The 57671-nt window shown below is 44.2% G+C and carries 45 protein-coding genes, 1 tRNA gene and 1 CRISPR repeat array (1 of these 47 running past the window's edge); of the genes, 29 read left to right on the plus strand and 17 right to left on the minus strand.

The window, feature by feature from the left end; all coding sequences use genetic code 11:
* Window positions 1-342: 342 nt before the first annotated feature.
* The 5 genes from cas9 (at window position 343) to DXN05_RS16845 (ending at window position 11728) form a co-directional block, all read left to right on the plus strand.
* Window positions 343-4014 carry a type II CRISPR RNA-guided endonuclease Cas9 gene (gene cas9, locus DXN05_RS16825; RefSeq protein ID WP_116848433.1) on the plus strand — a complete coding sequence of 1224 codons (3672 nt, stop codon included), beginning with the start codon at window positions 343-345 and terminating at the stop codon, window positions 4012-4014.
* A gap of 11 nt (window positions 4015-4025) precedes the next feature.
* The gene (gene cas1, locus DXN05_RS16830; RefSeq protein ID WP_116848434.1) at window positions 4026-4922 is read left to right on the plus strand and encodes a type II CRISPR-associated endonuclease Cas1; all 897 of its coding nucleotides are present in this window, start codon (window positions 4026-4028) and stop codon (window positions 4920-4922) included.
* 19 nt (window positions 4923-4941) lie between these two features.
* Window positions 4942-5277, plus strand: a complete 336-nt coding sequence (gene cas2 / locus DXN05_RS16835) for a CRISPR-associated endonuclease Cas2 (protein WP_245975235.1) — start codon at window positions 4942-4944, stop codon at window positions 5275-5277.
* Between the two features lie 99 nt (window positions 5278-5376).
* Window positions 5377-10725: direct repeats of the CRISPR family, unit length 47 nt; unit sequence GTTGTCACAGATCTAAGCTACAGAATAATTTGAAAGCAAATCACAAC.
* Between the two features lie 219 nt (window positions 10726-10944).
* A complete protein-coding gene (locus DXN05_RS16840; protein WP_116848436.1) occupies window positions 10945-11148 on the plus strand; it encodes a hypothetical protein in 204 nt (67 codons plus the stop codon).
* A gap of 61 nt (window positions 11149-11209) precedes the next feature.
* Window positions 11210-11728, plus strand: a complete 519-nt coding sequence (locus tag DXN05_RS16845) for a hypothetical protein (RefSeq protein WP_147313955.1) — start codon at window positions 11210-11212, stop codon at window positions 11726-11728.
* An 83-nt stretch (window positions 11729-11811) separates the two neighbouring features.
* Here DXN05_RS16845 and DXN05_RS16850 read toward each other — a convergent pair whose 3' ends face one another.
* Window positions 11812-12885 carry a Gfo/Idh/MocA family protein gene (locus DXN05_RS16850; RefSeq protein ID WP_245975236.1) on the minus strand — a complete coding sequence of 358 codons (1074 nt, stop codon included), beginning with the start codon at window positions 12883-12885 and terminating at the stop codon, window positions 11812-11814.
* A 196-nt stretch (window positions 12886-13081) separates the two neighbouring features.
* Here DXN05_RS16850 and DXN05_RS16855 point away from each other — a divergent pair, with 196 nt between their 5' ends.
* Window positions 13082-13873 carry an MBL fold metallo-hydrolase gene (locus tag DXN05_RS16855; RefSeq protein ID WP_147313956.1) on the plus strand — a complete coding sequence of 264 codons (792 nt, stop codon included), beginning with the start codon at window positions 13082-13084 and terminating at the stop codon, window positions 13871-13873.
* Between the two features lie 14 nt (window positions 13874-13887).
* On the opposite strand, the gene DXN05_RS16860 is transcribed toward DXN05_RS16855, so the two are convergent.
* Window positions 13888-15615, minus strand: a complete 1728-nt coding sequence (locus DXN05_RS16860; RefSeq protein WP_116848525.1) for a tetratricopeptide repeat protein — start codon at window positions 15613-15615, stop codon at window positions 13888-13890.
* Window positions 15616-15921: 306 nt separating this feature from the next.
* On the opposite strand from DXN05_RS16860, the gene DXN05_RS16865 reads away from it, so the two are divergent.
* The 7 genes from DXN05_RS16865 (at window position 15922) to DXN05_RS16910 (ending at window position 26590) form a co-directional block, all read left to right on the plus strand.
* Window positions 15922-16006 (plus strand) — tRNA-Ser (locus DXN05_RS16865).
* 753 nt (window positions 16007-16759) lie between these two features.
* A complete protein-coding gene (locus tag DXN05_RS16885) occupies window positions 16760-18502 on the plus strand; it encodes a P-loop NTPase family protein (protein ID WP_116848442.1) in 1743 nt (580 codons plus the stop codon).
* 317 nt (window positions 18503-18819) lie between these two features.
* Window positions 18820-20232, plus strand: a complete 1413-nt coding sequence (locus tag DXN05_RS16890) for a class I SAM-dependent methyltransferase (RefSeq protein ID WP_116848443.1) — start codon at window positions 18820-18822, stop codon at window positions 20230-20232.
* Window positions 20225-22711 (plus strand): sensor histidine kinase, encoded by a 2487-nt coding sequence (locus tag DXN05_RS16895; RefSeq protein ID WP_116848444.1) that lies wholly within the window; start codon window positions 20225-20227, stop codon window positions 22709-22711. The genes DXN05_RS16890 and DXN05_RS16895 overlap by 8 nt, the downstream gene beginning before the upstream one ends.
* 11 nt (window positions 22712-22722) lie before the next feature.
* Window positions 22723-24735: a hypothetical protein gene (locus tag DXN05_RS16900; RefSeq protein WP_116848445.1), complete on the plus strand. Its 2013-nt coding sequence runs from the start codon at window positions 22723-22725 to the stop codon at window positions 24733-24735.
* A 165-nt stretch (window positions 24736-24900) separates the two neighbouring features.
* Entirely contained in the window at window positions 24901-25386 is a 486-nt protein-coding gene (locus tag DXN05_RS16905) for a DUF262 domain-containing protein (RefSeq protein WP_116848446.1), read from the plus strand.
* A gap of 52 nt (window positions 25387-25438) precedes the next feature.
* The gene (locus tag DXN05_RS16910; protein ID WP_116848447.1) at window positions 25439-26590 is read left to right on the plus strand and encodes an HNH endonuclease family protein; all 1152 of its coding nucleotides are present in this window, start codon (window positions 25439-25441) and stop codon (window positions 26588-26590) included.
* A 299-nt stretch (window positions 26591-26889) separates the two neighbouring features.
* Here DXN05_RS16910 and DXN05_RS16920 read toward each other — a convergent pair whose 3' ends face one another.
* Window positions 26890-28440, minus strand: coding sequence for an FAD-dependent monooxygenase (locus DXN05_RS16920; protein WP_116848449.1), 1551 nt, complete (start codon window positions 28438-28440; stop codon window positions 26890-26892).
* A gap of 123 nt (window positions 28441-28563) precedes the next feature.
* Complete coding sequence (locus tag DXN05_RS16925) at window positions 28564-29379, minus strand: SDR family oxidoreductase (protein ID WP_116848526.1); 816 nt, start codon at window positions 29377-29379, stop codon at window positions 28564-28566.
* Between the two features lie 127 nt (window positions 29380-29506).
* Between DXN05_RS16925 and DXN05_RS16930 the strand changes: the two genes are divergently transcribed.
* The 16 genes from DXN05_RS16930 (at window position 29507) to DXN05_RS17005 (ending at window position 46656) form a co-directional block, all read left to right on the plus strand.
* On the plus strand, window positions 29507-29776 hold the full coding sequence (locus DXN05_RS16930) for an ACT domain-containing protein (RefSeq protein WP_116848450.1): 270 nt from the start codon (window positions 29507-29509) through the stop codon (window positions 29774-29776).
* Complete coding sequence (locus DXN05_RS16935; protein ID WP_116848451.1) at window positions 29740-30747, plus strand: sensor histidine kinase; 1008 nt, start codon at window positions 29740-29742, stop codon at window positions 30745-30747. The genes DXN05_RS16930 and DXN05_RS16935 overlap by 37 nt, the downstream gene beginning before the upstream one ends.
* On the plus strand, window positions 30744-31508 hold the full coding sequence (locus DXN05_RS16940; protein ID WP_116848452.1) for a LytR/AlgR family response regulator transcription factor: 765 nt from the start codon (window positions 30744-30746) through the stop codon (window positions 31506-31508). Before DXN05_RS16935 ends, DXN05_RS16940 begins: the two co-directional genes overlap by 4 nt.
* A gap of 103 nt (window positions 31509-31611) precedes the next feature.
* The gene (locus DXN05_RS16945; protein WP_116848453.1) at window positions 31612-32922 is read left to right on the plus strand and encodes a TolC family protein; all 1311 of its coding nucleotides are present in this window, start codon (window positions 31612-31614) and stop codon (window positions 32920-32922) included.
* Complete coding sequence (locus DXN05_RS16950; protein WP_116848454.1) at window positions 32919-34016, plus strand: HlyD family efflux transporter periplasmic adaptor subunit; 1098 nt, start codon at window positions 32919-32921, stop codon at window positions 34014-34016. The genes DXN05_RS16945 and DXN05_RS16950 overlap by 4 nt, the downstream gene beginning before the upstream one ends.
* 5 nt (window positions 34017-34021) lie before the next feature.
* Entirely contained in the window at window positions 34022-35263 is a 1242-nt protein-coding gene (locus DXN05_RS16955) for an ABC transporter permease (protein ID WP_116848455.1), read from the plus strand.
* 11 nt (window positions 35264-35274) lie between these two features.
* Window positions 35275-35964 carry an ABC transporter ATP-binding protein gene (locus DXN05_RS16960; RefSeq protein WP_116848456.1) on the plus strand — a complete coding sequence of 230 codons (690 nt, stop codon included), beginning with the start codon at window positions 35275-35277 and terminating at the stop codon, window positions 35962-35964.
* 144 nt (window positions 35965-36108) lie between these two features.
* Window positions 36109-36654 (plus strand): hypothetical protein, encoded by a 546-nt coding sequence (locus DXN05_RS16965; RefSeq protein WP_147313957.1) that lies wholly within the window; start codon window positions 36109-36111, stop codon window positions 36652-36654.
* Window positions 36655-36834: 180 nt separating this feature from the next.
* Window positions 36835-37407: a carboxymuconolactone decarboxylase family protein gene (locus tag DXN05_RS16970; protein WP_116848458.1), complete on the plus strand. Its 573-nt coding sequence runs from the start codon at window positions 36835-36837 to the stop codon at window positions 37405-37407.
* Window positions 37408-37424: 17 nt separating this feature from the next.
* Window positions 37425-38684, plus strand: coding sequence for an MFS transporter (locus DXN05_RS16975; protein ID WP_116848459.1), 1260 nt, complete (start codon window positions 37425-37427; stop codon window positions 38682-38684).
* Window positions 38685-38731: 47 nt separating this feature from the next.
* The gene (locus tag DXN05_RS16980; protein ID WP_116848460.1) at window positions 38732-39286 is read left to right on the plus strand and encodes a carboxymuconolactone decarboxylase family protein; all 555 of its coding nucleotides are present in this window, start codon (window positions 38732-38734) and stop codon (window positions 39284-39286) included.
* Between the two features lie 19 nt (window positions 39287-39305).
* Window positions 39306-39854, plus strand: coding sequence for a carboxymuconolactone decarboxylase family protein (locus tag DXN05_RS16985; RefSeq protein ID WP_116848461.1), 549 nt, complete (start codon window positions 39306-39308; stop codon window positions 39852-39854).
* Window positions 39855-39882: 28 nt separating this feature from the next.
* The gene (locus tag DXN05_RS16990; RefSeq protein WP_245975237.1) at window positions 39883-40440 is read left to right on the plus strand and encodes a carboxymuconolactone decarboxylase family protein; all 558 of its coding nucleotides are present in this window, start codon (window positions 39883-39885) and stop codon (window positions 40438-40440) included.
* Between the two features lie 28 nt (window positions 40441-40468).
* Window positions 40469-43420 carry a SusC/RagA family TonB-linked outer membrane protein gene (locus tag DXN05_RS16995; RefSeq protein ID WP_116848463.1) on the plus strand — a complete coding sequence of 984 codons (2952 nt, stop codon included), beginning with the start codon at window positions 40469-40471 and terminating at the stop codon, window positions 43418-43420.
* A 10-nt stretch (window positions 43421-43430) separates the two neighbouring features.
* Window positions 43431-44732: a RagB/SusD family nutrient uptake outer membrane protein gene (locus tag DXN05_RS17000; protein WP_116848464.1), complete on the plus strand. Its 1302-nt coding sequence runs from the start codon at window positions 43431-43433 to the stop codon at window positions 44730-44732.
* A 130-nt stretch (window positions 44733-44862) separates the two neighbouring features.
* Window positions 44863-46656, plus strand: coding sequence for a tetratricopeptide repeat protein (locus DXN05_RS17005; protein ID WP_147313959.1), 1794 nt, complete (start codon window positions 44863-44865; stop codon window positions 46654-46656).
* 210 nt (window positions 46657-46866) lie between these two features.
* On the opposite strand, the gene DXN05_RS17010 is transcribed toward DXN05_RS17005, so the two are convergent.
* The 13 genes from DXN05_RS17010 to DXN05_RS17065 all read right to left on the minus strand — a co-directional run.
* Window positions 46867-47886 (minus strand): aldo/keto reductase, encoded by a 1020-nt coding sequence (locus tag DXN05_RS17010; RefSeq protein WP_116848466.1) that lies wholly within the window; start codon window positions 47884-47886, stop codon window positions 46867-46869.
* Between the two features lie 188 nt (window positions 47887-48074).
* The gene (locus DXN05_RS24735; protein ID WP_158559288.1) at window positions 48075-48248 is read right to left on the minus strand and encodes a hypothetical protein; all 174 of its coding nucleotides are present in this window, start codon (window positions 48246-48248) and stop codon (window positions 48075-48077) included.
* A gap of 45 nt (window positions 48249-48293) precedes the next feature.
* Complete coding sequence (locus tag DXN05_RS17015; protein WP_116848467.1) at window positions 48294-48677, minus strand: iron chaperone; 384 nt, start codon at window positions 48675-48677, stop codon at window positions 48294-48296.
* A 301-nt stretch (window positions 48678-48978) separates the two neighbouring features.
* Entirely contained in the window at window positions 48979-49185 is a 207-nt protein-coding gene (locus DXN05_RS17020; protein ID WP_116848468.1) for a hypothetical protein, read from the minus strand.
* 123 nt (window positions 49186-49308) lie between these two features.
* Window positions 49309-49680 (minus strand): DUF6496 domain-containing protein, encoded by a 372-nt coding sequence (locus tag DXN05_RS17025; RefSeq protein WP_116848469.1) that lies wholly within the window; start codon window positions 49678-49680, stop codon window positions 49309-49311.
* A 76-nt stretch (window positions 49681-49756) separates the two neighbouring features.
* Window positions 49757-49921 carry a DUF1328 family protein gene (locus DXN05_RS17030; protein ID WP_116848470.1) on the minus strand — a complete coding sequence of 55 codons (165 nt, stop codon included), beginning with the start codon at window positions 49919-49921 and terminating at the stop codon, window positions 49757-49759.
* Between the two features lie 156 nt (window positions 49922-50077).
* Window positions 50078-50293: a hypothetical protein gene (locus tag DXN05_RS17035; protein ID WP_116848471.1), complete on the minus strand. Its 216-nt coding sequence runs from the start codon at window positions 50291-50293 to the stop codon at window positions 50078-50080.
* A 336-nt stretch (window positions 50294-50629) separates the two neighbouring features.
* Window positions 50630-51148 carry an ankyrin repeat domain-containing protein gene (locus DXN05_RS17040; RefSeq protein ID WP_116848472.1) on the minus strand — a complete coding sequence of 173 codons (519 nt, stop codon included), beginning with the start codon at window positions 51146-51148 and terminating at the stop codon, window positions 50630-50632.
* A gap of 184 nt (window positions 51149-51332) precedes the next feature.
* Window positions 51333-51560 (minus strand): helix-turn-helix transcriptional regulator, encoded by a 228-nt coding sequence (locus DXN05_RS17045; protein ID WP_116848473.1) that lies wholly within the window; start codon window positions 51558-51560, stop codon window positions 51333-51335.
* A 195-nt stretch (window positions 51561-51755) separates the two neighbouring features.
* The gene (locus tag DXN05_RS17050; protein ID WP_116848474.1) at window positions 51756-52739 is read right to left on the minus strand and encodes a type I glyceraldehyde-3-phosphate dehydrogenase; all 984 of its coding nucleotides are present in this window, start codon (window positions 52737-52739) and stop codon (window positions 51756-51758) included.
* 796 nt (window positions 52740-53535) lie between these two features.
* On the minus strand, window positions 53536-54876 hold the full coding sequence (locus tag DXN05_RS17055; RefSeq protein ID WP_116848475.1) for an anaerobic C4-dicarboxylate transporter family protein: 1341 nt from the start codon (window positions 54874-54876) through the stop codon (window positions 53536-53538).
* 109 nt (window positions 54877-54985) lie between these two features.
* The gene (aspA, locus tag DXN05_RS17060; RefSeq protein ID WP_116848476.1) at window positions 54986-56392 is read right to left on the minus strand and encodes an aspartate ammonia-lyase; all 1407 of its coding nucleotides are present in this window, start codon (window positions 56390-56392) and stop codon (window positions 54986-54988) included.
* A 220-nt stretch (window positions 56393-56612) separates the two neighbouring features.
* Window positions 56613-57671, minus strand: partial view of a UxaA family hydrolase gene (locus DXN05_RS17065; RefSeq protein ID WP_116848527.1) — the 3' portion only. Its footprint extends 603 nt past the window's final position; 1059 of the gene's 1662 nt are visible here — the last part of the coding sequence; its start codon lies off the right edge, out of view — the gene reads right to left on this strand; its stop codon occupies window positions 56613-56615.

The raw sequence follows: 57671 nt of genomic DNA on the forward strand, positions 1-57671 counted from the left end.
CCTGCTATTCTTCATTTTTCAACTTAAACCTGCATGCCATGTACTATGCTGCACCTTTCCCTTATTGCACGTACAGTTATAGCAATAAAAAAGCCCCCGATAAACGACGAGGGCAGCGTAAATGTTTTCACAACGGAATAATCCTTATTGTGATTTGCTTCTTTGCTAAAGTAATAAAACTAATGAAAACGCGAAAATCTTTTTTTACTAACAAATTAAAGTCAGGCCTTGGAGATGAGCTCACAAATAATTGAAGTCAAAAATTCTCGGATTCATTAACAAAATCAAAACACACCATACATCCAATAGAAATTTATTTACTTAAATTAAAGAACCATTCACATGAATATTTTAGGACTAGATATTGGCGTTTCGTCCATTGGCTGGGCGTTGATCAACTTTACTGCCGATAAATGGATGATTAGAGGAATGGGCACACGCATCATCCCGTTAAATCCTGATGACAAAGATGAATTCACCTCGGGAAACACAATATCAAAAAACCAGAAAAGAACCCAGAAACGCACACAACGAAAAGGCTACGACAGATACCAGCTTAGGCGAAAGCAGCTTATTTTGTTATTGCAGCAATACAACATGATGCCTGACAACAGCTTGATTCGCCTATCAGCTGAACGCCTGTATGGCTTAAGAACAAAAGCCTTGCGGGAACAGCTTACCCTAGAAGAGCTGGGTAGGGTATTGCTACATTTAAACCAGAAACGTGGTTACAAAAGCAGCCGTAGTGATACTAACCTCGACAAAAAAGATACTGACTATGTTACTGAAGTAAAAAACAGGCACCAGCAACTAAAAGAAAAAAAAGAAACTATTGGAACGCATTTTCACCAAGCACTACAAGCCAATCAACACTACCGGATAAAACAGCAGGTATTCCCGAGAGAAGCATATATAGAGGAGTTTGATGCCATCATCAAGACGCAGCAGCAATTTTATTCATTGCTAACACCAACACTGATTGAAAAAATCAGAAATGAGACAGTGTACTATCAACGCAATCTGAAATCACAGAAAGACCTGGTGAGCATTTGTGAACTGGAAGGCTTTGCCACAAATAATACAACCGGCAAAACTGTACAGGCAGGTCCAAGAGTTGCACCACGAAGCTCACCGCTTGCACAGGCCTGTAAAATATGGGAAACCATTAATACACTTTCGCTGCAAAATAAATATGGCGAAACCTACCTCCCCTCCCAGCAGCAAAAACTACTGCTATTCAACTACCTCGATAACAACGAGCTGCTAACTCAGAAGGAACTTTTCAAACTGCTGGGTTTGAAAAAGGAAGATGGCTGGTACGCAAATAAACAAATAACTAAAGGTTTGCAGGGCAATATCACCAAAACACTTTTACTGAAACAGCTGAAGAACAACAACCGGTCAGCTGAACTACTCAGATTTGATTTGCAAATTGAAACAGGCACAACACCGGCTTATTTAACTGATAAAAAAACAGGTGAGGTTTTAGCAACAAGTGTTCAAAAGCAAATTACCAGGCATTTTGAAAACGAGCCACTGTATAAACTCTGGCACACTACTTATGCTATTTCAGATGTAAAAGAATGTACACAAACATTAATACGCCAGTTTGCTATAGATGAAACAACCGCAAAAAATATTGCCAACATAGATTTTAGAAAATTCTCGTTCGCCAATAAATCAGCTAAGGCTATGCGGAAAATAATTCCGCATTTGATTGATGGCCATGTTTATAGTACAGCCTGTGCATTTGCCGGATACAACCACTCTAATTCATTAACTTCAGATGAACGCCTGCAGCAACTGCTTGCAGATAAATTGGACACACTACCCAAGAACAGTCTGCGACAGCCGATTGTAGAAAAAATACTAAATCAGCTGATTAACCTGGTAAATGACATCATAGCAATACATGGAAGACCCGACGAAATAAGGATAGAATTGGCGCGTGAGCTGAAACAGAGCAAGGAAGAGCGAAATAACACTTTCATGCAAATAGCAAAACGGGAAAGGGAAAATAAAGCCATCATCGATAGGATTGAAAAAGAATATGGTTCTTTTGGTGTAAGGGCAACAAGAAATACTATTATTAAATGGCGCTTATTTCATGAAATCAATGGGCAGGATGTTAAAACGAATGCTACTTGCATTTACTGTGGAAAACAGTTCGGAATAACAGATGCATTACAGGGTAATAGCATTGACGTGGAACATATTATACCTAAATCCAAACTTTTTGATGATTCACAAAGCAACAAAACGCTAACACACCGCAGATGCAATGAGGACAAAGACAACAGAACAGCTTATGACTTTATGAAAAGTAAAGGAGACAGCGCTTTCTCCAGCTATTTGCAAACCATAGATCATTTGTATAACAACAAAATCATCAACAAAACCAAGAGAGATAAACTATTGATGCCGGCGGACAAAATACCGCAGGATTTCATAGACCGGCAACTACGCGAAACACAGTACATATCAAGAAAAGCGAAGGAGCTGTTGGAAAAAGTATGTTACAATGTTTGGACAACCAGTGGCAGCGTAACCGCCTACCTGCGACACATATGGGGCTGGGATGATGTACTCGTTAATCTTCAGCTACCCAAATATCGCGAACTGGGTTTAACTGAATATAATAACGATAAAGAAATAATCAATGGCTGGAGCAAACGTGACGACCATCGCCATCACGCCATAGACGCCCTTACCATAGCTTGTACAAGGCAGGGATTTATTCATCGTATCAATACCCTGAATGCACAAAGTACAAGGGATAACATGTATAATGATCTGCAAAAAAACGAATCAACTTTCAACAAACGAAAACCGCTGTTAGAAGCCTACCTTGCTGCCCAAAGGCCTTTTACTACCATCCAACTAGAAAACGTGGTATCCAGCATCCTTATATCTTTTAAATCGGGGAAAAAATCAGCGACTACAGGTAAGCGAAAAGTAAAAATACAGGGTAGCAAGAAGGTAGTGCAAACAGGCATCATCATCCCCCGCGGAGCACTAAGCGAGGATACTGTGTATGGAAAAATAAAAGTCATTGAAAAGGAAAAGCCAGTAAAATACCTCTTTGAAAATCCTGACCTCATTTTCAAACCGTATATCAGGAAATTAGTCGAAGACAGACTAAAACAACACAACAATGATACCTCCAAAGCATTATTGTCCTTGAAAAAGGAGGCAATTTATCTCGATGAAGCAAAAACAAAAATATTGCAATATGGCACTTGTTTTAAAGAAGAATATGTAGTCAAATACCCAATAGAAAGCATAAAAATCAAAGACATCCCTTATATCATTGACCGTCATGTGCAGCGGATTGTTCAGAAAAGACTTGAGCAATTCGATAATAAAGAAAAAGATGTCTTGAAGGATTTACAAAACAATCCGATCTGGCACAATGAGGAAAAGAGAATTCCCGTAAGATCTGTACGTTGCTTAACTGGCTTAAGCATAGTGGAACCTGTTAAGCAAGATGAAAAAGGCAACAACATTGGTTTTGTAAAGCCAGGCAACAACCACCATGCAGCAATATATATTGATGCGAACGGAAAAAAACAGGAACATATATGTTCATTCTGGCACGCCGTTGAAAGAAAAAAATACGGCATTCCGGTAATTATTACCCAGCCTGCAGAAATCTGGAATATTATTCTATCCAGCGGCAAAGAATACCCGCAAAGTTTCCTGGAAAAACTTCCAAACGACCAATGGCAATTCCTGCAAAGTCTGCAACAAAACGAGATGTTCATTATTGGCTTGTCACAGGAAGATATCGTACAAGCATTGCAAAAAAATGACAAAAAAACACTTAGCCCATACCTGTTCAGGGTAAGGAAATTAACAGCCGGAAGCTACTGGTTTCTGCATCATCTGGAAACACAGCCGCTCGAAAGCACACAAGATAAAAAAGCTGGTAGAGTAGTTCAGGCAAGCGCTTCAACATTTAAAGGGTATAAAGTAAAAATAACAATAACCGGGGATATTACGCAACCGGTTTAAATTCATACAAAATGATAAAGCGTACACTTTACTTTGGCAACCCGGCTTATCTTAAAACCAGTAATGAGCAAATGGTAATAGAACTGCCTGAAAGTGGAGAAACCAAATCAGCCTCTATCGAGGACATCGGATTATTAATATTAGACCATCAGCAAATAACCCTTACACAGGCGTTAATAACCAAGTTGCTGGCCAACAACGTAGCCCTGGTAACCTGCGATGGAACGCACCATCCTACGGGCATGTTATTAAACCTGGATGGGCATACATTGCAAAGCCAGAAATTTCAGGCTCAGATAGAAGCTACCGTACCCTTAAAAAAACAGCTGTGGCAGCAAACGGTAGAGGCAAAATTAGCAAACCAGGCTGCCGTACTGGCTATTGAAAAGGCAGAAAACAACTATCTACTCAATCTTGCCAAAACTGTAAAAAGCGGAGATGTTGACAATTGTGAAGCAAAGGGTGCGGCTTATTATTGGAAAGCAGTATTTCCTGATTTTTTGGCTTTCAGGCGGGAAAGATATGGTCCGCCGCCAAACAACCTGCTAAATTATGGTTACGCGATTATCCGCGCTATTGTAGCCAGGTCGCTGGTAGGAAGTGGCTTGCTCCCTACCCTGGGCATTTTTCATCGCAATCAATACAATGCTTATTGCCTGGCCGACGATATTATGGAACCTTACAGGCCATTTGTAGATAAAGTAGTGTGCCAGCTGGTGCGTAGCAATGGCAAGTTCCTGGAAATGACGCCAGCCATGAAAACAGCACTACTGGCTATCCCGGCATCAGATGTACTGATAGAAGGACAGAAAAGCCCGTTAATGAATGCAGTGCAAAAAACAACAGCCAGCTTGTCAAAATGCTTTGAAGGTAAGGTCAGAAAGATCACCTATCCAACGCTGAATTAACAAATGCCAAGCTGTTATTATGTTTAACAGATTAAATGCATACCGAATTATGTGGGTGCTCGTATTTTTCGATTTGCCTACAGAGACCAAAAAGGACAGGAAAAACTATGCTGAATTTCGCAAAAGAATTCTGAATGACGGATTCCAGATGTTCCAGTTTAGTATGTATATCCGTCATTGCAGCAGTCGTGAAAATGCGGATGTTCACATAAAACGGGCAAAAAGTATCCTGCCATCTAAAGGCCATGTGGGAATTATGTGTGTCACCGACAAACAGTTTGGCATGATGGAGATTTTCAGGGGCAAAGAGCAGGTTGAAACGCCTGAAACAGTACAGCAACTTGAATTATTTTAAAAAATTACGGACAGGATAAAAATTCTGTAGCTCAGACCCCGATTTTTCATCCTAAAAAACGCCTGTAATGCATACAGGTAAAGGATTACATAAAATTCGGTTGTCACAGATCTAAGCTACAGAATAATTTGAAAGCAAATCACAACATTGAGTTGGATCGCAATGTCTTTTTGTTTGTTGTCACAGATCTAAGCTACAGAATAATTTGAAAGCAAATCACAACAACAAACGTACAGTATATCTCAGCCGAGGCGTTGTCACAGATCTAAGCTACAGAATAATTTGAAAGCAAATCACAACTGGCCAGCGCATTGCGGCAGGAACCGGTTAGTTGTCACAGATCTAAGCTACAGAATAATTTGAAAGCAAATCACAACACCACGCAAACCACTTCAAAACCTAGCTTCGTTGTCACAGATCTAAGCTACAGAATAATTTGAAAGCAAATCACAACTGCTAAAAGCCCCTCGCGATAAGGCTTCCAGTTGTCACAGATCTAAGCTACAGAATAATTTGAAAGCAAATCACAACGCTACAGCAATGACACGCCCCAATTCGCCAGTTGTCACAGATCTAAGCTACAGAATAATTTGAAAGCAAATCACAACCGTAATAGTAAGCGAATCGCGATAAGCCGTGTTGTCACAGATCTAAGCTACAGAATAATTTGAAAGCAAATCACAACCCACGTCCAGCGCTTTACCTGTGATAAGTGTTGTCACAGATCTAAGCTACAGAATAATTTGAAAGCAAATCACAACCTGGTCTTCTTCGCTTGGTGGCGATGTAGTGTTGTCACAGATCTAAGCTACAGAATAATTTGAAAGCAAATCACAACGAGCAATCGTTAGATCGCGTAGTTAAAGCAGTTGTCACAGATCTAAGCTACAGAATAATTTGAAAGCAAATCACAACGCCCTGATGTAATTGCAGAAGTTAACAAAGTTGTCACAGATCTAAGCTACAGAATAATTTGAAAGCAAATCACAACTGGACAGCAGCGTCCAGTCAAGGCCAGAGCGTTGTCACAGATCTAAGCTACAGAATAATTTGAAAGCAAATCACAACAAGACTTGTCACTGATCAAAGGCGCTATAAGTTGTCACAGATCTAAGCTACAGAATAATTTGAAAGCAAATCACAACCGGACTGGCGCCTGCATCTTTCAGGTAAGTGTTGTCACAGATCTAAGCTACAGAATAATTTGAAAGCAAATCACAACTCTTTAATATCTTCTCTTTTTATTTTCATGGTTGTCACAGATCTAAGCTACAGAATAATTTGAAAGCAAATCACAACTGTTGGCGTTGACGGCCCAATGACGGGTATGTTGTCACAGATCTAAGCTACAGAATAATTTGAAAGCAAATCACAACGGTAAAACGCTTGCCACATTTTCAGCGTTTGTTGTCACAGATCTAAGCTACAGAATAATTTGAAAGCAAATCACAACAGGGACGCCATGATTGAGCATATATTCTATGTTGTCACAGATCTAAGCTACAGAATAATTTGAAAGCAAATCACAACATAATAAGGTGGTGCACTATAACAGGCTTGTTGTCACAGATCTAAGCTACAGAATAATTTGAAAGCAAATCACAACAGCCCTAGAATTGTGCCCTCTAGTACCAAGTTGTCACAGATCTAAGCTACAGAATAATTTGAAAGCAAATCACAACAACCCACTCATATACCTGTTGAAAGGTTAAGTTGTCACAGATCTAAGCTACAGAATAATTTGAAAGCAAATCACAACATAATAAGGTGGTGCACTATAACAGGCTTGTTGTCACAGATCTAAGCTACAGAATAATTTGAAAGCAAATCACAACAGCCCTAGAATTGTGCCCTCTAGTACCAAGTTGTCACAGATCTAAGCTACAGAATAATTTGAAAGCAAATCACAACAACCCACTCATATACCTGTTGAAAGGTTAAGTTGTCACAGATCTAAGCTACAGAATAATTTGAAAGCAAATCACAACGTCCGCGTCGAACTTCAATCCGAGCAGCACGTTGTCACAGATCTAAGCTACAGAATAATTTGAAAGCAAATCACAACTCATGCCGTTTAGATGTATGTTAGATGGCAGTTGTCACAGATCTAAGCTACAGAATAATTTGAAAGCAAATCACAACTGGACTGGCGCCTGCGTCTTTCAGGTAAGTGTTGTCACAGATCTAAGCTACAGAATAATTTGAAAGCAAATCACAACCACATTCAACTACTATCCATATATAAGCAAGTTGTCACAGATCTAAGCTACAGAATAATTTGAAAGCAAATCACAACAAACTGCCAGTAATTGTACTGGCCATTAAAGTTGTCACAGATCTAAGCTACAGAATAATTTGAAAGCAAATCACAACATACATAAACGAAGATGCAGAAAGCAGATTGTTGTCACAGATCTAAGCTACAGAATAATTTGAAAGCAAATCACAACAGAGAGATATATTCCGTGTTGATCTGCTCGGTTGTCACAGATCTAAGCTACAGAATAATTTGAAAGCAAATCACAACACGATTCCATAGACTTACCCAATCTTTGGCGTTGTCACAGATCTAAGCTACAGAATAATTTGAAAGCAAATCACAACCCCTCGCATTTTAGCATCTATAGCCTGCATGTTGTCACAGATCTAAGCTACAGAATAATTTGAAAGCAAATCACAACGGGTCACGAGTTGTGCCCACCAGACCTACCGTTGTCACAGATCTAAGCTACAGAATAATTTGAAAGCAAATCACAACTCATCTTTGTCAATAATAATAGTCATGCTGGTTGTCACAGATCTAAGCTACAGAATAATTTGAAAGCAAATCACAACATAACAGTAAATCCAAGCAATTCTATTCGTGTTGTCACAGATCTAAGCTACAGAATAATTTGAAAGCAAATCACAACTATCGCATACCCTGGTATAGACCTGCTGTAGTTGTCACAGATCTAAGCTACAGAATAATTTGAAAGCAAATCACAACAAAGAAGTCCGTTGTAGTACATAGCGCATAGTTGTCACAGATCTAAGCTACAGAATAATTTGAAAGCAAATCACAACAGCGCCGTGATTACGCAGCTGAATGATACAGTTGTCACAGATCTAAGCTACAGAATAATTTGAAAGCAAATCACAACCACGCCTCGATAGCAGCAGGTACGAACAGTGTTGTCACAGATCTAAGCTACAGAATAATTTGAAAGCAAATCACAACACATTTCGGCGCCGGTTAAAACAGGGCTGTGTTGTCACAGATCTAAGCTACAGAATAATTTGAAAGCAAATCACAACTGCATCCACATTTTCCATGATAAGCTCATCGTTGTCACAGATCTAAGCTACAGAATAATTTGAAAGCAAATCACAACGTTGGTGGCATATTTACCTTTAATAAACAAGTTGTCACAGATCTAAGCTACAGAATAATTTGAAAGCAAATCACAACCACGCCTCGATAGCAGCAGGTACGAACAGTGTTGTCACAGATCTAAGCTACAGAATAATTTGAAAGCAAATCACAACACATTTCGGCGCCGGTTAAAACAGGGCTGTGTTGTCACAGATCTAAGCTACAGAATAATTTGAAAGCAAATCACAACTATCATTATCCACTCTGTCAATCGTTAATGGTTGTCACAGATCTAAGCTACAGAATAATTTGAAAGCAAATCACAACGGGGAGTATGGCGGGGTCCTTCAGGATCATGTTGTCACAGATCTAAGCTACAGAATAATTTGAAAGCAAATCACAACCATAATTGTGAGTTTTGGTTAAAACGTATTGTTGTCACAGATCTAAGCTACAGAATAATTTGAAAGCAAATCACAACTGGTAATTGCGAGTGTTGAAAGGCGAGCTGGTTGTCACAGATCTAAGCTACAGAATAATTTGAAAGCAAATCACAACAGATCGACCGTGATTTGCAGATTTTGGACGGTTGTCACAGATCTAAGCTACAGAATAATTTGAAAGCAAATCACAACGCGACGTCGTTAACCGTATATGAGCTGTGAGTTGTCACAGATCTAAGCTACAGAATAATTTGAAAGCAAATCACAACACAAACAAGCCATTTACTTGATGCGCTGGGTTGTCACAGATCTAAGCTACAGAATAATTTGAAAGCAAATCACAACTAGCGGACAACAGCAAAAAACAACTATCTTGTTGTCACAGATCTAAGCTACAGAATAATTTGAAAGCAAATCACAACATGTATAGTAACATGGTCGCATATCTTTAGTTGTCACAGATCTAAGCTACAGAATAATTTGAAAGCAAATCACAACTGTAGCGTTGTCCTGATCCTGATCGTAGAAGTTGTCACAGATCTAAGCTACAGAATAATTTGAAAGCAAATCACAACCATTCAGCTTTGATTTAAGTTCAGCAATTTGTTGTCACAGATCTAAGCTACAGAATAATTTGAAAGCAAATCACAACGTACACCGCAAGATGGCGGCGGCGGTACGTGTTGTCACAGATCTAAGCTACAGAATAATTTGAAAGCAAATCACAACATAGGTATATGGGTTTCGCTTTTCAAAGTGTTGTCACAGATCTAAGCTACAGAATAATTTGAAAGCAAATCACAACCCAAGCAATAACAACGAATTAAGCATGCTTGTTGTCACAGATCTAAGCTACAGAATAATTTGAAAGCAAATCACAACTACTCCAGCTGCCATGCTGCCAAAATGCTTGTTGTCACAGATCTAAGCTACAGAATAATTTGAAAGCAAATCACAACTATCGCTGGGATTGTTGGTGTGCTTATACAGTTGTCACAGATCTAAGCTACAGAATAATTTGAAAGCAAATCACAACTATCGCTGGGATTGTTGGTGTGCTTATACAGTTGTCACAGATCTAAGCTACAGAATAATTTGAAAGCAAATCACAACGGTTCGATTTATCGGCCAGCTACTATTTTGTTGTCACAGATCTAAGCTACAGAATAATTTGAAAGCAAATCACAACCGGTGTGTAGCTCTGCACGAACGGCCTGTCGTTGTCACAGATCTAAGCTACAGAATAATTTGAAAGCAAATCACAACATAAAGCCGTATTTGGTCCAGTTTGAGCCCGTTGTCACAGATCTAAGCTACAGAATAATTTGAAAGCAAATCACAACTTGAGCTTGAAAGTGGCCATAGCACGGCGCGTTGTCACAGATCTAAGCTACAGAATAATTTGAAAGCAAATCACAACCGTGGAGCCAAACTGGATACTAACCGGTAAGTTGTCACAGATCTAAGCTACAGAATAATTTGAAAGCAAATCACAACTATTCAATATCGCTGGCCACATCAGTGACGTTGTCATAGATCTAAGCTACAGAATAATTTGAAAGCAAATCACAACCAAAAAGGAAAAGGAACCACTGAGCCATGAGTTGTCACAGATCTAAGCTACAGAATGATTTGAAAGCAAATCACAACAAGCATGGCTGGACTTAATCCAAATAGCCAGTTGTCACAGATCTAAACTACTAAAAATTCTGCCAGACAATAACTTACCACTACCCTGCTTCTACAAAGCAATCGCCGGCGTTAACATTTAACGCATGCGTTTTACGGTTACCCGTAAAATAAAATGAGGCAGTAATGGTTACTTGCAGCAACAAATAAGTTATCAAACCATCCCGTTAAAAAATATATATGGAATTATTCATTTTTTGCATTGTTTATCTCGCAGGCCTTGCCATAGCCATCCTGTTGCAAATACGTATTATCAGGCATGCAGTAAATGCCAAAGAGCAACTGCTGCATCAGCGCACACAAACACAACTGCTCACACTCATGGCTAAAAAAATGGGCGTTACCGATAGTGAACTCTTTATTGCATTGAATGATATTGTATAAAACAAAGCGCCCCTACTTAACCCTCTTTATCATCAACAAAACTTTATTAAAAAACACACTTATGAAATTTTTAACCCTGTTTGGTATCATTCTTTTTGCAGCATGTGTAGAAAAAGGTCATACCACATATACTACCCAATCCAGATTATCGCATGCTGATTCAATTAAAGTTCGTTCTGAAGTTGATTCTACAGTTAAAGCGATGGAAAAACAAACAATGTTTGATACATCCGGACTATCCCAGGCACCAGTAAAGGTACTTTCAGCAAAATTAACTGAGAGGGAATACAGCACTTATAAAGACATTTATCTCATCTATAAAAATGTTTCTTCAAAAAAAATTGCAGGAATAAAGTTTAGATGGTTTGGTGAAACTGTATTTGGCGATCCGGCAGATATGGGCTCAAGCACGCTTGCTGAAGGCTTTGGCGGAGGATTTACAGATGAACCGCTCAATCCCGGTGAATCAGATTCAGGTAAATGGGACATATTAAGCAGGAACGGTAAAAAGGTAGTATTAGCATGGCCTACCGAAATTATTTACGAAGATGGAAGTAAATGGAAAATTGGGGAAAGGTAGACTTATTTTCATCGGCCGGCGTAATAAAAAACAGGGCTGGCATTTCTTGCACAGCCCCATCTTCCTGTTTATAACATTGCACTCTATTTTTTCAACACAATCCTCCTCCCCTCTTTGGCAGATTGGCTGGCGGCTTCCAGTATCTGCACCACAATTAAGTTGTTGGGCAGGGATGACAGGTCGTTGCCGGGGTTCACCTTACCGCTCAATACGGCTGCCAGGTAAGGTATATTATCCTGGTATTGTGCGCCGTGCACTTCCAGCATAGCAGTGCTGTCGTTAATGCGTTGCTGCAGTTTGTTGGCATTAAGGGCATGCAGGTAGCCATCTTTGCCAAACACTTCAAAATCTTTAATATTAAAAGGCCAGTTCCACGAGGCTTCTATAATACCGGTGGCATCAGCATATTCAACCAGTATGGTGGCATCATCATCTACCTTCGGGTATACATCCGGTTTAATGTGCCGGGTAACGGCAGTAACGGCAACCGGCGTTTCGTTCTTCATCAGCCAGGTCATCAGGTCGGCGCCGTAGCAACCAAAATCACGTATAGCACCGCCGCCGTTTTGTATGGGGTCGGTAAGCCAGTTTAAAAAATCTTTACTGCAGCCAATTTCCTTGGGGCCTTTATGCCCGTCATGCACAATCATTTTGCGCACGGGGCCAATGGCATTGCTGCTTACCATATCATTAATCTGCTGGTTGGTATTGTACCAGGTGGTTTCGTAATTGGTTAGCACCGGTATATGGTATTGTGCGGCCAGCGCGGCAATACGCTGTGCATCTTTCACGGTAGTAGCCAAAGGTTTTTCTACCATTACGGGTATATGCCGCGGCGCACAAAACTCCACCACGCTCAAATGCAGGGCAATGGCATTGTAGGCAAGCACCGCATCCGGGTGCACATGCTGCACCAGTGCATCCAGCGTTGGGTAAAACAATGAATCGGGGAGATTGTACGTTTTTTTATAGCGCGCCACCAGCTGCGGGTCAGCCTCCGCAATACCGGCAATAATTACTTCACCACGTTTGTACTGGTGCATAATATTGTGCGCATGGTCGTGTGTTAAACCCGCCACAGCTACGTGTAACAATTGCTGGGCATGTGCAGTGGCAGCGCCGCAAAACAGGGCGGCCAGTAAGGCAAGTTTTTTCACCTGGTAAAGTTTAAAGTGAATCAATCGGTCAGGTTGTAAAATAACAGATAAATTAATTAAATATCGTTTTAGCAAAAGCTAAATCGGCCAATTACGGTATATTATAGTGTAATGGTTGTATACTTTCAGGCTAAAAAAAGCTGCCGCCATTTTTTCAGTTAAATTTAGGGTAACCGTTATAAAAATCAAACCGCTTATGCAAGTTACCATCACGCAAATCGATACTGCCTGCATGCTCATCTCCGTCAACGGCTTTCACATAGTGACCGATCCTGCTTTCGATGCAGCCGGCAGCCATTACCCGGGTGGCCGCGCAGGCATGCTGGTAAAAACAGGTAGCCCTGCTTTATTGCCTGCACAACTGGGCGCGGTAGATCTTGTTTTAATCAGTCACGATCAGCATAAAGATAATCTTGATAATGCCGGTCGCGAATTTATCAAAACCGTTCCGCTCGTTATTTCTACCAAAGAGGCGCAGCAGCGGCTTGAAGATACACACGTGCATGGCCTCGATGAATGGGAAAGCGTTGCCATACCCAACAATAAAGTGCCTGGCTTAACCATTACGGCAACACCTTGTCAGCACGCACCCAACAAAGAGCTTGACAAAGGTTCTGGTCATGTTATTGGTTTTATCGTTACCTGGCTGGGACAGCAAAATGGTGCGTTATATATATCAGGCGATACGGTTTTGTTCGAAGGCATTCAGGAAATTGCCAACCGTTTTACCATTGATACAGCCATACTGCACATTGGCCATGCAGGTTTTCCCGAGCTGACCGGCGATATGAATTTCACGTTCACCGGCGCCGAAGCCATCGAGGCGGCGCATATTTTAAAAGCCCGCAAACTGGTGCCTACACACATGGAAGGCTGGGAGCATTTTTTAGAAACACCCGAAACTACGTACAGCTTAATCAACGGTTCAGATATCAAAGAAAAGCTGGTGCGTCTTAAACGGGGCGAAGGGGTTACCATTGATATTTAAGTAACCGCCCAGTCCTAATCAATAATACCGGCAGAGGAAGTAATGTGCACATCGGCATATTGCCATGCCTGGTCAAAAGCCAGTTTCACCTGTTGTGCTTCCTGGTGTTTTCCCTGGCCTGTTAACGCATGGTATAAACCTATCAGCGCCCAGCCGTTTTTTCGCCATACCTGCAAATCCTGCCGGTAAACTGTTGCCGCTTCGGCATATTTACCGGCCTTTACCAGCACCGCACCTAAATAATGCCGTACAGAGAAAAACCAGTCAGGCGGCTCATTGTAGTTCAGCTTATCTTCAAGTGCAACTGCTTCTTTCAGCAAAGCAATGGCTGCAGGCAATTGCTTTTGCCTGGCTGCAGCTTCGGCACGCAATACTTTTACTGCAATCTGTACAAGATCTGCTGTAGTATTAATATTCCAAACCGTCAGGTGTTGCAGGCTGGTGTCTGCAGCCAGGGTTTCCAAACTGCCCAGCTCCTTTTGCGCACGGGTCGCGTCATTCTTTCCAAAAAACGCCATACCTCTTGCATAGTGCCACATCGCCTGTACATACACCAGGTCTTGGGGTGGTGCAGGCACGGCAAGCACCGTATCCCACATCCCGAACCTGGCGGAAATATAATAAGGTATGGTATAATAATGCTGCAGAGTGCCCCATCCCGGCATATGCATAACGGTTACCGGCGTTTGTTGCTGCAGTTGTTTAGCCGCATGCCATGCCAGCTGCCAGTTACCTTCCAGTGTAGCAGTGGCCGCCAAAAAATGATAGTTGTGTGGATAATAGGCAAGCGGGTACGCCCCTTGTGCATGGCAGGCCGTGGTATAAGTGCTGTCTGCCGCCAACGCCCGTATATTGGCAACAGAACCTGCATGGTAGTCGCCGGTGTTAATATAAATATGCGAGGGCATGTGCAGCAAATGTCCTGCCCCGGTCACCAGTGTATCCAGTAACCGCGCGCTCGCCAAAGCCTTTTCAGGTGTGGCCGAAGCTTCCAGTGCATGTATATAAAAATGATGCGCGCCCGGGTGTTGCGGGTTAACAGTCATCAGGTGCGTTAGGGTTGCCAGCAACTCCGGCGTCCACGGTCTGGGTTGTTTGGTTTGTTTATCATACAAATCCCAGGGGTGTAAATCCATCAATGCTTCAGCATACAGCGCACCAACATCAGGGTCATCAGGGTAGGCAATATATACCTGCTTCATGGCTGCTGCATAAGCTATATCCAGGGCGCTTCTGTCTGCAGTGGGGTTTGCTGCATACCGGGCAGCCAGCGCAGCAATCAACGCCTTTTCTTTGGCAGTGCATGTTGCAGCGAGTGCCTGCGCTTTAACAACAGCTGCATAAGCACGTTCAAAATTATCTTTCTCCATGCCTGCATTGTAGTTAGGCCCCAGCACATAGGCAAAACCCCAATACCCCATTGCGCAGGTACTATCCAGCCGGGTAATTTCGTAAAACGATCTGGCAGCTTCTGCATGGTTAAAACCATAGGCCAGCATCATGCCCTGGTTAAAATAGGTTTGCGCTTCCTGGCTGTTAGTGGTAATGGTAAAGTCAATACCTTTTAATCCTGCAAACAGGGGCGCTTTTTTGCCGGCAGTATACCATGCCTTATCCGTTACCGGCGGGCTATAACACCCGATAGCCTGTGCTGTAGTACCAGGTTGTTTTTCTTTTGTTTTACCATTGTTGCAGGCAAAAAATATACATAAGAAAATAAAAGGTACATAGCGCTGTTTCATAAAAAGGCTGTTTAGTAAATAAAACACCCGGCAGGTTTTGCTATCTAAAAAGTACGCATTTCCCACGCAAACTGCAAGCGGCATAAATTGATAAACAACGTATTAAAACAACTTGCTGCACTATTTTTTCACAGTGAAACAGATGTGCAGCGAACTTTTTTTAACTTTTTTACAAAAAAATCAACACGCTAAAACCCTTTACTGTCAATGGTTTCAGCAATCATACAAATACGCTGCACCAAAAAATTATGCTATTATGATCATTTTTTTTTGGAAGATCAGATACAGCACTGTTATTTTGCACCCGGAGAGATGGCAGAGCGGTCGAATGCGGCGGTCTTGAAAACCGTTGACTGTTACAGGTCCGGGGGTTCGAATCCCTCTCTCTCCGCTAAGAGGGACTTATCATAAAAGTAATGGTAAGTCCCTTTTTCTTTATAAGCGAAATTGCCCAGCTGGTGGGCAATTAGCTGAAAAATCAAATTCATCTTAGGGGTTCGAAATGCCCGTTTTTCCCGATCATATACAATTCCCTCCGGAAAGATCAGTTTTTGCAATTCCTCTTTTTGGGTCGCTTCGCTGGAACGCCATGCTACAAATAACTAGCAACTTGGGTTATGAGCATTTTAAGAAACAGGCACCACTTGATATAGGTATAGGTTTTAATGAAAGGAAAAACCTTATCAGCACCATAGAGCAGTCCACCTATACTAATACAGCCAAACTTGCCCCTAACCGGATATACATGGGCCGTATATTTTCAGAAGCCGAAGCCATCCGGGATATAGAGAACACGATACAGTCACTGGCAGAAAAACTAAACGATGGTCAATAGTACCTTTTTATATAGGGCACCACGAGGAGCTGGCCCGCGCTGACATACCCACTACTGACCTGCCGGAACATCTGCAGGAGTTGATTCTCCGGTATCATCTTGCCAGCAGGGCTTTAAAAGAAGCAGATCCCGGTACTCAACAAAGGCTACTGCCTATCCTGGCGAAAACGGATACCGTGATTGCTGCCGCTATCCATGAGCTATACCCGCCCGTAGCAGAACCTGCCAAAGTAGATAAGATAAAGCTACTCTCCCTGAAAGCAAAAGCCCTCCGCCTGAAACTACAATAATGATTACAAACATCGTCCTATGTTTACCATCAACAACTATTTTGAGAAAGTAAAAGGCATTGACCGCCATAAACTGCCGGAGAACCTACAGGAGGTGTACGATTTTGTAAAGGAGGTCACCGATAACCACAGCACATGGGATTATTATCATTCTGACAAGGATATAAAGGCCACTGTAGACCAGTATCTCGCTAACCTGTCCAGCCTTCCTGCCAAACCGGCTGCCGTCAAAAGACCAGTTGCTAAAAAAGCTACAGGCGCTGTTAGTGAAGCAGCAGCCTATGAGATTGCCAAAAAGTTCATCTATAGCTCTGTCATGAACGGGCAAAGTGTAGCGCAGATCAATAAAAGCATGATGGGAAGCGGTAATGACCGTTTCCATGCCTATGTATTGAAGAACTATATCCATGTAACACTGATAGAGCAACAGAAAGTGACGTTTAAATTTCCGCTGCAAAAGTTGTATAACGAGATATTATCCGAGAAACCGGCAACTGCTCCCAAGGAAGTAGCGGCTAAGAAGGCAGCGCCCAAACCCAAACCAGCCCCACACAAAAGGATAGATACCAGCAATGCCCAGCCGGTAGAAAAAATAGAGGAAGAGGTACGGTTTATAAAACGTTATATCCTGATGCACGATAAGGTAAAGACCGAAGCGCAAATGCTAAACTTTATTAATGCCCTGCAGAAGGCCATTTTAGAAAAACGTATCCGCAAAACCTCTTCCTATGCCAGCCAGATTTCTTACATACAGAGCAACCTGATACGGGTGTATAACAAAATGGGGAAATCTATTCATGTGAAGATCAGCGAGGAAACCCTTACTGAGTTTATGGCAATTGCTGGTTCCGAGAAAATACGGTTATCCGTAGCCTACATGAAAAGGTACATCGGCATCCAGGGTAAGCAGATTACTAAAGACAAGGCAGAACGCCTATATAACCTGATCGCCGGGGATATCAATAAGCGGAAACTGCCAGCTAATGATCCCTACATGGAGCGGATGAAGAAGGTATTACAGTCCTTACGCACTTTTATGAAATCAGCTAAGAAAACTGACACATTACATATCCATCAGACCGTGCTGAATGGTATTCATGATGCCTTGAACGGCTGTGGGTGCGGTTGCGGTGGCAAAAAATGTGGTCATGGCGGTTTACACGGGCTGGAATTACCAGATAATAACCAGCAGGCTCTACCGCCGGATGCGGTGGTGAATAGTATGGATTTTGCCAAAATGCACTTTAAAACGCTTGGCTTTACCGGGAAATGGCTGGAATTAATTGGCGATCCGTCCGGTAATTTTACTGCGATGGTGTTCGGTAAACCTAAAATGGGCAAATCCTATCTCTGTATTGATTTTGCCTCCTACCTAGCTCAAAATCACGGTAGGGTACTGTATGTGGCGAAGGAAGAAGGGCTGGATTATACCCTACAAGAGAAGCTGAATGCAGCCAAACACCCTAATTTGTTTGTAACCGGTGAGTTACAGGCCGATCTTTCACCCTATGACTTTATATTCCTGGATAGTGTTAGTCGGCTGGGGCTAACCCCGGATCAGCTAAGGAACTTGAAAGCACAGTACCCAACCAAATCGTTTATATATGTTTTCCAGTCCACTAAACAAGGGAACTTCCGTGGAGAAAATAGCTTCCAGCACGATGTAGACGTGGTTATTGAGGTGCCGGAAAAGGGTAAGGCGGTGCAGATGGGGAGATTTAATCAGGGTGGGGAAAATCAATTTTTTGATAATGGTGGGTGATAAATTCCTAGCAAGTTTAATTGAGCAATTTTTAGTGATTACAATATTTGTATGACATTATTGAATAAAGGAGAATAAATTGGTAAAATTTATCATGCGAATAAAGTAACTTTTCTGTCCTTTCTTTTTTTTGTAAATTATGGTAACTGTTATTATAAGCGACAGGGAAAGTCAGTTGTGAAATGAGTTGGAGTTGCAACAGTATCATAATTAAAAAACCATGTAATTTTTTTTACATAATTAATTGCTTTTCAGTTAATTAGGAAAATAGGTGGTATTTTAATATATTTGTTCACACTTACATAGCGACTCACATAATGGAAATAATTGAAAAGGTTCCCAAAATAAAACGAGTATATTCAGGTCATGACGCGCCTGCGTTCTTACCTGAAAATATTGACGAAAAAATTTGTAACGAAATAGATGCCTTGACTGAAGAAAATAACACTTTTTGGTCTTCGCCAGATCACGATAGAAGTGAATATCTGCACAGCTTTTTCCAATATCCAGCTATGATGGTTCCGATAGTCCAAAAAAAGCTCATTGAGATAATTATAAGGAACCAACCTGAAACTCTTAATGTGCTTGATCCCTACATGGGATCAGGTACTTCGCTAGTTGCCTGCATGGAAAATGGATTAAATTGTTATGGACAAGACATAAATCCTCTAGCTATATTAGTTACAAAAACCAGAACAGGACCTTACTATGTTAAAGCCATTAAAGAAAGAAAGGAAGAGTTTTTTGGAAGGTTTGATAATGATCGTTCTAATAAGATTGAAGCCAATTTTAAAGGGCTAAAAAAATGGTTTAAAGATTCAGTTTCAATTGAACTTTCAAAAATAGCACGAGCTATTCGAGAAGAAGATAGACCCGCTATTCGTCGCTTTTATTGGGTTATATTAGCTGAAGTTGTAAGGCTTACATCTAATGACCGGACTTCTACTTTTAAGCTTCACATCCGGGAGGCGAAAGAAATCGAAAACAGAAATATATCTCCAATACGGGTATTTAAAAGTCATTTTGAAAATTGCATTGAAGACTTGAATTGGTATTCAGACTTGTTACTTAAAGCAGATAAACTTTCTAAAGGTGCATATATTGGAGAAGTAACGCTTAAGCTGTGCGATAGTAAAGAAAAAATCTATACGCCAACAGGAGAAGGAAATTTCTTTGATCTGCTTGTAACATCACCACCTTATGGTGATAATAAAACTACTGTTACTTATGGGCAGCATTCATACCTTCCATTGCAATGGATCGATTTGTCGGACATACATGAATTAGCAACAAACGACTTTTTAAAAACCACTTCAGAAATAGATACAAGAGGGCTAGGAGGTAAGTTAAAAAGAATAGAGGATGACAAATTGGAAATTCTGTTTTCAATATCCCCATCTTTTCATAGTACATATTTAAAACTCAAATTAGCCTCACCGGACAAACTGAAAAAGGTAGTGAATTTTATTTATGACCTATATCTCTCGATAGTTAATATTCATTCTTCTTTAAAAATAAATTCCTATCAAATATGGACTGTGGGAAATCGAAACGTTGGGGGAGTTGAAATTCCAAATGATAAAATTATTAAAGAACTTATAGAAAATGAGGGAGCTATTTTAATTAAGAAGATCTCACGAGAAATACTTCATAGAAGAATGGCTAAGAGGAATAAAGACGCTGAGTTAATGACATTTGAAGACATTTTAATCTTTAGAAAAATTGCCTGATCAACCTTTTTTTAGAATAAGCGCTGCCGTTGTTAAACAACTTGGCGAAGAACTTGTGTCGGACGAGTTGACGGCGATAATGGAGCTAGTCAAAAACTCTTACGATGCTGATGCTGACTGGGTGAAGATTACTATTGGAACCTCTGGACACCCTGCTGAAAATGGCCTTACCTTTAATGATACGACCAATGGGTACATCATTATTGAAGATAATGGAACAGGAATGACATATTCAGACATAGTTGACAAATGGCTGTTTATTTCGGTGTCACATAAAAGGGAAATGAAGGCAAAAGGAGAAGTGACTGACAAAAAAAGAACTCCATTAGGGGACAAAGGCCTGGGGCGGTTAAGTACACAACGACTAGGAGATGTATTAGAGATGTTTACAGGGCAAAAAGGACAACCCGAACTACATCATGTGGCATTTGATTGGCGGCATTTTACTGAAGATGGTGCATTAGATTCAGTAAATACAAATTATAGTAAAACAGAAAAAAATATAACTAAAAAGGGCACTAAATTAATAATTGCCCAACTTAAAGATCCAGAAATTTGGACATCCGAAGCTGGTGATAAATTTAGAGGGCAGTTATCAAAATTAATTTTTCCCTTTAAAGAAGAGCGCAAATTCAATGTTTATCTAAATATAAATGGACAGCCATTTGATCTCGATGAGATTAATGATAAACTGCGTGAATTGGCTGTCACCCGTTATAAAATTGATTTCGATGGTAAAACAATCTCTTTAAATGGTACGATAAAATTTTCAAAGTTACAAGGCAATAGCTCTGTAAAAAATGAGATTTTCAATGAACTTATATTAAAAGATAATGGAGTAAATTTCTTCTCTTTTCTTACACAAAAAGATGGCAATCCCAAACATTCACTGCCCTATCTAAAATATAATGGGAAGAAAGGAATTTATTTTTCCTTTGAAAGATCTTATGATTTTGAAAAAGATATGTCTCCTGATAAAATCTTAGACGATATAAAACAACACCTAATACCAGCAAACCCTGGTTCATTTAAAGGTGAAATCGACGAATTTAATTTAGGTGGAACCGAAGAAGTAGAGTCCGCATATGATAGACTTTCTGAATATAAACAGCTGGTTAAAAATCAAATTGGAATTCGAATTTTTCGAGATGGTTTTGGTATTAAGCCTTACGGTATGGAAAATAAAGATTGGCTTGACCTAAGGAGGAGTCAAACCTCAGGAGGCTCTTTTTATCTACTGCGGCCTGAAAATATTATTGGATTCATTAGTATCACAGCTAGCGACAATAGATGCTTAGTCGAAAAGACAGATAGAGAAGGCTTCATGGATTCGCCATTTTCGCGAAATTTTTTTAAGCTAATCAATCGTGCAGTTGAAGATATAAACATCGTCTTAGGAAATACAAGGAGAAGTTATGATATTTATCTAAAGAAGGAATCAGAAACAAAGGGAAGTATTAGATCGTTCAATGATGTTAAGGAACGTCTTGTAGCAACTTCAAAAAAATCTACTGCAATCGAAAATGAAACTAAAGAGGTTGCAGTTCAACTAAAAAATACTAGAGCAAAGGTTGCTGCTGAGGTTAGAAAAACTAAGACCGAGCCTTTGTTTGCAACTCCCGAGCAGCAAAAAGCACTGGGATTGCTAGAAGAAGTTGAAAAAATATTAAATGACGCTCAACAAATATTCGATCAAGTTTCTGGAATTTTAGAAGTCGCAAAGAACCTGGAAAATGATGCTAATTACTTAGAGCCACGACTCGCCGAACTGGAAGAGCAAATTGTACAATTCTCGGAACTAGCTGGATTAGGAATTACTGCTGAAGCATTTACACACGAAATGTATACTATAATTGACCGAATCGGAACTCAGACCGACACCGTACTGGCTCAGTTGAAAAAGTCTAAATCGGCAGATGCTACCTTCTTTGTCTATACAGAACACGTGAAAAGTTTTATTGTTTCCATTCGTAGACAATTAAATCACATGGCACCTTCCTTACGTTTTAATCGGGAAACTAAGGAAGATATTTCATTATTAATATTTGCAAATGAAGTAAAGGAATATTATGAGACCCGGTCAGGTAAAAAAATTAGCATTAAGATAATTAAAACAGAAGATTTTACGATCAGAGTTAATAAGGGTAAAATTACACAGATAATTGACAACCTAATGCTTAATGCTGAATATTGGCTAAATGATTTAAAAAAAACTGATTTAAAATTTGAACCGACAATAACTATCGAGATAAAAAAGCCATTTTTGTTGTTATCGGATAACGGATATGGAATTTCGCCTGCTGTAGAAGAAGTGCTATTTCAACCTTTTGTTACAACTAAGCCCAAAGGAGCAGGGAGAGGACTAGGACTATTTGTTGTTCAGCAGTTACTAGATACTATTGGTGGTTCTATTATCTTACTTAATAAGCGTAATTCCCACGGACGACGCTATATGTTTCAAATAAACCTCGAATCCTAAAAGTGCACTTCATGGCAGAAACAAACGAACCAAAGGCAGCACATCAGTCATATGAAGATCATGAGAATGTCGCGGAAACTTTATTGACCAATATAGCTGAAATCCTATCTAAATTAAGTATTAAAAAAGTCTACTTTGTAGATGATGCTATTAAATTACCCATAGATAAGGCTACATTTATTGGATTAGTTCGTACCATCATAGGGGAAAATAAGATGGACCAATTAAGAGAGCTTTCGATACAAAACGCACTGGATTTAACTTTGGAAGATGATATTTTACCAGAGCATATAGACTCCACCTGGGACAATATTAAACCACGCAAGCAGTTAAGCTATTATAAAAAGGCGTACGAACTCGTTGGAGAACCTCAAGCAATCAATGACCTAAATGTTGCTAACAATGTGAAAGAGTTTTTTGCTGATGGTGTTTTGATATGCCTCACTCCAAATGAATGGATAGATCAAAGAGATGCTATTTTGCAAGGGTTGCCAGAAGGGGAAAGAATTCTCGTTCTTTTCGATCAGGACTTAAAGCTAGCTGGTGATCCTTTTACTGTGACAAAAGGAGAAGACCTAATACTGGAAGTGAAAAATAGAAATATACCAGATAAGATAATTGCCACTCTTTTTACTCATACCACCACGGACATCGCAAATGAATTAACTGACAGACAGGTAATATGTGAGAATGGAAAAGGGCTAAGTGTAGTAGACTTTTTTCTCCTTTCTAAATCTCGTTTGAATAAACATGATCTGTTTACTGATGGAATTAAAAAAGCTTGTTTGAATACTTTTTGTGAAGTAATAAAAGATAGGACAATAACAATTATTGAAGAGGCACAAGCTAAAACTATCGAAAGATTAAGAACTTTTGATACATACGATTTTGATCATACAGTATTTAAAACATCATCTACAGAGGGTGTATGGGAACCAGAGACGTTATTGAGAATAACCGATGTGCTATTTAAAGATAATGTCCGCGAGCTTATGAATGATGGGAACTATGTATCCCAAGTTAATGACACCATTTGTTCTGCAAAAGAAGTATCTAATATAGAAATTGCAATTAAAGATGCTAAACCGGTTCCCTATAACAAAAAGTTCGAATTGAGGCATCAAGAACTTTTTGAATCTGATAAGCATTTAAACGAATTGCGGAGGCCTATAGATAACGGTGACATTTTTGTCATTACAGACGGTGAAAAAAAGAATAAGCATTACATTCTGGTAGCTCAAGAATGTGATATGATGGTAAGAGGAGATAATGGCAAAAGAGGATCTGAAAGTGCTATTTTTCTGGAAATAGAGAAACTGTCTTCTGAACAGCTATTCACTGAAATGAAACGGAAGTACGAAGGTGAAATAAAAAAGAAGAAATTCGCAAATCATTTTTTTGCCGACAAATATCAGCTCGAATATTTTGAGAGAGGAACTGACAAAAATGGTCTTGTACACTTTAAAAAGGATATTGTTATAGCTCTGAATGTACTTGATCTCATAGTATTTAATAGCACAGGTGAGGCAGTCTTGGATTTAAATGCTCCTACGTATGATAAGCGATTTCATAATTCAGCATGGCAACAGCGATATGAACTTATTAAGGATGAATTTGAAAAATATGCTCAAGAGTTGGATTCGCATAATGGAGTACTCGATGCCATCTCCAATGAATTCATCTCGGAAGCTCAACGTAATGCGATAAAAGCCCATCTTCGGCACCCATTTAGTTTTCTGGAAAAAGTAGGAATCCTTGTCAATTATTCTAATAGGAAATTTAACTTCGGTATTAAGCGGGTTGGTAGGTTGAGGCTACCTAAATCAAAGAATTTGTTAGATCGCTATTATCAGCATTTATCTAGATTTGCTGAACTTCATGATTTTGCTGGGGATACATCGAGTCAAGGAGGCTACTCAAAGACTCCAAATCAGGTTAAAAAAGTGGAAGCTTCTGGACAATCAGAAAAGGCTTCCATTACCAAACCTCCGACTCCCGACGTTCCATCTATTATCCCTGAATAAATTTCAATATTCCAGGGCTTAGGAGATCATAAGAATAGTTAAGACTATTTATACTACGGAGAGTAAAATTCTCTGTTGAATTTTTGAAAAATTGGAGATTAACTTATTGATTAGATAATCTATTCCTATTTTACAAAACAGGTTAGAAATTTAATAAATTATGTCATGTCGATAAGCAAAAGTCAAACAGAAAAAATAGGTTCCATTTTTAATGGAAATAGATTTGTAATTCCGGCCTATCAAAGAAAATATAGCTGGACTAATACCGAATGTAAAGACCTATGGCAAGATATAGAGGAGAGTGTTAATGATAGGATGAACCATTTCCTTGGTACTCTTTCATTTAAAGAAAACAAGGTGATTGGATTAACTACTGACACTGTTTACGAAATAATAGATGGTCAGCAGCGTATTACTACACTTTTTATACTCTTAAAGGTTCTAATTGATAAACTTGATGATTTTGCAACAAGAGAAGGCTTACAAAGAGCATTTATTGGTTCCAAGGACAACTTAAAACTTAAACCTTTAGGGGTAGATGGTGATTTTTTGGCAAATCTTCTTTTTGAGTACGATAGTATAAAGGCCGACAAAATATATGTTAGGAGTCATAAATATATGTATTCTGCAATGACATTGTGCATTTTCTAATTCATTATCTCAGGAGGATATTGAGCAACGACTTATATTCATAAGGGATAAAATGGATGTGCTTGTCTTTAATGTAGAAAATCAAGCACAAGCAGTTAAGATGTTTTCTATAATTAATGACAGGGGATTACCATTAAGAATTCTTGATAAAACGAAAAGCATTTTAATGCTTTATTCAACCCTCCACTTAAAGGAAAAATTGAATAATGCTATTAACGCAAGGTTTGAGAAAATTTTCGATGCTTATGATGATTTGCTTGTATGGAAAGACAATCTCGGAATATTAGGTCGCATTGATGAAAATACAGTTTTTACGCAGCACTATTATTCAGCCAGGAAACTTTTTCCTCAAACTTGGAACAATAGAGATGGTGCTGATACGATTTTTAACAATCTTAAGAATCGTTGTGAAGAATTAAAGGACAACCAAGAAAGACTTGAAGAATTTATAAGTGAGTATATCGATGATTTTGAGAAATTTGCGGTTGGCTATTCCGATCTTATAAAAGCTGTAAAAACAAAGGAAAGTTACCATAAACTATTCAGGTATCTTGAATTCACAGCAACTCTATATCCACTAATTATTAGGCTCTATATTCAAAACAAACTAGATGAGTTGTTAAACGTTCTTGAAGCTGTGGAGGTTAGAGTCTATAAGCTTAGGGGTACAAATCCAATAGCAGATATTTATTGGCTGAGTTCTTATGTTGCCGAAAAATCACCTTCAGTTGATGAAATTAAAAATCATCTTGTAAATTTTAGTGAAAAATTTGTTAACGATCATGTCCTAGCAACATATCTTGATGGCGCACTTTATAGTAACGGAGCTGTTAAATATATTTTATTTGAATATAGTAGAGCGAATTTCGATATAGAGATGTATAAGAAATTTCAAGTAGAACACATCTTTAGCAAGGATCCAAATTTTTCTACCTCAAGCTATGGCTTTTCTGAAGACTATGAATACGAAAAAAATCGAATAGGCAACCTATGTCTTTTAGAACAAGACCTAAATAGTGGAATTGGCAACCTGCCACCAATAAATAAAGTGTCTAGTTATCTTGATTCTATAGTTGCAGAAACCAGGTACTTGGCTGGGGAAATACAAAAAGGTGGCTTTTCCAAAGAAAATGTAGATTCTAGGAGAAGAGAAATTATAAATTTCTGTATAAGTCGTTTTAAATTAACTCCTCAAATTTCATAATATAGCTTAAGAGAGGCATATCTACTTCGATCTTCAAACTTCTTTTGCTTATTTGGTTAATAGTTTTATCAGTTTTTTTTATTTAAAAAAGATAAAATATCATCAAGGCTTTCATTTAAAAGGTTCGAAAACTGTCCCTCGTAGCCCGCCAAAAAAACAAAAACTCCCGGCCTGCCGGGAGCTTTTGTTTGCAGCAGACCGATCAAGTTTACCTGAATCGGGATGCGAAAACAAAAATGAAGTGAGCGAAGCGAACGCATTCATTTTTTTGAAGCGCTCCAATTGAAATGGCGAATCCATCAAAAGCCAAACCCTTCTTTGTTTCTTCTGTCAATAGCTTCCTGCGATCTTGGAATCAACGCCTCCATGCCAAAGTTTACCACATCTGCTTGTACTTCGTCAATAAAGGGGCGAAAGGCATGATTGTAGTGCGCAAAGGCCAGTTCATAATCTCCCTGGCAGTTCTGAAAGGCATCTGCCAGGGCTGCGGCCCCGTCAATGGCCAGTGAGCCGCCCCTGCCGGCAGCTGGTGAGGCACAATAACCCGCATCACCTACCAATGCTACACGGCCTTTGGTCCACGACGGCATTTTCATTTGACATAGTTTGTCAAAATAAAAAGTTGTCGACTGCTGTACTTCTTCCAATAGTTCGGCTGTTCGCCAGCCAGTGTTTTTAAACTGATCAAGAATAATATTCCGCTGCTGCTGCTCATTCCTGTAATCATAAGCAATCTCCTGTTCTGCAAAAAAGGCAAGGCAAATATCCGTTTTACCGTTATATGCATTAAGCATCACCGTCTTGCCAGGCTCGCTGTACATTTGGGTTGTATACTCAGGGATAAGCAACTTATTAACGATAGTAATAGAGAAATAAGCTTGCAGAAACCGGGAATAGGCAGCTTCCGCACCAAACCAATATTTTCGTACAACAGAATGAATACCGTCACAGCCAAATACCAGGTCAAAAGTCTGTGGCGCCCCATTTTTAAAGTTAACTTCCACCTGGTCACCTTGCTCCTTTAAGCCAGTGATGCTTTCTCCGTAAACAAACGCCACGTCATCTTTAACCAGCTGGTACAACATATCTAACAATATATCACGCTCTATCTCATACTCTGTTTCACCGCTATCTGCTTGTCTTTTTTGCGTCAGGTCAAGCCTTTCTGTTATGTCGTGCGCATTTTTGAATTCTACGGATTTCATCAGTAATGCATTCAACTGTATCTGATCCAATAAGCCCATGCGTTTCACAATGCCGATGGTATTGCCTAAGATGTTTACCGGTTTGAAGGCTTTGGCTACAAATTCAGACCTGGACAGGCGATCACCTGATGGCATGCGCTGTTCCCAATAAAATGACAGCACTAATGCAGTGAGTGCATTTATCTGATCTTTTAACAAAGAATGATACAGCAGGTCCTTTTCCCGTTCCGAAAATTTGATGCAGAGTGATACCGCCTCAGTAAGCAGCGCAAACATACGATCGTTTAAAGCCATAGGCGCCGCGGGTAAAATATCTTCAAGTAATTTCAGGTACCCGGCATTTAGGTTATCATTGGTTACCGCCCAGGCACTCACCACTATATTTTTAAAAGCTGCTATTCGGTGCACCTGGTCAGGATGCATATAGATGATAGACGGAGCATTGATATGATATTGCTGAAAGTCAATTTCCATGGTTACGTTTCCTGCTTCCAGCAAAAAGAAGGAATGGCGATCGTGGCGTTCCGGTTGTTCCCATTGGCCCAAATCAGGCAGATATTCAAAGCAGATACGCTCAATGAACACACCGCCGCCCCACTCGTCACCAAAATTATTTACAGGGATGCCCCGGGCATTTTTACGCATTGCTCAACCTCTTTACCGGTAAAATTAAGCATTCAGCAATACCCTGTAAACGCCAACCGGCGCAACCCATCAAAACAGGTTACGCCGGTTGGTTATCGCATGCACGGCTATTTCACTATTTCCTTACGCAAAATTTGCCGCAACTGTTTCCAGGTATTGTTCAATAGGCACGCTGTTGCGCAGGGCCAGCAAATCTTTGCCGTCCTGGCCTATCACATTCCTGAATTGTTTGCTGGCGCCGGTGGCCAGGCTGTATATCACGGTAACAATAGTCATCGGGTCGCTCAACACGCGCGTGGTATCACCCATAATGGCTTTTAGTTTGGCGGTAGTTGCATCGTATGCATCTATGGCCGGGTTTTCATTCCAGGCAATGTTGTGCTGAAAATTATTATCGGCAGAACCACCCTGCTCTATCAAATGCAGGTCAATGTTTAAAGGCTTCAATTCATAATACAGGCCTTCCGTTAATCCTTCCAGTGCAAATTTCGACATGTTGTACAACGAGCCAAGCGGCACCGCTGTAGTAAGTCCCATCCATGAGCTAACATTGATAAACCGGCCACCCTGCTGCTCACGAAAATGTGGTAAAAAACCCCTGATCACATTTATAGGCCCGCGTACGTTTACAGCAAACTGCCAGTCAATATCCGCCTCTTTGGCCAGCTCCAGCGCACCGTAGGTACCCATGCCTGCATTGTTAAGCACCACATCAATTTTACCAAACGCAGCAACGGCAGCTGCAACGGCAGTTTTCACCTCATCGGTTTTGGTAACATCCAGTTTAAATATCTTGATATTGTTATACTGTGTCAATTCCGTTTCTTTCTCAGGGGTGCGCATGGTGGCTGCAACATTCCATCCCTGTTCTGCAAAATATTTCGCGGTCAATTTGCCTAATCCCGAACTGGTGCCTGTAATAAATATCGTCTTTCGCATCATATAATCGTTTTAATATTGAGCTGTAAAATTACACAATCACTGATATAACTTTGTAACCAGTATAACATATGATACCAAACAGGCTATTCAACCGGCACAGTATCAGCACATTAAAACCATCACCATGTCCGGCGAAACCAACCTGCAACAACTCCTCAAAACCATGCAGCCGCATGTAAACGAAGGCACGTATGTATTGTGCACAGTCAGCGATTTATCTGCGGTTCCGTTAAACCAGGTGGTTATGTTTTTCAAAGAACAGGAAGCATACACCCTTATCCTGTACAAACACCGGGCAGATGCGCTGCAACTCTCCTATACATTTACATCGTACATTAGCACTGTTAAACAAGCCGCATGCGCATTTACACACCCCTGTCTGCCCGCCAGGTAAAACAGCTGTACAAGGCAGCAGCCATCACCTCGCCGTTGATAGCGCTTATGCTCTCAACCCCGGCCGTACTGCTGGCCCGCAAAGCACCTACCGTACTGTTGTGGGCAGTGCCCCTGCTTACTTTTTTTATTTTCATTGCCTGGGTCATTCAAATACAGATGATCCGTAAAATACGGTTTACCAAACAGCGGTACCGCTTTTATGCATCCAGCCTGGTCATGATCACTGCTTCCTTTATTGTCTACTATATATTCCCCGAGCTGTTTCCCTTTCATGGTGCGGCCTTTCACATCACGCGCACGGTGAACATTCTGTCGGTAAATGGGGTGGTGTACATCATCAGCAATTACATCCTGCTTATTTATACACAAAAGCAATTGTCTGCCGAAAATGAGCAACTCAAATTCGCCAATCTCGAAGCCCGTTACCAGATTTTGCAAAACCAGGTAAACCCGCATTTCCTGTTCAACTCACTGGGCACAGCCAAATCACTGATACGTAAAAACCCGGCTATTGCAGATGAGTACCTGGTTAAGCTGTCCGATTTTCTGCGCATCGGTTTCCAGCGCAAAAACGATATCGTTACTGTTAAGCAGGAGCTGGCCCTGTGCCGGGATTATATTGCCCTGCAGCAAATGCGTTTTGGTGAAGCCCTGCATTTTTACGTACATATTTCCGACGAAAAATACCAGCAATACCGCATGCCTTATTTTGCACTGCTTACCCTGGTCGAAAACGCGGTAAAACACAACAGTCTTACAGAAGCAGAACCGCTCACCATACAGGTAAGCAATACCGGCGATACATTGATCGTGGAAAACAACATACAGAAACGTTTTCTGCTGGAAGATTCTACCCGTATGGGTTTAAACAACCTTTCCGAACGTTACAGGCTGCTGTTTAACGAGCCGGTTGTAATTGAAGAGCAACCCGCTACTTTCAGGGTAACGCTTAAAATGATGCACCCATGAACCTTGTTATTATAGAAGACGAAAAGTTCCTGGCCGAAGAACTGGAGCATACCATCGGATCTCTTCGGAGCAACTGGCAGGTAGTAAAAACGCTGGCCTCCGTAAAAGAAGCCATTGCCTGGTTCAGCAGTAATAACCAATACCAGCTGGTGTTTAGCGACATCCAGCTGGGCGATGGCTTAAGTTTCGATATTTTCAAACAGGTATCGCTACGGGCACCCGTTATTTTTTGTACCGCTTATAACGAGTATGCCATCGATGCGTTTAAGAACAAGGGTATTGATTACATTCTCAAACCTTATAGCCGGCAATCCATTCGCGAAGCCATTGAGCGTTACGAGGCGTTGAAACAGCAACTCGGCTCCCCGGCCGATTACCAGGCCATTGTAGACCTGCTGCGTCAAAGCCAGCAGCACAAACCGGCTCCTGCTTCTTTGCTCGTAAACCATAAAGACAAAATTATTCCCGTTAACACTGCGCAGGTGGCTTTGTTTTACATTCACAACGGCCTGGTTAACCTTATCGATTTTAATAAAAACCAATACATCATCAACCAGCCGCTCGATGAGCTGGAGAACAGCCTTGGCAGCGATTTTTACCGTACAGACAGGCAGCACCTCGTAAACCGCAGGGCCATTAAAGATGTATCGCAATACTTCGCCCGCAAGCTGCTGCTTAACCTGCTGGTCGATTACCCGGAGCCTATCACTATCCGGAAAGAGAAAAACCTGCATTTTTTAGACTGGCTGGCCAAAAACTGATACCCGCTGTCTAACCCAGCGGGTATTTTGTCTAACTCATCCCGAAACAGCTTCCTGCAACGGCACCGGCGCTTCATCTTTGCGGTCAATAAACAAAACCCATATGCGGCACCTGCTTTTTTGCTGGCTGCTTGTAAGCCCGCTGCTTTTAGCGGCGCAAACAGGCATCCGGTTTCATTCTCCCGGCGATGTATTTAGTTACGCCGATAGCCATAGCGCCACATTTAAAAATGCTACCCAGCAAAATATTCTCGCCAAGTACCAAACCATGGCCGCCAAACTGGCCCAGTGGAATGTACAGGGCGATGCCACTTTCACTGCTACCGACAATACCAAACTGCCCACCAACTTTTTACCGGCGCAGATTTTTGGTGGTGAGCCGGGCAAATTTCAGCCCATTACCCTGGGGCAGAAATATGTAACCGCTATCGTATTTAACCCGCAGATAGATATCCTGAACCCTTATGCTGCAGCCAAAGTGCAGTTATCCAAAGCCAACGAACAGCTTACCACGCTCAACAACCTGCTCACTAAAAAAAGCCTGTACGAAAGCATTGCAGCTGCCTACTACAATATTCAAAGCTATTATTGGCAGGCAAACATCACGCGGCAAAGCCTGCTCGTTGCAGATACCCTTACGCAAATCATGCTCAACAAGCAGCAACAAGGCATTGCCCGCTCGCAGGATGTAAACAATGCACAGGCCAACCAGCTGGCCACGCAGGATAAACTGCAGCAGCTGGAAGTACAGCTGGCACAACAATACTACAGCCTTAAACTGCTCTGCGATATTAACCCCGATTCTGTGGTAGTACTTACCGATACATTGCTGCCCGAGCCTGCCTTCGATGCTTCCATGGTACCCGCCGGTCACCTGCAGCAACAGCAAACACTGCAGCAGCAGCGTTACCAGGAGGCCGATCTGCGTGCAGAAAAGCGCTGGTTTATGCCTACCCTTTCTTTTGTAGGTTACCTGGCCTGGCAACAGAATACCAACAATGCTTTCTTCGACAATACCCGCTGGCTGGGCGCCAACTATGTGGGTCTTAAACTAAAAATGCCCCTGCTGCCCGATGCCAATAAAGTAGCCGCCGTAAAGTATGCCCGTATTAACCTGGTAGTGGCCAATACCAACGCACAGCACGCCGCGCTGCAGGATAGCATTAGTAACCGCCAGCTTGGGCTCGATTACCAGAAGGCTTACAGCAGCTACCGCCTGGCGCAAAAGGTAGCTGTCCTAAAGCAGGATTCGTATTACAAAAACCTGAACATTTACCGCGAAGGCATTTTATCGGCTACCGATATGCTCAATTCATTCAGCGACTGGCTTAACAGCAGCCTCAACACCGCGGCACAGCTGGCCGGCAGCGAATACCAGAAAACAAAAATACAGATCAACAACACGATACAATGAGAACGAGTTACTACCTGTTCAGCATAACACTGTTGCTTACCGCAGCATCCTGCAGCCACCATGCAACTGATATACAACCGGTGCGGAAAGACCTCACTGAAATGGTATTCGCCTCCGGTGTGCTGGAAGCAGATGATCAAAACAACCTTACCGCCCAAACAGACGGGTACATTATTCAGCTCAGCTTTAAAGAAGGCGACCAGGTGCAGGCCGGTCAGCTGCTGGCGGTAATTGATAACCAGCAAAACATCATCAATGCGCACAGCGCAGCCGATCTGCATGCCATTGCCAGCAGCAATACGCGCCCCAGCGCACCGGCCCTGCAACAGATACAGGCCAACATCAATGCCGCGCAAGACAAGCTGAAGTTAGACGAGCTGCAGGCCGAACGCTACAAACGCCTGTATGCCAGCAACAGCATTTCAAGGCTCGAGTACGAAAACACCGAACTCGCAGCCAGCAACTCACGCGAAACCCTGCGCGCACTGCAACAGCAGTACGATAACCAGCGCATCGCAGCCGAACAGCAGGAAGTAATGCAGCGCTCTGCCAAAGAAGTGAACCGCGTTATCAGGGAACAAAACCTGTTAAAAGCAGTGATCACCGGTAAAATTTACGAGAAGAAAAAACAGCTGGGCGACTATGTACGCAAAGGCGATGTAATTGCCGTAATTGCCAACCCACGCCTTATTTACGCGAAGCTGAATGTAGACGAAAGCAATATGGCGCACGTAAAGGTTAACCAGCCCGTTGTGCTGCGCCTCAATACCAACAAAACCAAAACCTATGCAGGCACTGTGCATGAAATTCTTCCGTCCTTTGATGCAGCATCACAATCGTTCCTGGTAAAAGCATGGTTCAACGATTCCCTGGATTTCCGCATCATCGGCACCCAGCTGGAAGGCAATATACTGGTAGGCGAAAAAAAGAATGCGCTGGTAATACCACGCAATTATCTCTCGTACGGCAACAAGGTATTGCTGAAAAACAAATCAGAGAAAACCATTCAAACAGGTATAGTATCTACCGATTGGGTAGAAGTACTCGGCGGCATCAGTGAAGGCGATGTATTGATACTTAACCAGAAAAAATAACTGCCATGGCCAGGAAAAACAGCATCAATTCCGAAATCTCCTTCACCTATATCGTGAAGCAGCGGAAGCTTACGCTCATCGCGGCACTCGGTGTTACCATCGGCATATCAATATTTATATTCATGAACTCGCTTACCACCGGGTTCGACAGGAAATCAAACGAAAGCATTTTTAAGAATAGTCCGCACATACGCGTGTATAAAGATGATAACATCAGCCAGCCCCTTATTAAAGCCGGCACACAACAGGCGGCAGACGTTATTGTAAACCCCAAGGTAATTCCCGAAACCAACCGCATTGTTAATCCGCAGGACATTGCCGACCTGCTGCGCAAACAGCCGGATGTAAAACTGGTAACGCCCACCGTTGCAGTCAGCATCTTTTACAACAACGGCAAATCACAGATCGCAGGCAATGCATCAGGCGTTATTATCGACGATGCAGACCAGATGTTCAGCATTCAATCCCTGATGGTTGAGGGCGATATGGAAAGCCTCAAAACCACACCCAACGGCATTTTGCTCGGTGTAGGCATTGCCGATAAAATGAGCGCAAAGCCGGGCGATAACATCTCCGTTACTTCTTCCGAAAATGTAACCAAGGTAATGAAGGTGGTGGGCCTGTTTCAAACCAATAATTCTGTGCTGGATAAAACCAAATCGTACATCAACATCAGCGCTGCCCAACAACTGGAAAACAAAAATGCCAGTTATGTAAGCGACATCAATGTGTCGGTAAACGATTTCAACAAGGCGCAGGATTATTCAAAACGGTTCTCCCATCTCACTGGCTACAAAGCCGAAGACTGGAAGGCGGCCAACGAAACCGTGGTTGCTGCCAGCCGCATGCGTACCATCATTATCACTGCTGTATCGTTCTCTATATTGCTGGTAGCGGGTTTTGGCATTTACAACATCCTCAACATGACCATCAGCCAAAAGCTCAATGATATCGCTATTTTAAAAGCCATGGGCTTTAAAGGCAAAGATGTGATACGCATATTTGTACAGCAGGCATTAATCATCGGTCTCATGGGCATATTAATTGGCCTGGGCGTAGCCTCACTGCTGGTATGGCGCATGGCGCATGTATTTGTGGGTGGCGATATCGGCTACTTCCCCATCCGCTTTGAGCCATGGGTATACCTCAAGGGCAGCATATTTGGTTTAATCATCACATTGGCCGCAGGTTACATCCCGGCTAAAAAAGCCGCGAACGTAGACCCGGTAGCTATTTTCAGAAAATAAAAAAGCCTTGTATGGAAAGAGAAATAATGCTGCAGGCAGATAAAATAGGCAAGTATTTTTATGACCCCGTTAAATTCAGGGTACTCAACGATATATCATTTACCGTAAACCGTGGTGAATTTGTAACGCTCGTAGGCAAATCAGGCAGCGGCAAATCTACCCTGCTGTACCTGCTCAGTACCATGGATACAGATTACGATGGTTCACTATACATTCATGGTGAAAAAATTACAGGCCAAAAACAAAACCAGCTGGCAGCCATACGCAACGAAAAAATCGGTTTCGTATTCCAGTTTCACTACCTGCTGCCTGAGTTCACGTGTTTAAAAAATGTAATGATACCCGCCATGCGCCTGGGCAAACTTTCACGCAAGGAAATAGAAGAAAGAGCCTACCAGAAACTCACGCTGCTGGGCCTGCACGATCAGGCGCTGAAACCGGCCTCCAAGTTATCGGGCGGCCAGCAGCAGCGCGTGGCCATTGCCAGGGCGCTCATCAACGATCCGTTAGTAATTATGGGCGATGAACCCACCGGCAACCTCGATTCAAAAAACACACAGATTGTGTTCGATATTTTCAAACAACTCACCCACGAGTTAAACCAAACCATCATCGCCGTAACACACGACAATGATTTCGCCGAAAAATCAGACCGCACCATTGAAATGCAGGACGGTAAAATCATCGCCGGCCATACATAAAGAAAATCCTCCATAAAACAGCCCGCCGGCAAAAGCTGCCGGCTGTTTTATTCACTATTGACTATTCACATTGACTATTAAGTGTTACAACACCGTCTTTAAATTTGATGGCACATTGGATATATTTCAGTATTTTGGGTTGCTTTGCGAAAACTGACTGCCATATGCCTGCTTGCCCTTTTGCTGTTTAACCTGTTCGGTTACCGGCTGCTATTTATTTGCCTGGAGCAGCAACACAAAGTTTCTCTCGAAGCCAGCCTCGACAAAAACGACTACAATAACAACGATCTCTTTGAAATAAAAATCCCGCTGAACATACCTTACATCAGCGACCAGCAGCATTTTGAACGGGTTGACGGAGCAATTACCATCGCCGGCAAAACCTACAAATACGTAAAACGCAAAATAACCAACGGCGAACTGGTGCTGCTATGCCTGCCCGATGCCGGTAAACAACGTTTAGACAATGCGCAAAAGGCGTTCGGCGCACATGCCAATGACCTGCCCGGCGCAAAAAAACTACCCGGTCTCGTCAAAAAATCCTTTCCTGCTGTAGAATACGAACAATATTTTATGGCCGCAGTACAACAATCCATTGCTGCGCCGGCCATCTTCGTTAACACTTCCTGTGCAGCTACCTGCTGCGGCTATACCGGCTTTTGTGATCAGCCACCGCAATTAACAGCCTGATTACTCATTACCTGCCTGCCCGCTGTGGCAACGCGCACCCATACGCGTATGGGTTAATCACAATCACTGTTGTATTAGCAGGCGCCGGCACCATACATTCTCATCATCATTCATACACCTGCACCGTTATGGTTAACGCCTGTTATAGCTTTAACGGTAACATGCACAAACATGCGCTCCATGGCTTACATTCAACTAAACAACCAGTTGCCGGGCATTACCGGCTTGCTCGAAAACAGGCCCGATACCGGCGATCCCATCCGCGCTTTAACACAAATATTACTGCGCGGCCCCAACACACTCACCGAACTCGAACGCGAACTCATTGCCACCCTGGTTTCTTACAAGAACCAATGCCGCTTTTGCACCAGCGCACATGCTGCCACAGTAATCGCATTAGGAGGTTCAGCAGAACTGCTCAACCAGGTATACAACGATCTGGATAACGCAGCAGTAAGCGATAAAATGAAAGCCCTGCTGGTTATTGCAGGCAAAGTGCAGCAGCTGGGCACGGCCGTTACACCCGAAAATGTAGCAGCTGCCAAAGCGCAGGGCGCATCAGACAAAGAAATTCACGACACCGTATTAATAGCAGCCCTCTTTTGCCTGTACAACCGCTATGTAGATGGCCTCGGCACTTACCGTCCTGAAGATCCTGCCTATTACGAAAAACTGGCATCGCGGCTCATCACTGTTGGTTACACACGCCCGCGCGAAGGCATTACCGTTACAGGCGAAGCATCATTCCATTAAACCCCAACTGCGATTCCATGAAAACAACTACGATTGCCCCTGCACCTGACTTTACACGCAATGCACCTGCTGCCATAGCAACACCGGGTATCACTGCCTTATTTCTCTGCTGCTTTTTCAGCAGTACGCTGGGCGGTACCGTTTCCACACTTATGTCGGTATACCTGCCTGTTGCCGTAAAAGACTTACTCAGCAGCAACCACAACGGGCAGCAACTGGAAAACATTGGCGCTTCCATCAACGCCGTTTTTATTTATGGATGGATGGCCGGCGGCTTTATCTGGGGCCTGCTGTGCGACCGTATTGGCCGCAAACAATCCTTCCTGTACGCCACACTTTGTTACGGACTGTTTACCGTACTCACCGGTTTTTCTTACAGCTGGATCAGTGTAGTGGTATTCCGCTTTTTAACCGGCTTCGGTGTGGGCGGTGTACTGGTTACCACCACCATCCTTGTGTCAGAAGCCTACAGCGATAAAAAAAGAGCAGTCGCGCTCGGCATCCTGTCTATCTCCATTCCATTGGGCATTTTCTCTGCGGGGTTAATCAATTACTTCATCGCATCCTGGCGTTTTGGCTTTGCCATTGGCCTGCTGCCTGTTGTAATTGCCCTGCTCGGCGCCAGGCTTATTAAGTCCGGTGTTGATGGGCCGCTTACAACACAACGCAGCCATACCACGCAGCCCAGCCTGTTTTCACCCAACACCCGTAAAAACCTGGTGGGCGGCTCACTTATTTTTGGCGCTGCACTCATTGGTTTATGGGCTACTTTTTCATGGCTGCCCTCCTGGATACAAAGCCTGCTGGGCACTGCAGATGCACAGAAAGAACGTGGTATGTCAATGATGCTCATGGGTGCCGGTGGTTTAACAGGCGGCTTCATATCCGGCTGGATTGTAAATGCACTGGGCGTCAGAAAAACCATGATGGTATGTTTTGCAGGCTGTTTCCTGCTATCGTTTACCCTGTTTAAATTAACCACCGCAGTATCTCCCCTGCTGTACCTGCAAATTGCAGCCATGGCGCTGTTTTTCGGCATCAGCCAGGGGGCTTTGTCGGTTTACATACCACAGTTATTTCCCAAAAACATCAGCGCATCGGCTACTGGTTTCTGTTTTAATATCGGCAGGCTGTTCACTGCGACCGTGGTGTTCTTTATCGGCTCACTGGTTACCTTCCTTGGCGGGTATGGCAATGCAGTCTTCAGCTTTTCTTTTGTTTTCCTGCTGGGTCTTATTGTCACGCTTTTTTTCAGAACAGAAAAATACAGTGGCTGATTATACGATCTCATTACATCAACATTCACCTCATTCATCTGACAACTATGGCTTATATACAAGTACCCGATCATGTGCCAGGCATCAGGAGCCTTGTACTCTTCAGCCCTGAAACAGGTAAACATTTGTACGATCTGGCGCAGGCCCTGCTGCGCGGCAACTCCATTTTATCGGCAGCAGAAAAGGAACTCATTGCAGCTTATGTATCTAACCGCAACAACTGCCTGTTCTGCATGAGCAGCCATGCTGCAGCTGCCCGTTGTTTATACGGTGATGCGGCCGCCGTGGTTGACCAGGTGCTCGATAACATGACACAGGCATCCATCAGCGAAAAACTGAAAGCCTTGCTGCACATAGCCGGGCAAACACAGCAGTCTGGTTTGGCCGTAACAGAAAATGATATACAATTTGCGCGCAAGTCAGGCGCCACAGACGAAGAAATACACGACGCGGTGTTAATTTCGGCAACCTTCTCTATGTTCAACCGCTATGTTGACGGCCTTAACAGTTTTACCCCAACCGACCCCGCCGAATACGTACCCATGGGCATACGCATGGCAGAGAAAGGCTATGTTCCGCCCACAGCACCGGTTGCACAATAATTCATATAAAATAATGCATATGGCACATATTAATTTGCACAACGACTTACCCGGCATTCGCGGACTGATGGAATATAGCCCCGAAACAGCCAGGCCATTAAACGACCTTGCAGAAGCGCTGCTGCGTGCAGACAACAGTTTATCCCGCGGTGAAAGGGAACTGATTGCCACCTATGTTTCTTCGCTCAACGATTGTTTCTTTTGCCAGAATGTACACGGCGCTATAGCCGGGCATTACCTCAACTGTGACATTCCCGCCATTGATGCCGTGAAGCAGGATTATCTGTCTGCCCCGCTTTCAGCCAAAATGAAAGCCCTGCTGGGCATTGCCGCGCTGGTACAAAAAGGCGGTAAACAGGTAACAACTGCAGCCATCACAGCAGCCACAGAAGCAGGCGCTACGGAAAAAGAAATACACGATACCGTATTAATCGCCGCAGCCTTTTGCATGTACAACCGTTATGTGGATGGCATGGCTACCTGGGCGCCGCAGAACAGGCAGTTTTATGTTGACCGTGCACCGCAACGCGCAGCCGAAGGTTATGCCGATTACGATCTGCACAAATAGCCATTTACGCAACCACCAAAACAAACACATGCCGCACATACAACTAAACGAATCCCTGCCCGGCATCCGCGCATTGCTGGCCTTCAGTCCGCATACCGCAGCACCGCTGGGTGCGCTTGCCAATACCTTACTGCGCAGCGATAATGGTTTAACGCCTGCGGAGCGGGAGCTGATAGGAGCCTATGTTTCTTCATTGAACGACTGCTTTTACTGCCAGCACTCGCACGCAGCTATTGCCAGCTGTTATTTAAGCAACAATACGGAACTGGTAAACCAGGTAATCAGCAATTACCACACAGCACCGGTTTCGGGCAAACTGAAAGCCCTGCTGTGCATTGCAGGCAAAGTGCAGCAAAGCGGCCGCAATGTATTGCCCGCTGATATTGACAACGCGCGAGCGGCAGGCGCTACAGAACATGACATACACGACACCGTGCTTATCGCGGCGTTGTTCTGTCTCTTTAACCGTTATGTAGATGGACTTGCCACCGTTGCCCCAACAGACATGAACAGTTACCGCCAACGCGCAAAGCAAGTGGCAGCAATGGGCTATGGCAGCCACGTATATACTTCACAACAACCTTAACTAACCAACCATTAAACAAAGCTGCATTATGAAAAATCTGAAGCCGTTTTACTTAGGCTTATGGTGTTTATTACTGATGCCCCTACTATTGTTCTCGCAGGGCAGAACCGTTACAGGCAATATCACCGATATCAATGGCCGCCCCATTGCGGGCGCCACCGTATCACTCAAACAACTCAACCAGTTAACCACATCCGATGCCAGTGGCCGGTTTACGCTTTCCATACCTGCCGGTGCAACCAGCATTATGATCAGTTCAACCGGGTTTAAATCCAAAACCGTTAGTGTTGATGCCGGCGCAGCCAGTGTTACTGTACAACTGGAAGAAGACGTAGCCCGCCTGGATGAAGTAGTGGTAACCGGGTTGGCCACCAGTGTAAAAAGAAAAAACCTGGCCAATGCGGTTGCCAGCATATCTGCCCAGCAGCTGACAGGCGTTGCACCGGGTCAAACGCTTGATGGCGTACTCTCGGGTAAAATTCCCGGCGCACTTATCAATGCCAACTCCGGCGCACCCGGTGGCGGCAGCTCGGTAAAACTGCGCGGTGTTACCTCGGTATACGGCAACACACAACCATTGTATGTGATAGATGGTGTGTTTATCGACAACACTGCCACCTCCGGTGGCCTGAATGCTGTTACAGGCGCTGCTTCCGGTGGGGCACCGACATCCAACCAGGATAACCCTTCCAGCCGCATTTCTGATATACGCCCTGAAGACATTGAAAACATTGAAATACTCAAAGGTGCATCCGCAGCCTCTATCTATGGCTCCAAAGCTTCTGCCGGTGTAATTATCATTACCACCCAAAGAGGCAGGCAGGGCAAAACCAGCATTACCGTTTCGCAGGATCTGGGGCAGATACGCGTACGCAAACTGCTTGGTGTACGCCAATTCACTGCGGCACGTGCAGCCTCCCTTTCGTCAGACAGCGCCACCAGCGTTGCCCTGGCCAAACAGTTTACCGATGCACAGGCTGCAGGTCATATTTACGATTATGAAAAAGAAGTATATGGCAACAAAGGTTTTGCCCGCAATACCGTGCTTAGCATGAGTGGCGGCAGCGACAAAACCACGTTCTTCTTTTCAGCTGCCACCAAAAAAGAAGATGGCATTGTAAAAAATACCGGCTATAAAAACACGGCATTCCGGTTGAATGTAGACCATCGCCTGAGCGATCGCATCAAAATAGGCGTAAGTACCAATTACATCAACTCATCTGCTGACCGCGGTATTTCCGGCAACGACAATTCAGGCGTATCACTGGGCATTGCCTTAGCGTCAACGCCGTCATTTGCGCAACTGCACCCGGATAACCAGGGCAACTACCCCAACAACCCGTTTGCAGCCTCCAACCCGTTGCAAACAATTGCTTTGATGCGTAACAACGAATCGGTAAACCGTTTCATCGGCGGTGCCAATATTGAAGCTGTATTGCAGAAAAGCTTACAAAGCACCACCAAATTCGTTGGCAGGGGTGGTGTTGATTTTTACAACCTCCAAACCAATGTACAGTTCCCCGGTATATTGCAGTTTCAGGCAGTAAACAAAGGCACATCCATACAAGGGTTTACCAAAAATCTCAGCACCAACTATATCTTTTCACTGGTTAACAGTTATACGCCCTCGTCTGCCCTGGCGCTTACCACCTCTGCAGGTATTACACAGGAAACAGGCGATTACAACAACCTGCTGAACGTAGCAACACAGGTTATTGCAGGGCAGTCAAACGTAGACCAGGCAGGCGCCTTAACCGCCACACAGTTCAGGTCTAAATACCAGAACAACGGTATTTTTGCACAGGAAGAAGCAACCCTGCTGGAAGGCATTACGCTTACGGCAGGCGTTCGTTTCGACCGCTCCAGCAACAACGGCAATGTGGCACACTACTATGCTTACCCCAAGGCAGGTGTATCCTGGAACCTTACGCAGCTGGGCTTTGGCAAAAACACTTTCTTCAACAACTTTAAACTGCGCGCTGCTTATGGCGAGGCAACCAATGTACCTGCCTATGGCAGCAAGTTCACTTCAGCCGTGGTATCGAACATTGCAGGCAACCCCGGTTCACTCATCAATACACAGCAAGGCGACCCGGCCATTCAGCCCGAGCGGCAGAAAGAACTGGAAACAGGGCTTGACTTCAGCATCCTGAAAGGCAGGCTGGGCTTTGAACTCACCTACTACTACAAAAAGATCGACAATTTCCTGATGCTGAGCAACCTTCCCGCATCTTCGGGATTTTCTACCAAATGGCTGAATGCAGGCGACCTGCGCAACCAGGGTGTAGAACTGGGTATGAATGCCAAACCCATTCAAACAAGAAACGTAACCTGGAACAGCTCGGTAAACTTCTGGTTGAACCGTTCAAAAGTTACCCGTTTTATTATTCCGCCCATACCACAGGGCTCGTTTGGGTATGTACTGGGATCGTTCCAGGTTGAACAAGGCAAATCAGCCACACAAATCGTTGGTCTCAATGGTGCAGGTGTAGGCGTGCTGGGCGATGCGGAGCCCAAGTTCCAGATGAGCACTTACAACGACATTACGTTCTTCAACAAACTAAGCCTGCGTTTTCTGCTGCATTGGAAACATGGCGGGGATAACATTAACCTTACCTCCCTGCAGAACGACTTCGGCGGCACCAGTGTTGACTACGACAATGTAACCAACAAACAGGGCCTGCCCGATGGTGTTTACCGCATTACACAAGTGGGTGTAAATGCCGAGCAGTTTGTAAAAGATGCAGGCTACCTGCGTTTGCGCGAAATAGGTTTATACTATTCTATCACTAAACTGCCGGTATCTTTTATACGCGGCATACGCGTAGGCGTTTCGCTCAACAACTATTTAACCATTACCAAATACAAATCGTACGATCCTGAGGTGTCCAACTTCGGCACCGGCTTCTCAACAGGCGTGGATGTTGATCCATACCCCGCCACCAAACGTGCCGATTTTCATATTTCAGTTGACTTCTAAATCATTCACCATGAAACGAACGATGTATTTCCCTGCAACAATATTACTGGCGCTGGCATGCTGCATGTGGTCTTGCAAAAAAGATTACGGCAACCTTAACTCACCTACTGCCGAGCAATTTTTAAACAACGCTTCCAAAAGCGAATTAAACAATCTGGTAAGCGGCACCGAATCGGGCATGCGCAATAATGCCGCGCTCTATCTTGATGATGTAGGCACCATTGGCCGTGAAGGTTACCGCTTCTCCGGGTCAGAACCGCGTTATGTAACCGACCTGCTCGGCGCCAACAGCGGCACTTTAAGCAGCAGTAATTTTTATATCACCACACCCTGGGCATCCCACTACCGCGTGATTAAAAACTGCAATATATTGATACAATCCGCTGCCAATGCCACTACCATTACCGATGCGGAGAAAAAAGGATACAGCGGGTTTGCAAAAACCATCAAAGCCTACCAGCTGCTGTTAAATCTTAATCTCACCGATTCAAATGGCATCCGCATCGATGTAAACGATCCTGATCACCTGGGTCCCATTGTAGGATACGACGCGGCTTTAACCACCATCGCGTTGCTGCTCGATTCTGCAAAGACTGATTTAACCGGGGCTGCAGTTTCCTTTCCGCTCGCAGGTTTTGGTTCATTCAGCGATGCAGCCGGACTTGTACAGTTTAACCGTTCGCTGGCGGCCAGGGTAGCCGTATACCGCCAGCAATGGGCCAGTGCATTAACGTATTTGAACGATTCCTTCTTTAGCCTCAACGGCGATTTCAATACAGGCGTTAACCATGTATTCGGCACAGGCTCTGGCGACCAGCTTAACCCGGCTTTTATCCCGTTGAACCAGGCAGGTGAAATACGTGTGGCACATCCTTCCTATGCAACCGATATTACCCCTGGCGACGACAGGATTAACAAGGCCCCCCTGCGCAATGCAACCGCTTCCTTAAACGGCTTAAGCAGCAACAGGGATGTTTGGGTATACACCTCCAGCACTGCCCCCATGCCTATTATCCGTAACGAAGAACTGATACTGATATATGCAGAAGCCAAAATTGCATTGAACAGTTTCCCCGACGCAATTGTGGCGCTGAACGTCATTCGCACAAAACATAACCTGCCTGCTTATGCCGGCGCAGTAACACAAAATGCACTCACTACCGAAATGCTTAACCAGCGCAGGTATTCCCTGTTTTATGAAGGCCACCGCTGGGTTGACATGCGCCGCTACAACCGCCTGGGCGAATTACCTATCGACCGTCCCGGTGATGATGTGTGGACCATGTTTCCCTTACCGGTAACAGAAAACTAAGCGCGCTTCCCTTTTTTTATACAGCACCTTCCCTCGTGGCGGGTGCTGTTTTTTATTAGCGCATGCATCGCCGGCGCTGCCCTGCAGGTGGCATTTTTTGAGTATCTTGTTGCCTCAACACTAACGGATCATGAGAAAATATGTATTGCTGGGGAGTATGCTGCTATTGTTGTTCACAGCTTCAGCGCAGCAGGATGTAACACGCGACAGCCTTACCAGCCGCCTGCAAACAGCCGGCAACCTCACAGAGAAAATCAACGCCGAAGGCGACCTCAGCGATTTCTGGTTTTTACACAATATTGCCATATCAGATTCTTTTGCCATTACTGCCATTGCACAGGCAGAGCAATCACGCAGCCACCTGCTTACCGTAAACGCATATCTCAACAGCGCAGCCCGCTACCTCAACAATGTAAACAGGCTCGATAATGTACACCACGGGCTAGACGACATTGCCCATGCGCTTGCTGTTGCGCAGGATACCACCAGTGAAATCCTGCAGTCCAGGGTGTACCTGCTGCGGTCTGAATTTTACCGGCGCTCAGGTATGCCCGACAAAGCCATTGCAGATGGCAACCAGGTACTCACGCTACTTGCCGAAACACCACATGCAGATTCATTAAAAATAGAAGCCTGCAATGGTCTTGGCATAACCTATGTGTACAAGCGCGACATGCTTACCGCCTTCCGCCATTTACTGGCAGGTTTGTCGCTCGCCGAGCAAAGCAACGATGACGCTTTACTGCGTATTGTATATTACCGGATGGGAGATTTTTACCAGAACCTGCGCAACTATCCCAAGGCACGCGAATATACCTTCCGTATGGTGGATATTGACCAGCGCAGAAACAAGCCCATGCTGGTGTTTGATGATTATATGAAAATAGCCGGGCTCTACTCCAACGAAAAAGAGCTATCGCTCGGTAAACTGTATTTCGACAAGGCGGCAGCACTGGCAGACAGCCTGCACCATGCAGAATCGAAAATATACGTATACCTCGGCTTACTGAACATGTATTATGCTTCACAATTGTTTGAGCAGGGCGCAGCTTATCTCAACAAGCCCGAGGTACGCAAATTTATTATCGACGCCGGCATGAGCAATGAGCTGGATAAGGCAAACGGCTATATCTTCCTGTTGAAGCACAATTACGACAGCAGCCTGTATTACATGCGCAAGGTAGAGCCCTTTTTCAACAGCAATGCTACCGACTACCAGCGCGTTGACTATTTTAACCACTATGCAGAGCTGTACAAACAAATGGGCAACCTGGACGCCGCTATCCAATACAAACAACGTGCACTGCAATGTGCCAATGCCACGCACGATTTACAGTCTGTTGCCGACATCACCAGCGACCTGGATTCTTTATATTACAAAAAGGGAGACTATAAAACCGCAGGCATGTACATGGGGCAGTATTACAGCTACCGTGACAGCCTCAATACCCTGAGCAAGGAAAAAGACCTGCTGACCATGGAAATTGACAATGAAAACAAGCGCAAGGAACGTGAGGCCATACGCCATGAGCAGGAAGAACAACGCAAACACAACATCCAGTACATTGGTATTACCATCAGCATTGTTTGCGTGTTTACCTTACTGCTGATGATGGGTATTTTTAAAGTGCCTGCCGCTGTGGTACGCGCGCTGGGCTTTTTCTCTTTTATTTTTTTGTTTGAATTCATTACCCTGCTGGCCGATAACCAGATTCACGCCATTACACACGGCGAGCCAATCAAGGTATTGCTGGTAAAAATTGTACTGGTAGCCATGCTGCTGCCATTGCATCACTGGATGGAGGAAAAGGTTATTCATTACCTGGTACATCACCGCCTGCTGCAATTGCCTTCTGCACTGCGCAAACACCTCCATAAAAACAGCCACGACGAACCGGCTATACCCAATGAGCAAAAAGCTTAATAACAACACCGGGCCGTATTCGTAAACGGCCCGGTGTTAATTGTATGCCCGGATACTTCACCTCACTTACTCCACATCCGGCTGAAAATCAGCATAAACAATAATGGCATTTCCTGCTGGTAAAATCAGGCACAATTGATTTGGCATCTCCCTACCCGCTTGTCTCCAAGAAGTGATAACCCATCCTGCTCATTCAACATTCTTTGTTCCTTATTCAATATTCCTGTCCTTGCCTGTAAAGTCGAGCATCCAGCCCGGGTATTCTGCCGGCAGTTGGCTTACTTCATGTAGTTGCTGCAGTTCATCTTCACTAAACTGTACGTTTACCGATAACAGGTTATCTTCCAGCTGCTCCATTTTATTGGCGCCGATAATCACCGAAGTCACCACTTTTTGATGTAGCAGCCATGCCAGCGCCAGCTGGGCTACAGATGCCTTTTTAGCTGCCGCCATCGGGTGCAGCACATCCAATATGTTGAAAGCTCTTTCCTTGTCTACAGGCGGAAAATCAAAGGCCGTACGTCTTGCACCTTCTGCTTTTTCATCGCGTTTGTATTTACCACTCAGCAATCCACCAGCCAGCGGGCTCCATACCAGCAAGCCTACACGCTGATCTTTCAGCAGTGGAATCAACTCACGCTCCAGGTCGCGGCCGGCAATAGTATAATAAGCCTGCAGGGAAACAAAGCCTGCCACACGGTTATAGGCAGAAAAATCCAGCGCCTTCATCAGCTGCCAGGCAGCAACATTGCTTGCACCGATATAACGCACCTTGCCGCTTTTTACCAGGTCGTCCAGCGCCCACAATGTTTCCTGCCAGGGTGTGAGCGGGTCAAAGCTGTGCACCTGGTACAAATCGATATAATCAAGGCCCAGCCTTTTCAGGCTCTGGTCTACCTGGCTCATAATATGTTTACGTGTTAAGCCGCTGTCGTTGGGCCCCTGCCCCATTTGTCCGCGCACCTTGGTGGCAATCACCAGGTCGTCGCGGTGCAACCCCAGGTTTTTAATCGACTGCCCGGTGAGCTCCTCTGAAAGCCCTTCTGAATACACATTGGCTGTGTCTATAAAATTGATGCCCGCATCAACAGAGCGTTTTACAATCTGGTCTACTGCCTGCTGATCGAGACTGCCGATAGCTTTTGCCCAGCCCTTTCCGCCAAACGTCATGGTACCCAGGCAAAGTTCCGATACTTTCAACCCGGTGTTGCCTAACAAATTGTACTTCATACGGTGTATTGTTTAGGTTATCAGCACCACAATAATTGCACCACCGGTAAATTACACGCGTTATGCAATTGCATCCATTTTAGTCAGCGGCAAGCCGGTTGCAGAGAAGGGCCAAACGGCATCAGCTTCCGGGTAGGCATAAAAAAAGACCGTTGCAAAACAGTCTCAGGGGTTGTTCACGGTGGGCCTTACTTACCGGAATGTGTGCTGACATAACGTTCTACAGCCGTATAGTCATTCACATTAACCCTGTCTTTTTCCATCGATTGCCGTAACGATCCGGCAATCAGTACATATTTAAACCAATAGGCATTTATTGCAGTGGTGCTGAGATCTGTGGGCGTTGCGTATTCGTACACCATATTGGTATAATACTTACCCGAAAACGACAGTGCCGCGGCATCTGCTCACTTCATCCTGGCTGCATTTTCCTTAATACGCTGCTGCAATATTTTCTTTACCAAAGTGGCGGGCAACTGCTTCCCAGGTGTAAACCGGATGGTAGCGCCATTGGTTTTAAACCCCTGCAGTTCTTTCTCAAAAAAAACCAGCAGGTCTTTGTTTACCACAATCAATGAGCAGTGTTTGGCAAAAGCAGCAAAATGCACCAGCGCGCCATTTTGTTTGTAGGTAGGCACCTGGTAACTGATCAGCTCTTCTGCTTTGGGCACCGCAGCCAGTATGTTGTTGCGCAGTGTTGTGAGCGCTTCCCGCATAGCAACGGGTGCCAGGGCAATATAATCATCCACAGTTTGTACAGGTGTTTGTTTTGCAGCAGGCATAGTTGACATGGTTTGGTAATTTAATTGTTCAAATGTTCAAATGCTTAATAGTTCGATTTGACGGGCCTGATCCGGTAACTTTTAAACCAGCTAACCACAAACCATTGAACTATCCAACTATTTGAATTACCTCTGAACGGATGTCAAGATACACCACCCTATTGTCGTTTACAACCCCTGCGCACGGCATATATACACCGCCTGCTGCCAGGCAAAGCAAAGCCCTGCAACTTCCATTGCAGGGCTTAAGTGTAACTATCATACAGCATTTGCCATATGAAAAACGGGGATATGGCAAACATCCGAAGACTTACTTTTTCAACGCGGAATCGCCGCGTTTGGTGGTGTCCAGTATGCGTGGTTCACCTGCGGAGTTATTCACCATAGAATCGGTGCCGGCACTGCTGGCAGAATCCCTGTTGCTACCTGCGGCAGGTGTTTTTTCAGACTGGCCGCCGCATCCGGCAGCTATCCATAAAAGGGCGCCTGCGAGGGCGCTGTACAGTACATTTTTCATAGATGAAGCGTTTACGTCATGCGTTTTAAAAGTAAAGGGATATGTTTTACGATATCCCTTTTTAAGGTTACCCTTCACACGTTAATGGGTTAGTGAGTAGTATAAGGTAACCGGTTTGCGGTGTTATGCACCGGCATGTTTGGATGCACGTTTAACAGCGGCCTTTTTAACAGCACGCTTACGCGGCGCTGCTTTCTTTACTGCCCGCTTGCGTGGTGCAGCCTTTTTGATGGCGTTTTTGCGTGGCGCAGCTTTGCGTACGGCTGCTTTTTTAACAGCACGCTTACGCGGTGCTGCTTTCTTTGCAACCTTTTTACGTGCAGCCTTTTTAGGCACCTTTGCCCCTTCAGCCCTTGCTTCGGACAAACCAATGGCAATAGCCTGTTGGGGATTGGTTACCTTTTTATTGCTGCGTCCGCTGCGCAACTTACCTTCCTTCATTTCGTGCATGCTCTGCTCAACTTTCTGCCCGCTTTTGGGCGAATACTTAGCCATAACACTATGATTTGGTTAGGTTAAGTTGTACAAATTGCCTGCCACCGTTATACATTGCCGGTTCATGCAATCCATGCTACACACCGCTTCTGCGGCCAAACAGGAAGGATACTACCAGTAATACAACGAAAATGTAGAAGATGATTTTTGCTATCTCTGCAGCTCCGGCAGCAATGCCGGTAAAGCCCAGAATACCCGCTATAATAGCGATGATTAAAAAAGTCACAGTCCAACGTAACATAGGTTATCAGTTTTAGATGAACAATTCGGATTCATTCTTCTCTTTGCCACAAACATGCCAATACCACGTGTGCCACACCATTCCACATTGCTGTTGCAACACGAAAAAGCGCACTGCGACAGTATTTCAATGTACTGCAACAGTGCGCCGGTGCTTTTACAGGTGTGTAACCACATCAAAATAATAAGTACCGTTCTGCATGGTATCGGGCATTCCGCTTACCTGCACACGAACATAATGGGTACCGCATTCATCAATTGATGTCATTTCTTCCAGGAAACTGTCGGCAGCCTGTTCCGCTTCTTCCAGGCTGTTAAACGCTTCTGCCACCACCATATGGCGGCTGTCTTCTTTAAAATGTACCTGTTGCATGGTGCAGTTTTTCAGGGTGAATAAAAGAAGGTGTCAATAGCCCTGAATCAATTTGTATGCGCGTTTTAAGCATATGGAACAGCATATCACCCAACGCTGCAGCTGTAGAAAAACCGCCCGTTTGGGCAAGAAATACCCTGTTGGAAGCCATCGGGAATCGAGAATCGACAGTCGAGACGATTGGAGACCATGGGTGAGTGCCTGAAGCAAATGTGCCTGCGGCTGTGGAGACAGATCAAGGGTACATTTGAACTGGTAGCCTGGCGTTAAAAAAAATGCCGCAGGAACAAGCCTGCGGCGGTACAAGTGAAATTGGTTTTTCCAGGATGCGCGGTGTTAACTGCGCAATAAGTTCACAATGTTGTTGTAGCCCTGTTTACGTGCATAGTACAGGGCATCGTGTCCTGTTTTATCTTTTACCTGTTTACCGGCGCCTTTCTCCAGCAGCCGGGCAACAATATCGGTTCTCTCAAAAGTGGCAGCAATAATCAATGCCGTAGCGCCTGCTGCATTACTGCTGTCTGTTGCAGCGCCTGCATCCAGTAACAGGCTGCAGATGCCGGTATAACCACGCAATGCAGCACCTATCAACGGCGTGTTGCCTGCATTATCGGTGGTGTTTACAGCTGCACCCGCTTCCAGCAGCAACTGCACGGCTGCTGTACGGTTGGCATTGCATGCTGCGGCAAGCAATGTTTCACCACGTTCATTGCGCATGTTTACATCCATTCCTCTTTTAAGGGCATCTGTAAGGGCGGGCAGGTTATTGTCGCGTACCGAACAAAAAACGCCGGTTTGCGCAACGGCTGATTGGATACACAACCAGGCAATACATACGAACACCAGATTTTTCATAAAGGATAATAGAGATAATGATAAAGCAATAACGGTGCTTACCAAAGGCCGCAGATTACGGCACTATTCATTTTGTGCAGAAAATCATCAATGCAACGAAATAAGCACAAAATGATAAGTTTTTAACCGCAAGCGTTGTTAAACAAATGTTATTGAAACGTTTTAGCGGGGAAGTGACTGTGTATTAATCTTTTGGCCAGCTGGTGGGCACCAGCAGTTCGCGGATATCGACTTTCAGGAATTTTGCAATATCATATAAGGTTTTTACCGAGGGCTGTTTGGAATTGGTGCACCAGGCCGATACCGCCTGTGTAGTTACCTCGAGGGCAGCCGCCAGATCCTGGTTCAGCACATGTTTTTCGGCAAGCACTGCTTTAATTCTGTTGAAAGCAAAATTCTCTTTATTGGCCATTAGTGATGTTATCCTGCGACCAAAATATAAAAAATTGAGGTAAAGAGGTGGTAATTAATTGAATATAAAGAAAAAAGAATAAAAATATATCTATTGTATTAATTAATTAAACAAATAGATTCATTTATTTTCAGCCACTAACCGGCTGTTTAAAGATAAAGAGCGGTTTTGCCACCGCTCCTTACTGCAGTATTGTTATAAACGGCCTATCAGTTCCAGCCAGTCTACCATGCGGGAAGTATAACCGGATTCGTTATCAAACCAGGCAATTAATTTGATCAGTTTGCCTGCACTGCTGGTCAATGCACCATCAATTAAGCAGGAATGGGTATTCCCCCTTACATCGAGTGATACCAGCGGATCGGTGGTATACCCCACCACCCCTTTAAACTCATGCTTTGCAGCTGTTTCAAACAGTTTGTTGATCTCGGCAGCACTGGCTTCGTGTTTCAGCTGCACCGTAAAATCGGCCATGGCACCGTTGGCTACCGGCACGCGCGTGCTCATGGTTGCAATGGCGGGTATAGTGGGAAACAGGCGCTGCAATGATACTGCCAGGTCAATTTCAACCGGGATAATGGCTTCTGCTGCTGCGCGGCCGCGGCGGAACTGTTTGGCAGGTGCATCTACCAATGCCTGGCGGGAGGTGTAGGAATGCAGTATGTTTACCTGCGCTGCTTCAATGCCGATGGATTGCAGCAGGTATAAAATATGGATACTGCAGTTGGTCATGCAGCCGCCGGGAGAAATAATGTTGATGTCTTTGGTAAGTGCATGCTGGTTAAAACCATAAATCAGCAAAGGTATATCCGGCGCGCCGGTGGTAGAAAGCAATACCTTGCCTGCACCTGACTGCAGGTGGGTGCCTGCTGCATCGCGGGTGGTGAACTTGCCCGAGCATTCCAGTACCACATCTACCTGCAACTCTTTCCAGGGCAGCTGTGAAGGATGACCAAACCGCGTGGCGCGTATGGTTTTGCCGTTGATGACAAGGGTATCGCCCGTGTGTTGCATCTCGTCTGCCAGCGTACCATATACTGAATCGTACTTCAGCAGGTACACCAGGTTATCGGTATCCATTACATCATTTACTGCTACCAGTTCAATAGTCGGGTGCTGCAACAATTTTCTGCACAACAGCCGGCCAATACGTCCCATTCCATTAATCGCAACGCGCATATGCTACATGATTTAAGCTGCAAATATCGGAAACAAGGAGAAACCGGGGAGATGGTTTTATAGTTGAATGGCTGGATGGTTTGATGGGGGTGAATAGTTCAATCGTTTAATTGGTTCAATTGTTCAAAAGAAAACACCGCGGTACCTGGTGCCCTTCCCTTACAACCACGCCGGGTGCAACTTCAAACTTTAAACTTCAAACTTTGAAACTATTTGAACTTTGAAACCATTGAACTTTGAAACTATTTAAACTTTGAACCTTCTTAAAAAAAGAGAAGGGAATGTAGAAACATTCCCCGGTCGCGTATTTTACGCACATGAGAAAAAAATTCAAATTCTTTTGGCTGTAACACTTCTTAAAAAGAAAGAAGGGTAAGTAGAGACGAACCCTTCTGAATAATCAGCATCGTCTATTTAAGAAGCTTTAGCTAAACCAAGTTTATAAAACCAAAGGTTCTAATTTGTTTTGTTGATCCGCGCACATAACCATCCACTGCATCTTTACAGACGCCATTTCAAAGGGGGACATTATTCTCATGGAGGTTTTTATGCGAGGATGGTGCAAAGCTATTGATTGGCATTTAAATAACAAGCTTTTTTTTAGCAAAAAAGATGCTTACTATCCGCCAAACGCTTTGAGAATGCAAGTTGATAAGGGTTGCCAAAATGATTTTGCTATAAAGTGACAACAGCGATTTTCAACACTCAACCGTTTTTGCACCTCGCTGTACAGTACCGTGCGTATGCTTTGCGGAATTTTGCTTTTGCAATTAACACATTGCCGCAGGTTCCTGCATTATAAAAGATAATGACCCAGCAAAAAGCCCATGGCTACGGCAACTGCAATGGTTACCAGTCCGGCACGCATAAAACTATGGTTAAGCACCATTTTGCCGATATGCGTAGTGCCTGTTTTATCGAAGCTGATCGCTGCCAGCAAGGTAGGATAACCGGGCAGCACAAAGTCGGCATTCACTGCCGGGAACATGGCAATCAGGTGTGCACCTGCAATGCCCAGTGCCACTCCCAGGGGCATCATGGTTTTGGTAGTTGCAGCCTGGCTGAATATCAATGCAGCCATCAAAAACACGGCGAATGTAAACAGCCAGGGATGTGCCTGTGCCATACCGCCCAGCGCCTGCCTTATCACGGCTTCATTGGCGGCAATAAACGTGGCGCTCATCCATACTACGCCAAATACAGAAACAACTGCAGATGCCATGGCTGTGAACATACTGGTTTGCACTACGTCGGTTGCCTTGGTGCGTGTTACCAGCATAATGATGGCAGCTGCACTGAGTGTGATTATTTCAATAATACAACCCATGGTTAAACGGCCATCAGCACTTACCTGCAAACCGGCTTTACCGGCAGGCACACGCGGCACCAGTGACGGGAACGAGCCGCACAATACCACCAGTAAAATAGCCACGCAAAAAATAAGTACAGCTGTTTTAGCACCGGGTTTTACCGGCTGAGATACACTGCCTGTTTCCTGATCTATCGCACTGGCAAAAGCAGGGTCTTTCATCTTTTCGAGGAACACAGGATCCTGGTCGAGCTCCTTACCCATTTTACGAACGGAAAACGCACCTGCCAGTACGCCGATAAAACAGGAAGGAATGCCTATTTTCATAATATCGAGGGCCGCGCCGGGATAGGCCAGTATTACCGCCAGTGCAGCGGTGGCGGCACTCATAGGACTTCCGGTTAAGGCTACATGTGAAGCAATAACGGTAATGCTCAGCGGGCGTTCGGGGCGTATTCTTTTCTTTGCCGCTACTTCCGAAACAATGGGCAGCAAGGAATATACAATGTGCGAAGTGCCTGCAAACAAACAAAGCACAAAAGAAGTGATGGGCGCTATAAAAGTAACCCTGGCCGGGTTGCTGCGTATAATGCGTTCTGCCAGACTTACCAGGTACTGCAAACCGCCTGCAGCCTGCATGGTAGCTCCTGTGGTAACAATAGCCAGTATAATCAGCATTACATCCAGCGGCGGTTCTGCAGGGCGCAGGTGAAACACACCTACAAATACCAGCAACCCAAGCATGCCCATTACCCCAAGGCCAATGCCTTTCATCTGTGAACCGATGAGTATTACAACCAGCAGTAACAGTAATTGCAGCAACAACATAAGCTGTGTTTTATGATAAGAAACAGGACAAAAAACAACCGGGAAACAAAAGCACACAGGGAACTTTACTACCCTCGCCCACTTTCATTTCCCGGCTTGCATTATACTTCTAACGAATGAATTTAGGATGTATCAGGTTCTCGATGGAATAAATTTCATCCCACTTCTCCTGCGTTACCACTTTTCTTTCCACCACGGCAATCTGGTGCACCGATTTGCCGCTTTCCAGTGCTTCACGGGCAATGGAGGCACTGGTTTCATAACCCACTACAGGGTTTAGCTGTGTTACTATGCCAATGCTGTGCATCACCATTTCACGGGTGCGGTCTGCATTGGCAGTGATACCCACCACGCATTTTTCGCGCAGCATGTCACAGGCACGGGTAATGTATTCCAGCGAGGTAAACAGGGAGAACCCGATTACCGGTTCCATTACATTGAGCTGCAGCTGGCCTGCTTCTGCGGCCATGGTAACGGTAAGATCGGCACCGATAACGTAAAAGCAGGTCTGGTTCACTGCTTCTGGAATTACGGGGTTTACTTTGCCGGGCATAATGGAAGAACCGGGCTGCAAGGGCGGCAGGTTAATTTCATTTAAACCCGTACGCGGGCCACTGCTCAGCAAACGCAGGTCGTTACATATTTTGCTCAGCTTAACGGCACAGCGTTTCATGGTACCGCTCAATTGAACATAGGCACCTGTATCGTAAGTGGCTTCAATAAGATCGGCAGAGAGCTTAACAGGAATACCACTCAGCTCAGCCAGGTAACGCACACAGTTGGCCGCATACCCTTCAGGCGCATTTACACCCGTGCCGATGGCAGTAGCGCCCATGTTTACTTCGGTAATCAATTGCTGCACTTCGCGCATACGCAGCACATCTTCCCCAATGGTGGTGGCAAATGCATTGAACTCCTGCCCCAGCGTCATCGGTACAGCATCCTGCAATTGCGTGCGGCCCATTTTCAATACATTGGCAAATGCTTTTCCTTTTTCATAAAAAGCAGCCTGCAATCTTTCCAGTGCTTCGGTAAACAGACTGATTTTTAAATACAATGCCAGCCTGAATGCAGTGGGATAGGCATCGTTGGTGCTTTGTGAGCAGTTCACATGGTTATTGGGATGCAGGTACTGGTATTCACCTTTGCGGTGCCCCATGTGTTCCAGGCCAATATTGGCGATTACTTCATTGGCATTCATGTTACAGGAAGTGCCTGCGCCGCCCTGTATCAGGTCGCTGATAAACTGGTCAGCATACTTGCCTGCAATCAGTTCATCGCTGGCGAACACAATTGCGTCTGTGATGTTTTTATCCAGCACACCCGCATCGGCATTGGCCAGCGCGGCGGCTTTTTTCACATAACCAAATGCCTTGATGAATAAAGGTTCTGAGCTGATAGCAATACCGGTAATATTAAAATTCTCCTTTGCACGCAGTGTTTGCACGCCATAGTATTTGTCGTCAGGTACTTGTTTCTCGCCCAGGAAATCATGCTCCAGTCTGTAGGTATTCATAGCTAAATTTTTTAAGCGGAAGGATGCCGGTGTACAGGATGTATCGGCAGTGCTAATCTACCATTTTTTTGAGGAGTGGGGAGGCGGTGAGTGGTGAGGAAAGCCAAAGCCGGTGAATAGTGTCCGTAGAACTCCTTCGGAGAATGAACTTAACGAGTTTTTTTTGGGGGAAGAAGGGTGGCTGTGTTCCCCACAGCCACCGGTGCAACAGACAAGTATACTACAGGGACACGCCTCTTCTCCAGGGAATAAAATCATCCTGTCCCTTCAGTACTGCCTTTGGCTGAATAAGGCCACTGGCAACATCAATCACGTATTGCAGAATGCGTTCACCAGCCTGTTGTATGGTTTCTGTACCTTCTATAATGGTACCGCAGTTAATATCAATGATATCAGGCATTTTAGCGAAAATGCGGGTATTGGTGCTGAGTTTTACCACAGGTGCTACCGGGTTGCCGGTGGGTGTACCCAGCCCTGTTGTAAACAATACGATATTGGCGCCTGACGCAACTTCAGCAGTAGTGCTCTCCACATCATTGCCGGGTGTGCACAGCAGGTTTAAACCGGGTTGTGTCACCTTCTCCGGGTAATCAAGCACAGCCGTTACCGGTGAAGTGCCGCCCTTCTTGGCTGCGCCGGCTGATTTAATGGCATCGGTAATTAGTCCATCGCGGATATTGCCGGGTGAAGGGTTGGCGTAAAACCCCGAGCCTTCTGCCTCTGCCCTGTTGTTATACACACGCATCAAATCCATAAAGCGTGAGGCATTGGCTTCATCTACACAACGATCGCTCAACTCCTGTTCCACCCCGCACAGCTCGGGAAACTCAGACAGGATTACTGAACCACCCAATGCCACCAGCAAATCAGAGGTATAACCCACGGCAGGATTGGCGGATATACCCGAGAACCCATCAGAACCACCACACTCCAGCCCGATACACAATTTTGATAACGGTGCAGGCCGGCGTGTGTTTTCATTGGCTTTTACCAATCCCAGGAAAGTCTGGCGGATGGCTTTCTTCATCAGCTGGCTTTCCGTACCTTCTTTCTGTTGCTCCAGTATTACCATTGGTTTCTGAAACTGCGGATCGCGTTTGGCAATCTCCTGCTGCAAAATGCTTACCTGTGCGTGCTGGCAGCCCAGGCTAAGCACGGTAACCCCGGCCACATTGCTGTGCGTGCAATAGCCGGCCAGCATGCCGCACAGTGCTTCTGCATCGGAGCGCGTGCTGCCGCAGCCCATATCATGCGTCAGGAATTTGATACCGTCTACATT

The organism is Deminuibacter soli (genome assembly GCF_003412455.1).
Lineage (GTDB): Bacteria > Bacteroidota > Bacteroidia > Chitinophagales > Chitinophagaceae > Deminuibacter > Deminuibacter soli.

What these genes read in the sequence shown, in the direction of transcription:
- DXN05_RS16955 (WP_116848455.1), top strand. Translation starts at nt 34,022, where the DNA reads ATGGCCAGGAAAAACAGCATCAATTCCGAAATCTCCTTCACCTATATC.
- DXN05_RS16900 (WP_116848445.1), top strand. Translation starts at nt 22,723, where the DNA reads ATGGCAGAAACAAACGAACCAAAGGCAGCACATCAGTCATATGAAGAT.
- DXN05_RS16925 (WP_116848526.1), bottom strand. Translation starts at nt 29,379, where the DNA reads ATGCGAAAGACGATATTTATTACAGGCACCAGTTCGGGATTAGGCAAA.
- DXN05_RS16975 (WP_116848459.1), top strand. Translation starts at nt 37,425, where the DNA reads ATGAAAACAACTACGATTGCCCCTGCACCTGACTTTACACGCAATGCA.
- DXN05_RS17015 (WP_116848467.1), bottom strand. Translation starts at nt 48,677, where the DNA reads ATGTCAACTATGCCTGCTGCAAAACAAACACCTGTACAAACTGTGGAT.
- DXN05_RS16970 (WP_116848458.1), top strand. Translation starts at nt 36,835, where the DNA reads ATGGCTTACATTCAACTAAACAACCAGTTGCCGGGCATTACCGGCTTG.
- DXN05_RS17020 (WP_116848468.1), bottom strand. Translation starts at nt 49,185, where the DNA reads ATGAAAAATGTACTGTACAGCGCCCTCGCAGGCGCCCTTTTATGGATA.
- DXN05_RS16960 (WP_116848456.1), top strand. Translation starts at nt 35,275, where the DNA reads ATGGAAAGAGAAATAATGCTGCAGGCAGATAAAATAGGCAAGTATTTT.
- DXN05_RS17025 (WP_116848469.1), bottom strand. Translation starts at nt 49,680, where the DNA reads ATGGCTAAGTATTCGCCCAAAAGCGGGCAGAAAGTTGAGCAGAGCATG.
- DXN05_RS17055 (WP_116848475.1), bottom strand. Translation starts at nt 54,876, where the DNA reads ATGTTGTTGCTGCAATTACTGTTACTGCTGGTTGTAATACTCATCGGT.
- cas2 (WP_245975235.1), top strand. Translation starts at nt 4,942, where the DNA reads ATGTTTAACAGATTAAATGCATACCGAATTATGTGGGTGCTCGTATTT.
- DXN05_RS17050 (WP_116848474.1), bottom strand. Translation starts at nt 52,739, where the DNA reads ATGCGCGTTGCGATTAATGGAATGGGACGTATTGGCCGGCTGTTGTGC.
- DXN05_RS16910 (WP_116848447.1), top strand. Translation starts at nt 25,439, where the DNA reads ATGGATGTGCTTGTCTTTAATGTAGAAAATCAAGCACAAGCAGTTAAG.
- aspA (WP_116848476.1), bottom strand. Translation starts at nt 56,392, where the DNA reads ATGAATACCTACAGACTGGAGCATGATTTCCTGGGCGAGAAACAAGTA.
- DXN05_RS16990 (WP_245975237.1), top strand. Translation starts at nt 39,883, where the DNA reads ATGCCGCACATACAACTAAACGAATCCCTGCCCGGCATCCGCGCATTG.
- DXN05_RS16855 (WP_147313956.1), top strand. Translation starts at nt 13,082, where the DNA reads ATGCAAGTTACCATCACGCAAATCGATACTGCCTGCATGCTCATCTCC.
- cas9 (WP_116848433.1), top strand. Translation starts at nt 343, where the DNA reads ATGAATATTTTAGGACTAGATATTGGCGTTTCGTCCATTGGCTGGGCG.
- DXN05_RS17000 (WP_116848464.1), top strand. Translation starts at nt 43,431, where the DNA reads ATGAAACGAACGATGTATTTCCCTGCAACAATATTACTGGCGCTGGCA.
- DXN05_RS16845 (WP_147313955.1), top strand. Translation starts at nt 11,210, where the DNA reads ATGAAATTTTTAACCCTGTTTGGTATCATTCTTTTTGCAGCATGTGTA.
- DXN05_RS17005 (WP_147313959.1), top strand. Translation starts at nt 44,863, where the DNA reads ATGAGAAAATATGTATTGCTGGGGAGTATGCTGCTATTGTTGTTCACA.
- DXN05_RS16935 (WP_116848451.1), top strand. Translation starts at nt 29,740, where the DNA reads ATGCGCATTTACACACCCCTGTCTGCCCGCCAGGTAAAACAGCTGTAC.
- DXN05_RS16860 (WP_116848525.1), bottom strand. Translation starts at nt 15,615, where the DNA reads ATGAAACAGCGCTATGTACCTTTTATTTTCTTATGTATATTTTTTGCC.
- DXN05_RS17040 (WP_116848472.1), bottom strand. Translation starts at nt 51,148, where the DNA reads ATGAAAAATCTGGTGTTCGTATGTATTGCCTGGTTGTGTATCCAATCA.
- DXN05_RS24735 (WP_158559288.1), bottom strand. Translation starts at nt 48,248, where the DNA reads ATGGTGTACGAATACGCAACGCCCACAGATCTCAGCACCACTGCAATA.
- DXN05_RS16950 (WP_116848454.1), top strand. Translation starts at nt 32,919, where the DNA reads ATGAGAACGAGTTACTACCTGTTCAGCATAACACTGTTGCTTACCGCA.
- DXN05_RS16980 (WP_116848460.1), top strand. Translation starts at nt 38,732, where the DNA reads ATGGCTTATATACAAGTACCCGATCATGTGCCAGGCATCAGGAGCCTT.
- DXN05_RS16985 (WP_116848461.1), top strand. Translation starts at nt 39,306, where the DNA reads ATGGCACATATTAATTTGCACAACGACTTACCCGGCATTCGCGGACTG.
- DXN05_RS16885 (WP_116848442.1), top strand. Translation starts at nt 16,760, where the DNA reads ATGTTTACCATCAACAACTATTTTGAGAAAGTAAAAGGCATTGACCGC.
- DXN05_RS17035 (WP_116848471.1), bottom strand. Translation starts at nt 50,293, where the DNA reads ATGCAACAGGTACATTTTAAAGAAGACAGCCGCCATATGGTGGTGGCA.
- DXN05_RS16905 (WP_116848446.1), top strand. Translation starts at nt 24,901, where the DNA reads ATGTCGATAAGCAAAAGTCAAACAGAAAAAATAGGTTCCATTTTTAAT.
- DXN05_RS17045 (WP_116848473.1), bottom strand. Translation starts at nt 51,560, where the DNA reads ATGGCCAATAAAGAGAATTTTGCTTTCAACAGAATTAAAGCAGTGCTT.
- DXN05_RS16940 (WP_116848452.1), top strand. Translation starts at nt 30,744, where the DNA reads ATGAACCTTGTTATTATAGAAGACGAAAAGTTCCTGGCCGAAGAACTG.
- cas1 (WP_116848434.1), top strand. Translation starts at nt 4,026, where the DNA reads ATGATAAAGCGTACACTTTACTTTGGCAACCCGGCTTATCTTAAAACC.
- DXN05_RS16930 (WP_116848450.1), top strand. Translation starts at nt 29,507, where the DNA reads ATGTCCGGCGAAACCAACCTGCAACAACTCCTCAAAACCATGCAGCCG.
- DXN05_RS16840 (WP_116848436.1), top strand. Translation starts at nt 10,945, where the DNA reads ATGGAATTATTCATTTTTTGCATTGTTTATCTCGCAGGCCTTGCCATA.
- DXN05_RS16995 (WP_116848463.1), top strand. Translation starts at nt 40,469, where the DNA reads ATGAAAAATCTGAAGCCGTTTTACTTAGGCTTATGGTGTTTATTACTG.
- DXN05_RS16890 (WP_116848443.1), top strand. Translation starts at nt 18,820, where the DNA reads ATGGAAATAATTGAAAAGGTTCCCAAAATAAAACGAGTATATTCAGGT.
- DXN05_RS17010 (WP_116848466.1), bottom strand. Translation starts at nt 47,886, where the DNA reads ATGAAGTACAATTTGTTAGGCAACACCGGGTTGAAAGTATCGGAACTT.
- DXN05_RS16920 (WP_116848449.1), bottom strand. Translation starts at nt 28,440, where the DNA reads ATGCGTAAAAATGCCCGGGGCATCCCTGTAAATAATTTTGGTGACGAG.
- DXN05_RS17030 (WP_116848470.1), bottom strand. Translation starts at nt 49,921, where the DNA reads ATGTTACGTTGGACTGTGACTTTTTTAATCATCGCTATTATAGCGGGT.
- DXN05_RS16945 (WP_116848453.1), top strand. Translation starts at nt 31,612, where the DNA reads ATGCGGCACCTGCTTTTTTGCTGGCTGCTTGTAAGCCCGCTGCTTTTA.